46 protein-coding genes (2 of these 46 cut by a window edge) are annotated in these 57,671 nt (G+C 55.9%); 9 read left to right on the top strand and 37 right to left on the bottom strand.

Translation table 11 applies throughout. The annotated features are described in order from the left end of the window. The 23 genes from NTD87_RS03295 to mtnA all read right to left on the bottom strand — a co-directional run. On the bottom strand, positions 1–287 hold the start of the coding sequence (locus tag NTD87_RS03295; RefSeq protein WP_262111844.1) for an MraY family glycosyltransferase. The gene continues 739 nt to the left of window position 1, outside the view; only the first 287 of its 1,026 coding nucleotides appear in the window; the start codon lies at positions 285–287; its stop codon lies off the left edge, out of view. Positions 288–539: 252 nt separating this feature from the next. Then, positions 540–2,534 carry a polysaccharide biosynthesis protein gene (locus NTD87_RS03290; RefSeq protein WP_262111843.1) on the bottom strand — a complete coding sequence of 665 codons (1,995 nt, stop codon included), beginning with the start codon at positions 2,532–2,534 and terminating at the stop codon, positions 540–542. A 151-nt stretch (positions 2,535–2,685) separates the two neighbouring features. After that, positions 2,686–3,870, bottom strand: a complete 1,185-nt coding sequence (locus tag NTD87_RS03285; RefSeq protein ID WP_262111842.1) for a DegT/DnrJ/EryC1/StrS family aminotransferase — start codon at positions 3,868–3,870, stop codon at positions 2,686–2,688. A 93-nt stretch (positions 3,871–3,963) separates the two neighbouring features. Beyond that, a complete protein-coding gene (locus NTD87_RS03280; RefSeq protein ID WP_262111841.1) occupies positions 3,964–4,590 on the bottom strand; it encodes an acetyltransferase in 627 nt (208 codons plus the stop codon). Continuing rightward, positions 4,587–5,183 carry a sugar transferase gene (locus NTD87_RS03275; protein WP_262111839.1) on the bottom strand — a complete coding sequence of 199 codons (597 nt, stop codon included), beginning with the start codon at positions 5,181–5,183 and terminating at the stop codon, positions 4,587–4,589. Before NTD87_RS03275 ends, NTD87_RS03280 begins: the two co-directional genes overlap by 4 nt. A gap of 57 nt (positions 5,184–5,240) precedes the next feature. Next, positions 5,241–6,467, bottom strand: a complete 1,227-nt coding sequence (locus tag NTD87_RS03270) for a glycosyltransferase family 4 protein (protein WP_262111837.1) — start codon at positions 6,465–6,467, stop codon at positions 5,241–5,243. 5 nt (positions 6,468–6,472) lie between these two features. Then, positions 6,473–7,603 carry a non-hydrolyzing UDP-N-acetylglucosamine 2-epimerase gene (wecB, locus tag NTD87_RS03265; RefSeq protein WP_262111835.1) on the bottom strand — a complete coding sequence of 377 codons (1,131 nt, stop codon included), beginning with the start codon at positions 7,601–7,603 and terminating at the stop codon, positions 6,473–6,475. Between the two features lie 759 nt (positions 7,604–8,362). Further along, positions 8,363–9,481, bottom strand: a complete 1,119-nt coding sequence (gene wbjC / locus NTD87_RS03260) for a UDP-2-acetamido-2,6-beta-L-arabino-hexul-4-ose reductase (RefSeq protein WP_262111833.1) — start codon at positions 9,479–9,481, stop codon at positions 8,363–8,365. Positions 9,482–9,485: 4 nt separating this feature from the next. Continuing rightward, positions 9,486–10,520, bottom strand: a complete 1,035-nt coding sequence (locus tag NTD87_RS03255; RefSeq protein ID WP_071555825.1) for a polysaccharide biosynthesis protein — start codon at positions 10,518–10,520, stop codon at positions 9,486–9,488. 2 nt (positions 10,521–10,522) lie between these two features. Then, positions 10,523–11,731 (bottom strand): glycosyltransferase, encoded by a 1,209-nt coding sequence (locus tag NTD87_RS03250; protein ID WP_262111832.1) that lies wholly within the window; start codon positions 11,729–11,731, stop codon positions 10,523–10,525. Positions 11,732–11,898: 167 nt separating this feature from the next. After that, complete coding sequence (locus NTD87_RS03245; RefSeq protein WP_262111830.1) at positions 11,899–13,410, bottom strand: hypothetical protein; 1,512 nt, start codon at positions 13,408–13,410, stop codon at positions 11,899–11,901. 160 nt (positions 13,411–13,570) lie between these two features. Next, a complete protein-coding gene (locus tag NTD87_RS03240; protein WP_262111829.1) occupies positions 13,571–14,995 on the bottom strand; it encodes a lipopolysaccharide biosynthesis protein in 1,425 nt (474 codons plus the stop codon). A gap of 664 nt (positions 14,996–15,659) precedes the next feature. Then, on the bottom strand, positions 15,660–15,899 hold the full coding sequence (locus NTD87_RS03235) for a LapA family protein (protein ID WP_262111827.1): 240 nt from the start codon (positions 15,897–15,899) through the stop codon (positions 15,660–15,662). A gap of 24 nt (positions 15,900–15,923) precedes the next feature. Then, the gene (gene ihfB / locus NTD87_RS03230) at positions 15,924–16,220 is read right to left on the bottom strand and encodes an integration host factor subunit beta (protein ID WP_032888918.1); all 297 of its coding nucleotides are present in this window, start codon (positions 16,218–16,220) and stop codon (positions 15,924–15,926) included. A gap of 177 nt (positions 16,221–16,397) precedes the next feature. Then, positions 16,398–16,679, bottom strand: a complete 282-nt coding sequence (locus NTD87_RS03225) for a hypothetical protein (protein WP_262111825.1) — start codon at positions 16,677–16,679, stop codon at positions 16,398–16,400. Positions 16,680–16,875: 196 nt separating this feature from the next. Next, positions 16,876–18,570 carry a 30S ribosomal protein S1 gene (gene rpsA / locus NTD87_RS03220; protein WP_071554228.1) on the bottom strand — a complete coding sequence of 565 codons (1,695 nt, stop codon included), beginning with the start codon at positions 18,568–18,570 and terminating at the stop codon, positions 16,876–16,878. Between the two features lie 120 nt (positions 18,571–18,690). Beyond that, on the bottom strand, positions 18,691–19,380 hold the full coding sequence (cmk, locus tag NTD87_RS03215) for a (d)CMP kinase (RefSeq protein ID WP_262111823.1): 690 nt from the start codon (positions 19,378–19,380) through the stop codon (positions 18,691–18,693). After that, complete coding sequence (locus NTD87_RS03210) at positions 19,377–21,584, bottom strand: bifunctional prephenate dehydrogenase/3-phosphoshikimate 1-carboxyvinyltransferase (RefSeq protein WP_262111886.1); 2,208 nt, start codon at positions 21,582–21,584, stop codon at positions 19,377–19,379. The genes cmk and NTD87_RS03210 overlap by 4 nt, the downstream gene beginning before the upstream one ends. A gap of 28 nt (positions 21,585–21,612) precedes the next feature. Beyond that, positions 21,613–22,725, bottom strand: coding sequence for a histidinol-phosphate transaminase (gene hisC, locus NTD87_RS03205; protein ID WP_262111821.1), 1,113 nt, complete (start codon positions 22,723–22,725; stop codon positions 21,613–21,615). Positions 22,726–22,736: 11 nt separating this feature from the next. Then, the gene (gene pheA / locus NTD87_RS03200) at positions 22,737–23,831 is read right to left on the bottom strand and encodes a prephenate dehydratase (protein ID WP_262111820.1); all 1,095 of its coding nucleotides are present in this window, start codon (positions 23,829–23,831) and stop codon (positions 22,737–22,739) included. Further along, positions 23,831–24,916 (bottom strand): 3-phosphoserine/phosphohydroxythreonine transaminase, encoded by a 1,086-nt coding sequence (serC, locus tag NTD87_RS03195; protein ID WP_262111819.1) that lies wholly within the window; start codon positions 24,914–24,916, stop codon positions 23,831–23,833. The genes pheA and serC overlap by 1 nt, the downstream gene beginning before the upstream one ends. A 64-nt stretch (positions 24,917–24,980) precedes the next feature. Next, positions 24,981–27,650, bottom strand: a complete 2,670-nt coding sequence (gene gyrA / locus NTD87_RS03190; RefSeq protein ID WP_262111817.1) for a DNA gyrase subunit A — start codon at positions 27,648–27,650, stop codon at positions 24,981–24,983. Between the two features lie 445 nt (positions 27,651–28,095). Further along, a complete protein-coding gene (gene mtnA, locus NTD87_RS03185) occupies positions 28,096–29,172 on the bottom strand; it encodes an S-methyl-5-thioribose-1-phosphate isomerase (RefSeq protein WP_262111816.1) in 1,077 nt (358 codons plus the stop codon). Between the two features lie 108 nt (positions 29,173–29,280). Here mtnA and NTD87_RS03180 point away from each other — a divergent pair, with 108 nt between their 5' ends. The 5 genes from NTD87_RS03180 (at position 29,281) to NTD87_RS03160 (ending at position 34,303) form a co-directional block, all read left to right on the top strand. Next, positions 29,281–30,612 (top strand): TRZ/ATZ family hydrolase, encoded by a 1,332-nt coding sequence (locus NTD87_RS03180; RefSeq protein WP_262111814.1) that lies wholly within the window; start codon positions 29,281–29,283, stop codon positions 30,610–30,612. Positions 30,613–30,675: 63 nt separating this feature from the next. Beyond that, positions 30,676–31,374 (top strand): bifunctional 2-polyprenyl-6-hydroxyphenol methylase/3-demethylubiquinol 3-O-methyltransferase UbiG, encoded by a 699-nt coding sequence (gene ubiG, locus NTD87_RS03175; RefSeq protein ID WP_262111812.1) that lies wholly within the window; start codon positions 30,676–30,678, stop codon positions 31,372–31,374. A gap of 4 nt (positions 31,375–31,378) precedes the next feature. Continuing rightward, the gene (gene mupP / locus NTD87_RS03170) at positions 31,379–32,050 is read left to right on the top strand and encodes an N-acetylmuramic acid 6-phosphate phosphatase MupP (protein WP_262111811.1); all 672 of its coding nucleotides are present in this window, start codon (positions 31,379–31,381) and stop codon (positions 32,048–32,050) included. Positions 32,051–32,264: 214 nt separating this feature from the next. Continuing rightward, a complete protein-coding gene (locus NTD87_RS03165) occupies positions 32,265–33,005 on the top strand; it encodes a YciK family oxidoreductase (RefSeq protein ID WP_262111809.1) in 741 nt (246 codons plus the stop codon). A 371-nt stretch (positions 33,006–33,376) separates the two neighbouring features. Beyond that, positions 33,377–34,303 (top strand): GGDEF domain-containing protein, encoded by a 927-nt coding sequence (locus NTD87_RS03160; RefSeq protein ID WP_262111807.1) that lies wholly within the window; start codon positions 33,377–33,379, stop codon positions 34,301–34,303. Positions 34,304–34,445: 142 nt separating this feature from the next. On the opposite strand, the gene NTD87_RS03155 is transcribed toward NTD87_RS03160, so the two are convergent. Further along, positions 34,446–35,207 carry a TenA family transcriptional regulator gene (locus tag NTD87_RS03155; protein WP_410017453.1) on the bottom strand — a complete coding sequence of 254 codons (762 nt, stop codon included), beginning with the start codon at positions 35,205–35,207 and terminating at the stop codon, positions 34,446–34,448. A gap of 78 nt (positions 35,208–35,285) precedes the next feature. Next, positions 35,286–37,745: an EAL domain-containing protein gene (locus NTD87_RS03150; protein ID WP_262111805.1), complete on the bottom strand. Its 2,460-nt coding sequence runs from the start codon at positions 37,743–37,745 to the stop codon at positions 35,286–35,288. 223 nt (positions 37,746–37,968) lie between these two features. Between NTD87_RS03150 and NTD87_RS03145 the strand changes: the two genes are divergently transcribed. After that, positions 37,969–42,669 (top strand): deaminase domain-containing protein, encoded by a 4,701-nt coding sequence (locus tag NTD87_RS03145; protein ID WP_262111804.1) that lies wholly within the window; start codon positions 37,969–37,971, stop codon positions 42,667–42,669. A 66-nt stretch (positions 42,670–42,735) separates the two neighbouring features. On the opposite strand, the gene NTD87_RS03140 is transcribed toward NTD87_RS03145, so the two are convergent. The 5 genes from NTD87_RS03140 to NTD87_RS03120 all read right to left on the bottom strand — a co-directional run bounded on the left by NTD87_RS03140 (position 42,736) and on the right by NTD87_RS03120 (position 47,079). Beyond that, positions 42,736–44,553 carry an ABC transporter ATP-binding protein gene (locus NTD87_RS03140; protein WP_262111803.1) on the bottom strand — a complete coding sequence of 606 codons (1,818 nt, stop codon included), beginning with the start codon at positions 44,551–44,553 and terminating at the stop codon, positions 42,736–42,738. Further along, positions 44,546–45,148, bottom strand: coding sequence for a DsbA family protein (locus NTD87_RS03135; RefSeq protein ID WP_262111884.1), 603 nt, complete (start codon positions 45,146–45,148; stop codon positions 44,546–44,548). The genes NTD87_RS03140 and NTD87_RS03135 overlap by 8 nt, the downstream gene beginning before the upstream one ends. A gap of 36 nt (positions 45,149–45,184) precedes the next feature. After that, on the bottom strand, positions 45,185–46,126 hold the full coding sequence (locus NTD87_RS03130; RefSeq protein WP_262111802.1) for a rhodanese-related sulfurtransferase: 942 nt from the start codon (positions 46,124–46,126) through the stop codon (positions 45,185–45,187). 116 nt (positions 46,127–46,242) lie between these two features. Beyond that, a complete protein-coding gene (locus NTD87_RS03125; RefSeq protein ID WP_262111801.1) occupies positions 46,243–46,542 on the bottom strand; it encodes a BolA family protein in 300 nt (99 codons plus the stop codon). A 12-nt stretch (positions 46,543–46,554) separates the two neighbouring features. Then, entirely contained in the window at positions 46,555–47,079 is a 525-nt protein-coding gene (locus tag NTD87_RS03120; protein WP_262111800.1) for a DUF2059 domain-containing protein, read from the bottom strand. A gap of 192 nt (positions 47,080–47,271) precedes the next feature. Between NTD87_RS03120 and NTD87_RS03115 the strand changes: the two genes are divergently transcribed. Then, positions 47,272–48,666 (top strand): class II fumarate hydratase, encoded by a 1,395-nt coding sequence (locus tag NTD87_RS03115; RefSeq protein WP_262111799.1) that lies wholly within the window; start codon positions 47,272–47,274, stop codon positions 48,664–48,666. 121 nt (positions 48,667–48,787) lie between these two features. Here NTD87_RS03115 and NTD87_RS03110 read toward each other — a convergent pair whose 3' ends face one another. From NTD87_RS03110 to pap, 3 genes are all read right to left on the bottom strand, one after another. After that, positions 48,788–49,750 carry a DMT family transporter gene (locus NTD87_RS03110; RefSeq protein ID WP_262111798.1) on the bottom strand — a complete coding sequence of 321 codons (963 nt, stop codon included), beginning with the start codon at positions 49,748–49,750 and terminating at the stop codon, positions 48,788–48,790. Between the two features lie 124 nt (positions 49,751–49,874). Continuing rightward, a complete protein-coding gene (locus NTD87_RS03105; RefSeq protein ID WP_262111797.1) occupies positions 49,875–51,059 on the bottom strand; it encodes a thiolase family protein in 1,185 nt (394 codons plus the stop codon). Between the two features lie 103 nt (positions 51,060–51,162). Further along, positions 51,163–52,677 (bottom strand): polyphosphate:AMP phosphotransferase, encoded by a 1,515-nt coding sequence (gene pap / locus NTD87_RS03100; protein ID WP_262111796.1) that lies wholly within the window; start codon positions 52,675–52,677, stop codon positions 51,163–51,165. A 332-nt stretch (positions 52,678–53,009) separates the two neighbouring features. On the opposite strand from pap, the gene mnmC reads away from it, so the two are divergent. Both mnmC and NTD87_RS03090 read left to right on the top strand, forming a co-directional pair. Then, positions 53,010–55,004 carry a bifunctional tRNA (5-methylaminomethyl-2-thiouridine)(34)-methyltransferase MnmD/FAD-dependent 5-carboxymethylaminomethyl-2-thiouridine(34) oxidoreductase MnmC gene (gene mnmC, locus NTD87_RS03095; protein ID WP_410017452.1) on the top strand — a complete coding sequence of 665 codons (1,995 nt, stop codon included), beginning with the start codon at positions 53,010–53,012 and terminating at the stop codon, positions 55,002–55,004. Between the two features lie 86 nt (positions 55,005–55,090). Beyond that, positions 55,091–55,318: a YheU family protein gene (locus NTD87_RS03090; protein ID WP_019693006.1), complete on the top strand. Its 228-nt coding sequence runs from the start codon at positions 55,091–55,093 to the stop codon at positions 55,316–55,318. A 251-nt stretch (positions 55,319–55,569) separates the two neighbouring features. Here the strand turns inward: NTD87_RS03090 and csrA are convergent, their stop codons facing one another. The 4 genes from csrA to NTD87_RS03070 form a co-directional block, all read right to left on the bottom strand. After that, the gene (gene csrA, locus NTD87_RS03085) at positions 55,570–55,752 is read right to left on the bottom strand and encodes a carbon storage regulator CsrA (protein WP_262111793.1); all 183 of its coding nucleotides are present in this window, start codon (positions 55,750–55,752) and stop codon (positions 55,570–55,572) included. A 141-nt stretch (positions 55,753–55,893) separates the two neighbouring features. Continuing rightward, positions 55,894–56,226 carry a YnfA family protein gene (locus tag NTD87_RS03080; RefSeq protein WP_262111792.1) on the bottom strand — a complete coding sequence of 111 codons (333 nt, stop codon included), beginning with the start codon at positions 56,224–56,226 and terminating at the stop codon, positions 55,894–55,896. 52 nt (positions 56,227–56,278) lie between these two features. Further along, the gene (locus tag NTD87_RS03075; protein WP_262111790.1) at positions 56,279–57,094 is read right to left on the bottom strand and encodes an SDR family oxidoreductase; all 816 of its coding nucleotides are present in this window, start codon (positions 57,092–57,094) and stop codon (positions 56,279–56,281) included. Between the two features lie 389 nt (positions 57,095–57,483). Further along, on the bottom strand, positions 57,484–57,671 hold the 3' end of the coding sequence (locus tag NTD87_RS03070) for an LTA synthase family protein (protein WP_262111789.1). Its footprint extends 1,900 nt past the window's final position; the window shows 188 of its 2,088 coding nt (coding positions 1,901–2,088); its start codon lies off the right edge, out of view — the gene reads right to left on this strand; its stop codon occupies positions 57,484–57,486.

Raw genomic sequence — 57,671 nt, 5'->3', positions numbered from 1 at the left:
ATGTGACTATGGTCATCGACAAAACCTATTATCGCGATACCGCCACCTGCTCCCAGCAAAGCCCAGACCAGCTCCCAGCTCACAACGCCAAACCAGCCAAGAACGGGCAATACTGCAAGAAAACTCAGAACAATGGCTACGCCACCACTGCGAGGGGTAGGCCTCGAATGCGAGCTGCGAGCATTCGGGATGTCCATCAGACTGCCGCGCAGAGCATAACGACGCAGGGCGCCGGTCAAGACCAGGGAAATACCGATTACAACTGGCAACGACAACCAGAGACTCATCGAGCAAAGGCATCCATGAACGATAAACGAGAATAGAAAGCCTCAGTCACCTGTGACTTAAGCGTTTGAACTCTATAAGCCTTTACCAGCAATACAGTTTTCCGGCAATCAAAGGATGAATCATCGTATTCAATATGACGAAAAAAGGCCGAAATGCACGCTCATCCATCGACAAGACTACATTCTCGGCCTCATTTATCACCACCCCTGCCTAACCTGGCGTAGCGCCTCGGTACAGCAGCTATCGCGCCGTCACAACTCCAGTCGACGCTGACGGTAGATCAAATCGACGATCTCACCATCCGGGGCGTAACCGCTGACGGTGTCCCGCAGGAGTTGCCGGACCCGCGCATAATCATCCCGCTCAACGGCCGACAGCAATTCCGTCAGCTTGCCCTTGAGCACTTCCCAGGGCAGGTGGTCTTCATTGGCGCTCATGATCATCGGGTGCTGGGTGGCCGCTACGTTGTCACCGATCAGCAACTCTTCGTAGAGCTTTTCACCGGGGCGCAGCCCGGTAAATTCGACGGCGATGTCACCGTGGGGATTTTTGTCCGAACGGACACTCAACCCCGACAGGTGGATCATCTTCTCGGCCAGCTCGACAATCTTCACCGGTTCCCCCATGTCCAGCACGAACACATCACCGCCCTGCCCCATCGAGCCGGCCTGAATGACCAACTGGGCGGCCTCGGGGATGGTCATGAAGTAACGGGTGATCTTCGGATGCGTGACCGTCAGCGGTCCGCCCGACTTGATCTGCTTATGAAACAGCGGAATCACCGAACCGGAAGACCCGAGCACATTGCCGAAGCGCACCATGGTGAACCGGGTTTTATTGACCCGGGACACGTTGGTCTTGTCACCAAACATCACCGGCGCCAGTTCGCGGCTCAACGCCTGCAGCGTCAGCTCCGCCAGCCGCTTGGTACTGCCCATGACATTGGTGGGGCGAACAGCCTTGTCGGTCGAAATCAGCACAAAGTTCGCCACGCCGGCCTGAAGCGCGGCCTGCGCGGTATTCAGCGTACCAATCACATTGTTCAGTACACCTTCGGCAATATTGTGTTCGACCATCGGCACGTGCTTGTAGGCCGCTGCGTGATAGACCGTATCCACGTGCCAGGTTTTCATCACATCCAGCAGCTTGTCCTGGTTGCGCACGGAACCCAGAATCGGCAACAGCCGCACCGATAGCGACTCACGGGCAATACGCTGCTCGAGCTCCGACAGAATGCTGTAAAGATTGAATTCACTGTGCTCGAATAGCAACAGCGTGGTCGGCTGCAACGCCAGGATCTGGCGACACAGCTCGGACCCGATGGAACCGCCCGCCCCCGTGACCAGAACCGACTGATCCTTGATGCAATGCTCAAGCAAATCGCTCTGCGCCGGCACCGCATCGCGGCCGAGCAGGTCAGCGATGTCGACTTCCTGAATGTCATCCACCTTGACCCGGCCACTGGCCAGGTCCATGAAACCAGGCACACTGCGAACGTGCAGTGGAAAACCTTCCAGAAAACCCAGGATCTCGCGGCGACGCCCACGATTGGACGAAGGAATCGCCAGCAGGATTTCCTGAGCGCCGGTGGCCTCGATCATGCGTTGAATGTGCTTGGGCTTGTACACCTGCAAACCGGAAATCACCCGATCCACAATGCTTTTATCATCATCGATAAACGCTACCGGGCGCATGACCCGGCCCATGCGCAAGGCGGCAACCAGCTGGTTACCGGCGGCGCCTGCACCGTAGATGGCAACGCGGGGCAATCCATCGTCACGACTGGTGAAAGGAACATGCTGCGCGGCGGCAAACCAGTCGCCCAGAAAGTACTGGCGCATGGCCAGGCGCAACCCGCCCACCATGATCAGGCTTAACCACCAATAGTTAAAAATGATCGAGCGCGGCACGACGTTCTGGTGGTTGCTGTACCAGTACACCACCACCCCGAGAATCAGCGCCGAAAGGCTGACCGCCTTGATAATCGCAATCAGCGCGTCATTGCCGAAATAGCGCAGCACTGCTCGGTACATGCCGAAACGAATGAATAGAGGAACGGAAATTACCGGGGTCGCCAAAAAAAGCCATAGATGATCGGAAAGGGGATTGACCACCTCGTCGAAACCCAGGCGTACGACAAACGCCAACCACAGCGCGCCCCAAACCAACATGACGTCCGCTAGAATCTGAATCAGCCTTTTATGACGGCGCGGCAGCCCCAACAACAAGGTTCGCAACTTATCCATAAACCCTTCGAACACCTCACAGCTCCTGCACTCAAAATCGCTAACTTCACTGCAGCAGACAGAACATCTGACGACTGACGTACATTCCGGGAAAGCTGACAGCCAGGAATGTACGCCAAGTAGACTTTTGGCCGCAGGATGCCCCGTCAGATCAAGCGTGTGCTTGATATGCCAATTGCATTACTTCGCCAAGAACCGCGCAGGTCTTGTCCATTTCTGACGGTGTCAGCGTCGGATGCACAAGGAACATCAAGCTTGTTTCCCCGAGCTCTTGTGCCACAGAGAAGCGAACCTCGGGCCTCCAACCGGTATCGTCAAAGGCCTTCTCAAGGTAGACCTCGGAGCAAGAACCGGAGTAGCACGGAACACCACGGGCAGTAATTTCCGAAATAATGCGATCACGATTCCATTCAGCTTTCAGCAGCTGTGGCTCAACAAAGACATAACACTTGTAGGCCGCGTGAGTGCAGTATTCCGGAATGACTGGAACACGCAGCCCGCCCAGTTGGCGAGCACATGACCAAATGCGTTCCGCGTGCTCAAGCCGACTTGCTTGCCACTGGGGCATTCGCCGCAATTGGATACGCCCAATGACGGCCTGCACTTCCAGCATTCGCCAGTTAGTACCAAAACTTTCATGCAACCAGCGAAAGCCTGGCGCATGTTCACGTTCATAGATCGCTTCCCAGCTCTTGCCATGGTCCTTGATAGACCACATCTTCAACCAGAGGTCTCGATCATTCGTGGTGACCATGCCGCCTTCGCCGCCGGTGGTCATAATCTTGTCCTGGCAGAACGACCAAGCCCCGACATGACCGATGGAACCTACCGGGCGTCCTTTATAGAGCGCGCCATGTGCCTGGGCACAATCTTCAATAACCTTCAGATCGTGCTCGGCCGCCAGCGACATGATTGGGTCCATGTCGCAGGGCCATCCTGCGAGATGCACGCAAATCACCGCACGAGTACGCTCAGTCAGCACCGCACGGATGGTCTCGGCAGTGAAATTCTGGGAGTCCGGGTCAACTTCGGCAAATACGGGAATAGCACCTGCATTGACAATACTGGATACAGAGGCCAGGAAGGTACGCGGAGTAACAATGACTTCATCACCAGCGCCAATTCCCAGCGCCTGCAATGCGAGGTCCAGAGCGACCGTTCCGTTGGCCAGGGCAATTGCATGCTTTGTGTCTGTCCAGGCAGCAAATTCCTTTTCAAACTCCCGACACTCTTGCCCAGTCCAATAGTTGACTTTATTGGAGAGAATCACATCGCGAACCGCATCAGCCTCATCAATAGTGAAAGAGGGCCAAGGAGAAAATGGTGTATTCAACACAGCCAGTACCCATAGATTAAAAATAGAGGATCTCGCGAAGCATCCATTCAAATACGCCGTATCAAGCGCAATGATCGCCTTGTACGACGCAGCTCAAGTCCTGATAAACACCTTTGCCGGAACACCCAGCACCGTCACCGAGTCTTCTACATCGCTGACCGCAACGGCCCCCGCGCCGACGGTGACGCCTGCGCCGATCCGAATCAATTGCCTGACACTAGCACCAATGCCAATCCAACTCAGATTGCCGACACGAACACCGCCCGCCAGTCTAGCACCGGGGCTGACATGGACGCACTCACCCAACACACAATCGTGATCGACGCTGCACCCGGTATTCAGGATCGCCCCCGGACCTATCACCGCGTCAGCATTCACCACTACACCTGCGAACACTACCGACCCAAGACCAATGGATGCTCGTCGACTGACAGTGGCCGCCGGATGAACCAACGAAACCAGAGGAGCCCCTATCCGCGCAAGCTCATCAAGCTTGGCTTTACGAATTGAATTGTGCCCTATCGCAACGACTACCCCGTCATAGTTCGAGAGCTGCTCTATCAACAACGAAGTGTCTCCAACAACACTCCAACTGCCGTTCGTCGTCTGCGCAGGCCAGCCGTCTGCAAAAAAATCCACACGCTCCCATCCACAGCATTCAGCAGTATCGGCGACCACCTTTCCGTGCCCGCCCGCCCCGAGAATGGCCAACCGTTTCATGGCTTGTTACCGGTGAATTTCGACATAGTGACCTCTCCGTCGGCGCTGATTCCTTCGCGAACGACGACCTTCTTGAGGGTCAATAGAATGATCTTTATATCAAGTTTTAGAGACTGATTATCAACGTACCAGACATCCAGATTAAACTTTTCATTCCAGCTCAATGCATTACGCCCATTGATTTGCGCCCACCCTGTCACTCCTGGGCGTGCTTCATGCCGTCGAAATTGCTCTGGACTATAAAGAGGAAGGTATTCCATCAGCAGCGGACGCGGTCCCACAAGACTCATTTCGCCCTTCAGAACATTCCATAACTCCGGCAGCTCATCCAAACTACTGGAGCGCAAAAAAGCCCCGAATGGCGTCATACGCTCAGCATCGGGAAGAGGTACGCCTTTTGAATCAACAGCGTCCCTCATCGTACGAAACTTAACCATCTCGAAAGGCTTGCCGTGGAGACCTGGCCTGACCTGGCGAAACAAAACGGGCCCACCGAGCTTGCGGCGAACTTGAAAAGCCACAAACAAAATAACGGGAGACAACAACAGCAGGCCGAAAAAAGAAGCCAGAATATCAAAAAGCCGTTTCAACATGTCATGTTCCTAAATTGCATATCAAGGCGAGCTTCAATTTCGACCTGAAACATAATGTTATTTGCGTTTTGAAAGCCGCTTGAAAATATCGGCAAATCGTCGCACACCTTCGCTCAGCGAGAGATTGTCACGATAATAAACCCGACCCTTTTCAGCCATCTCATTTCGACTCGAATCGCCAGCCGAATACAGAGACTGGACAGCAGCAGCCAGCGACTCCGGATTTTCCGACTCAGCGACGAGTCCACAGCCACTCAGCCGCACCAAGTCAGCTGCATCCCCATCGACCGCCATTAATAACGGTTTACCAACAGCCATATAGGCCTGCGTTTTAGAAGGGATGGTCACCGTAAACAATGGATCTTTTTTCAGATGAACCAGCAACGCGTCGGCATTCGCAAGATAGCTGCCCACATCACTCATAGGGACGGGAGGTAAAAATACGACATTACGCAGACCGCTCGCTTCAGCCTTCTGCTTCAAGCGCTCAACTTCAACTCCTCCGCCCAAAAAGATGAATACCAATTCGATATCCCGCTCTTGAAGAAGATTGGCTGCGTCGAGTACAGAGTCCAGCGCTTGAGCCTTCCCCATATTCCCGGCAAACAAAACGCGAAACCTTGAGGAGTCTGGAAAGTTGCTTGGCAACTTATTATCAGAGGACACCAAAAGATCCTCTGCACACCAGTTATAAATGATCTCGATTTTGTTTTCCGGTACGCCACGCTCAACCAGCAGGCGCTTGAAACCGGGTGAAAGCACTACAAGTTGATCGACGTTTTTATAGACGTACGCACAGACCTTCGATACCAGACTGAGGGCCTTTTCATTAGCGAACATACCTGTTGCTCGCAATGTGTCAGGCCATAAATCTTGAATATCGTACACAACCGGTACGCGCCGAAAGAAACGAATAATCGTTGCTACAATACCTACCGTCAAAGGCGGGTGATAGGCATATATCACATCAGCACGTTTGCTGAAGAACACCCCATAGAAAAGGCTTGTTGCTGCAAAGCTGACATAATTGATTATACGCCCAACTCCACTCTGACCGTGGCTTGGGTAAAGAGGCAGCCGCGTTACGCTTACGCCATCGATCAACTCGCGCTGAATCAATCGCATTTTAAAGCCAGGATAAATCTTGCCACCGGGATAGTTGGGAAATCCCGTAATCACCTCGACTTCAAATCCTTGCCTAACAAGCTCCCGCGCAAAAACCAGACCTTTGAAAGTCGGTTCAGGATCAAACCATTGGGTAAGCAATAATACGCGAACTGCCATTTTACTTAGAACCTTTTCCAAACAACGCGCATAACATAATCACGATAGCTATGAATAATCCTGACTACCTTTTCCGCAACGTTTGGCATGCTGTAATCCTGCACCAGTCGCAGCGTCCTTTCATCTCCACGACTTTGTGTCTCCAAGAGTTGCAGACCTTGCATCACACGCTCGACCTCAAGGCCGACCATCATGACAGCTGCCTCTTCCATTCCCTCTGGACGTTCGTGAGCTTCCCGAATGTTCAACGCAGGGAAGTTGAGAATCGAGGACTCTTCGTTGATCGTACCGCTGTCGGAAAGAACCGCTTTGGATTCGAGCTGAAGTTTATTGTAGTCTTTGAAGCCCAGCGGCTTGAGCAAGCGTACATTTTCGTGAAACTGCACGCCCATTGCATCGACACGCTTCTGCGTCCGAGGGTGCGTAGATACAATAACCGGCAACCCGTAGTTCTCGGCCGTTTTATTAAGAACGTCTACCAACTTCAGGAAGTTTTTATCAGAGTCGATATTCTCTTCGCGGTGCGCGCTGACGACAAAGAACTTACCTGGCTCAAGACCCAATCGCTCGAGAACATCAGAAGCCTCAATACCCTCACGATAATAGTTGAGGACTTCAAACATAGGGCTTCCGGTTTTGATCACCATGTCTGGTGACAAACCTTCACGCAACAGATAATCCCGGGCGATCGTACTATAGGTCAGATTAATGTCTGCGGTGTGATCGACAATTCGACGGTTGATCTCTTCCGGCACTCGCATATCGAAACAACGATTACCAGCCTCCATATGGAAGGTCGGAATCTTGCGACGCTTGGCAGGAATAACCGCCATGCAACTATTGGTGTCGCCCAGCACCAGCAACGCCTCTGGCTGAACCTCCGCCAGTACACGATCTACGCTGATGATCACGTTACCGATGGTTTCTGCACCCGTAGCACCGGCCGCGTTCAGGAAGTGGTCAGGCTTGCGAATACCTAGATCCTGAAAGAAAATTTCGTTCAGTTCGTAGTCGTAATTTTGCCCGGTATGAACAAGTACATGATCACAATGCTGATCCAGAGCAGCCATTACGCGCGACAGACGAATAATTTCCGGGCGGGTTCCCACCACAGTTACGACTTTTAGTTTTTTCATTTTTTAAGCGTCACATTTCAAAAAGTGATAGACAAACAATCAGTAATACTCGCCTGCTGCCTCAAACAAACCGAAGCGGCAACTCGATCGTCGCCAAGCTGCTGTAGGCTTTGGCGCAGCGCGCAGAGCCTGCTTATCGCTGCCGAGCAAGCGACGAATGTCGCGGTACATAATGACACATTGAGTCGTTTTTTTTGCGCTTCAGTTTAGTCGGCACCCGTTTTTTCGCTCCCGGTGACTTGCCAGCATCCAGCCCCTGACAACAGGTGCTGCGCCAGGTTGAGACAACATCCCAAGCCAAAAATCCAACCGATATTGCCGCGAAAACAAACCCGACACTCCCCCTGCATTCAAACGGAGGTAGCGCAAGCCATTCACACCTATCGAAAATCAAAGATTTAGCAGCTGGAAAGCGCTGTAACGGCGAAAACAGCAACGCCTGATAGCACCTTATGCCGCCTGGACGGTATCGGGATCTTGATGAGAAGCCTCATAGTGGGTGGCTAGCCACAACAGATTCGACATCCAGATCGGTCAAGGGCACCTAACCATCGATAGACCTTCGAGATGCTAAGAGTTTCAACTGGAGGTTGTTTTCTGACTTGGGCAACGAAGCGCACCGGAACGACCCTCTCCCCAAAAAGGAGAACCGTTCTCAAATGGCTGATTTGAATGTGAGACTCATTGCTCGCTTACTGACCGAAAGGCTCTCTGCACTGCGCATTCGGAATGCAAACAGAGCAGAGAGCACCTTAAGCCTTATACCGGAGTCGCTAATGGCCGTGCATAGGTATCCGGGAGCTCGCGATTAAAAATCTCGTTAGCCCAGAGCATGACGATCATTTCATCATCTCCCGCATTAGTGATGTCATGCGTCCACCCCGGTACAGTCTCGACAATTTCCGGTTGCTCACCTGTTGTGAACAGCTCGTAAAATTCCCCGGAGACTATATGACGGAAACGAAAACATGCCTTACCTTTAATCACCAGAAACTTTTCAGTTTTCGAGTGATGGTAATGACCACCACGTGTTACTCCCGGGTGAGCGGTAAAGTAGGAGAACTGACCACTGTCCCCCGTCTTCAACATTTCAACGAATACACCTCGAGGATCCCCATACTTGGGGACCTCGTAAGTGAAGCGATCCGGTGGCAGATAGCTGACGTAAGTAGAATATAGCGCTCGCACCAACCCTGTGCCGACGGGCTCCGTGATCAACGTAGCGCGACTATCACGAAACGCCTCTAGTTGCTTCGCCAACGCTCCAACACTAATAGTGTATTGAGGTTCAACCGCAACAAATCGCTCAATGGGTAATTGACCATCCAGCGCGGCGATGAAGTACTTAATGACATCATCGATATACACAAGATTGATATTGGCCTGCGGATCATTAATCTGAATAGGCAAACCATGGACAATATTATGGCAGAAGGTTGCGACCGCAGAGTTATAGTTTGGACGAGCCCATTTGCCAAAAACATTCGGCAACCTGAACACGTAAACTGTCGCGCCATGCTGATCAGCCAGTTCGGTTAACGCTTCTTCGGCACCACGCTTACTGCTGCCGTAAGGATTATCAAGCTCTGCCTGACTGGAGGACGTATACAGAACAGGCACGGACCTGCCACACGCCGCAACTGCATCGCAAAGCGCGCGGGTCAGGTCAGTGTTACCCGTCTTGAATTCCTCCGGGTCCTGCGGGCGATTGACCCCTGCCAGGTGAAACACAAAGTCCACTTCAGCCATCAAGCTAGGCAGTTGAGCGGTATCATCTTCACGAGTAAAGCGCAGCACTTCAACGTCGCTGCGCTCGCTCAAGTGCGCTATCAGGTTCTTGCCAACAAAACCGTTGGAACCGGTGATCAGCACTTTCATTCTGTCACTCCTCAGGCGTCGCGTATTCGCCACGCTGAATAGCGCGCATAAAGTCAAGCTTAAGCAACAGCTGCTTCATACCGTCCACGTCCAATCTCACCGTATTGTGCGAGTTGTAATCTTCAGTGCGGGAAATCTTCTCTTCGCCTTGCTCTACGAATTTTGCGTAGTTCAAGTCACGCAAATCAGGCGGCACACGGAAGTACTCACCGCGGTCTTCGGCGCAGGCCATTTCTTCACGGCTGAGCAATGCCTCATACAACTTTTCGCCATGACGAGTACCGATCACTTGTATCGGGTGCTCAGGCAAATTGAGCATTTGCGTCAACGCTTTGGCGAGAACCTCTACAGTAGCTGCTGGCGCTTTTTGTACAAACAAATCACCATTATTACCGTGTTCGAATGCATACAGCACAAGATCCACAGCATCGGCAAGAGTCATCATGAAACGTGTCATATTCGGATCGGTCAGCGTTAAAGGCTTACCATCACGAATCTGTTGAATAAACAGCGGAATGACCGAACCACGCGACGCCATCACGTTGCCATAGCGAGTACCGCAAATGACAGTTTTGTCGTCATCGGCGCCGCGCGACTTGGCGACCATCACCTTTTCCATCATTGCCTTGGAGATACCCATGGCATTGATCGGGTAAACAGCTTTGTCGGTACTGAGGCAAACTACACGCTTGACGCCATTTTGAATGGAGGCCTCAAGTACGTTTTCGGTGCCCATGACGTTAGTCTTGACCGCTTCCATGGGGTGAAATTCACAGGAAGGTACTTGCTTGAGCGCGGCAGCGTGGAAAATATAGTCAACACCGCGAGTGGCATTCAGAACGCTCTGATAATCGCGAACATCACCAATATAAAACTTAAGCTTGGAGTTTGCGTAGTGTTTACGCATGTCATCCTGCTTCTTTTCATCACGGCTGAATATACGAATCTCAGCGATATCAGTATCCAGGAAACGCTTAAGTACGGCATTTCCAAAAGAACCAGTCCCGCCGGTGATCAACAGTTTCTTACCGCTAAAAATAGTCAATTACGTTTCTCCATAAAATCTACGATTTTTCGTCCGACGGCAAAGCTAGACTTATTTTCCGAAACCCAAATCTTACCACAAGCCGCCTTCCTCAACAAAAATTGTTGATCAGCTGCACAAAACGCCTTCAAAGCGACACTGATGCCATCAGAGGAAGAGTCCTCTATAACATTCAAAAATTCATAGTACTCATCAGGGATCCCACCGAGCCGCGTCGTCAGCACAGGTACGCCACTCACCATATATTCAAGCAATTTAGAAGGAAATGAATAACGCGTGTAGAGCTGCTCTGGACTCCTGCTTAAAATCAAGCACGAAGCGCTGGCTTGTATTCTCTCAACTTCCGAAGTACTCAAAAACCCCAAATACTTCACCGACGAATGCCGAGCGGAGACTTCCGAAAGGTACGACTCCAATTCACCGCGACCACACAACCAGAGCTCATAGTCAACGTCGGACTTTATAAAGCCTTCAACCAACTCGACTATTCCATAAGCCTTGTTTAACCCGCCCGCATAAAAAATAATTTTCTTATGCGCACTCGAAGGTACATCCTCGCTGACGGCGACCTCTGCAGAATTAGAAATACCCTCAAGTACCAAGTACTCTTTGTCCGACCACCTGGCACTGTCTTTCACCATGTACTGGCTGGTTACAAAAACACCCGATGACGCAGAAATAAGAAAATCGATAATGCGAGCATCAAGCTTTTTCAAGAGCCGCATAAAAAAAGACCGATTCATCCCCATATCCATATACGAGGGCAGATCAGGTATATAAACGAAAAAAGGAATGCCGTGGAGCTTTCGCACAATATAGGCAGCCAGCAGATTTGGTGTATGAGCCGCATAGACACACACCACGTCGAGCCCTACTTTCCGCAAGCGAAGCAAACTAAACAACGAGCCCAGCATACGACTCAGGACTTTAAATAGCGGCAAGTTTATTAACGGAGTGATATCACATCGCCCGCCTTCAACCCCCACATACGAACCACTTGGAAAATACAGCTTTTTATTATTAGGGTATGTCGATACAGCAATACTTGCGACCGTATTAACCACGCCACCACCAAAACGCAGCGCATCAAGGAATCGCCCCTCTAGCTTATAAGCTGCTACCTGAGGGAACGCATCACCTTTCGAATATTTATTAAAATAGCTGTCACCCACATAAAAACCCAACAAGCCAATTTTCTTACTCATTTTCGCCTTCTCAATAACCAATACGACGAATAACAAAACCTGAAGACTTTATAACAGAAAAGTGCAGCCTATCTGCCGCCCGTCCGCGTGGATCAGCAAGCATTTAGACTGCACCTCAATACGGCAGCGTCACGACCATCAGCAAACACGACCGTGCGCAGGCACAATTACTGAATATCCAGATTGCGCTTACCCTGCCCAACACGATTGCGAATCAACCGCCAACCACTAAACAAGAACAACACCAGCAGCGTCCAGAAAACCCCGTGATCATAAAAAATCGGCCCCTCGCCAGGCAACTGCGAAAAATGATAGCCCACAATGCCCCCCGTGATAGCGAGAGAACCAATACTTGCACTTACATTCAGCGGAAGAGATGCAAACAGCCCCAAAATAATCGAAGCAAAAATCAACCCCATCAAAGCAACAGGCCACCCGCCCAGCGCATAAGCCGATATATGAACAGCGGCTGGAGCCGTGCCTCGCCCTTTGAAATTGTCGTTGAAAATCCGACTGTAGATATAGGTACTAGGACGGCACTCCTTGCCAATTTTCGCCTGTGCGAGAACACCACCGCACACCGTCCCTTCAGTCGTAAATACCTGATAATAGTACGGATAAATAATCGCCATCCGATTGACTACGTTAAAGAGCAGCATTGGCGCATTTTCAGCGGCCGCCTCCCCAACATTCATTACATTATCAACGACACTGGAATGCTTCTTGTCTTCCTGAGTTGCCACCGCTTCGGCAACCTTGCCACTGTGTTCTTCAATGACACCTAACCCATCCTCTAGCGGCATCGTCGTCTCAGTCTGCTCATTTCGCACAGAAGGGATAGAGGGAATAGAGGGAATAGAGGGAATAGAGTCGATGGTTTCTTCTGGCGCGGGAACAACACTCTCAACTACAGGAACCACCGCAACCGGCGGTACAAGCCTGAATACAAAAGCAGAAACCAGGAAATACATAATAACAAGCAGCACTCCCCCCATGACCGTTTTCAAATATGCATATCGCTTAGCATATACAAAAACCGCCAACACCAACCCTGCATAAAAAATCAGAATAGGCCATTTCATATTGAGCAACGTCAGGAAAACCGACATCAAAATGGCGTTAACAACAGTAACAACAAGCCAGAATTTACCCTTCTCAAGCATCCATCTAACCAAAGAATAAATGGACAAGTAATGAAGCACTGACATGAGCACAGCTATCGGAGCAAAGCCAAGCTGATTCCTGATCTGAAATCGTGCCTCTACAGACGAAACCGAATCGGTCCCCGCCAGAAACAATGAAAACGCATCAGCCTTTACCAACGAATACAGCACAAAAGCATAACTAAGGGTCACAACAAAGCAGTATTCGGATTTTGAAAAATCGAAAAACTGCCTAGCCCCTCTCTCTAAAACTTTACCCAGCGCCCCACGAACCAGGACGATGACTATAGGAGTAACCAAAAAAGGCAAAAATAATAAAAACCAATACCCGGCGCTGAATAAGGTCTCAAAACCTAGAATATTAGCTGTATAGGGTTCCTTCTCTAAGAGAGCTCTCCCGAAAGGAAGCCAATATATTATATTCCCGAGAACCACCGTAACAAAATACGCGGCCAGGAACACAACCGGGGCCAAGTTCCTAGAAATCCAGAGTCTTAGTTTATCAAGAAAAATCATTTCCAATGCATCCTACTTAGGAATACTCAGTGAACATCATCCATACAACACAGAAGTACCAGTACTACACTCTGTCCCTGCGACAAGGCAATCCATGCCTAAGCCCGACAATAGATCGGACGGTTGAGCAAATTACACAATGTGACAACACGTCACGCCATCATACAGTGGCCTTCATGAATTCGCTCCACCTCACACCTTTCCAAAGAGAAAAAAGCGAGACAACCGCAAACCCAACCAGCCAAAAAACTGATTTTTCCCACCAGAGCAAGGAGCCCCCAACATTCTCCAGCCCCATATAAAAAACATAACCGATAAAAAAGGCTAAAGACGATATCAACGCTGGCAACGTAAAGCTGCGATACAGATCGAGGCGCTTAAACATACTCGTGGTGACCAAAACAAAGTAGAGTGTTTGAGCCAACAAAACACCAAGCGACACGCCATAAAGCCCCCAGTACCGCCCACCAATCCAGGCAAATAACATCGAGACAAGCGCGGAAACCATTGAAAGATAAGCCAGCAGTTTCATTCTGCGATGCACTTCAAGGCGCTTTTGAAAATACACAGACGTACTATTCAAAAAAACACCAGAAAATGAAAAAAGAATAACCACTTTGGACGCCTCTATGGTTTTCCCCGTTACTCTTTCAAAAAAATCAAACCCAACAAAGTACAGCGCACACCAGAGAAGTGAAAACGCAACAATTAAAAAACTCGAAGAGCTTTCAATTATTCTGACAGCAAAAACACCTTCTCTAAATCTTTTGATTACAAATGGGTGGACCATCATTAACAAAGGCATGCTCAACAACCCAGCGCCGCCCACAAACAAATCCTTCAAGGACAGGTATGAATCACCATGTTCAATACCATAATAACCTATCGCGAACCGGTCAGAACCAGCCACCACCAGCATACCGAGGATCCATGGCGACAAAGCAGCGCCATACTGATAGATCAATCTCAAATTATCTTTAAATACATCGACATTTGAAAAAGGATTACAAACACCAAATTTTTTCAGAATAACGAACAACAAGAAGAACGCAGCGATGAAGTAACCCGCCGACAGAGCCAGAAGCGCATATCTGAAATCAACATCAAGAAACTGAAAAAAGGCGACGATCAACAGAATCTGAGCAAGCGCCTGCAACAACACCGCCACCAGCTGCTGCTTAACCAGGAAGTCCGCCTGACATGCAGACGAGAGAAAGAAAAACAATATCTGACCGAAGCACAACAGCCAAACACAAATAAAAACATATTGCTCAAAAACAAAAAAAACGGAAACCGTCGCTGCCAAAAGCGAAGCAACAGGAGCAATAAGGAGAATGACGGAAACACAATTAGAGACAAATACTCTTTTGTCTTCCACCCCAGTGTAATAATATATAAACGAGTTACCCACCCACCCAGCACTTAACTGAGCGGCAATTAACGAGCAAAACAAACTCACCGAATAGCTTACATATTGCCCAGCAGGAAAGTACTTATACAGAAAAAAAATCAGGAAAATCCCTGACAGTGCAGGCACCATTTTTACTGGTACATACAGAAGAAGCTTTCGAAGAAAAACATTCATATTCATCTAGTATCGATCAACTCATCTTCCGCACAGTACGCGCCACATAGTTGAAACAACTAATCAAGGGCAACACTTTAAACAACATCACAAGAAACTCCAACATCTGTCGAAGCTTCCGCCAGGCCACTTCGACCCATGCACACCAAAAACCAAAACGCAATATCAGGCGCCACTACACAACCACCCGATGCAAGCAGCACTGGATAGCGCTCACATACGTAGACTTTTGTGGACTCCTGACAAATGCACCCAATAGATAAAAACTATCGAAAAGCACTAAAACAAGCCGATTCACTATTTCATCGATTGATATATCAGTGCCGGGCACTTAAGAATATCGCGAGGAGGATCGCATGTTTGCGATTTGTAGGCAAGGCGCTATCCCCCCGCCTATCAAGAAGGTGAGGATAGGCAGGCAACGCAAAAAAACACTAGCGTACTATTTGATCAGGACTGCCATTACTCACCTTTAATGACAGAAAAGCGCTGGAATAGCGGCGCCAAGCACATCAATTGCGAGTCGTCTCAGCAACCTCGGCCTCGTAACAGGGATCTCAAAGCTCCAGGCTTTCGGTAGCGCAGCATCATGAATAAGCAGCACCCTGCCCTGACTATCGAGCAACTACCAATAAAGCGCCTCTACCGACTGGAGGTATATGAGTCAAGCCAAGTGCTTGCGGCGAACCCGCGCGATACGGCCATATAACCAGGCAATACAGGGACCGATCAACATCCCAACCAACAATGCTATTACCACGACAACAGATACAGGCAATTGCGGACCTGTCCAACCGAAGAACAACAAGGAAACAGCCTGCTGATTCTCAAGAACGAACCCCAGGATCGCCAAGATAAGCAGAAGAACAAAAACCACGAAGACAACGCGCCTGAGACTACGCATGAACCGCCCCTTGAATCAACACTGTCAAACCCCATCCTCCTCGTCTTCGTTCACTCGATCTCGCAGCTCTTTGCCCGGCTTGAAATGAGGAACAAACTTTCCATCGAGACTTACAGACTGACCGGTCTTCGGATTACGGCCGACACGCGGCGCACGATAGTGCAATGAGAAGCTGCCAAAGCCGCGGATTTCGATTCGATCACCGGTGGCCAAGCATTGGGACATTTGTTCAAGCATAGTCTTGATGGCCAGCTCGACATCCTTGGATGAGAGCAGCCCCTGATGGGTGACAATTCGTTCGATCAACTCCGACTTCGTCATATTTTTCCCTTCTTTTTCAAGCAGCTAGATCAGCGCTTCAAAGGTTTTAGCATGCTCGAAGGATTTTGAACAGCCTATACATTGACTTATCTGCGTTACCTCGCAGAGGCTGCGAACCTCTCCCTCCCGGAGAGTCAACACACCCGCCCCCTCCACGCCCAGAGATGTACCGAGCCGTTACCTGCAGATGATCAGCATCGTGCGAGTGAGGTAACCCGCCGGATTCCAGCCAAAAGGATAATCACCACCCTCTTCTTTGGCATCACTGGACCTGCCTATGACCCTGTACCCCTCTGCCTTACATTCCCGCGCAGCACGCTTGTAACACTGATCCCAATCTGATCCGAGCCCCGAACAATCGATCTCTATACCGCTTACGCCGCGTACAACATGAGTTTTGGCGTTGGTGGTACACCCCACCAAAAGCAGCACTGCCAGCGTGACAATGAGCGTGTTCATTCCCTTCCTTATGCTAGGCACCAGACCCGACCAACATTCAGTTCAAGCTAAAGCCTAGCTCTGAATAGACGATTGATACGCCTGAACAATAGATGACCTTACACAAGCATTGCCCCCCACCCCTGAACAGCCCCCTCAAATCGCAGGCACAAAAAAGGGCGACCGAAGTCGCCCTTTTTCTATGGTCTGACAGAACTTAGTTCTGTTTTTCCATTTGTGCACGCAACAGGTCGCCCAGAGTGGTAGGACCAGCAGCGATGCTGTCCGAGGCTGGCTTGTCGCGCAGGCTCTGGATAGCTTCTTTCTCGTCTTCAACGTCTTTCGACTTGATCGAGAGCTGGATTACGCGGCTCTTGCGGTCAACGCTGATGATCTTGGCTTCAACTTCTTCGCCTTCTTTCAGAACGTTGCGCGCATCTTCGATACGGTCACGGCTGATTTCGGAGGCTTTCAGAGTAGCTTCGATATCGGTAGCCAAAGTGATGATGGCGCCTTTAGCGTCAACTTCTTTCACGATGCCTTTAACGATTGCGCCTTTGTCGTTCTCTTGAACGTACTCGGAGAACGGATCGCTTTCCAGTTGCTTGATACCCAGGGAGATACGCTCGCGCTCTGGGTCAACCGACAGGATAACGGTGTCCAGCTCGTCGCCCTTCTTGAAACGACGTACGGCTTCTTCGCCCACTTCGTTCCAGGAGATGTCGGACAGGTGAACCAGACCGTCGATGCCGCCGTCCAGACCAATGAAGATACCGAAATCGGTGATCGACTTGATGGTGCCGGAGATTTTATCGCCCTTGTTGAACTGGCCAGAGAAATCTTCCCAAGGGTTAGATTTGCACTGCTTGATGCCCAGGGAGATACGACGACGCTCTTCGTCGATGTCCAGAACCATAACTTCCACTTCGTCGCCGACTTGTACGACTTTCGAAGGGTGGATGTTCTTGTTGGTCCAGTCCATTTCGGAAACGTGTACCAGACCTTCAACGCCTTCTTCCAGCTCAGCGAAGCAGCCGTAGTCGGTCAGGTTGGTTACACGCGCGGTAACGCGAGTGCTTTCTGGGTAACGGGCTTTGATAGCAACCCATGGATCTTCGCCCAGCTGCTTCAGGCCCAGGGAAACACGATTGCGCTCGCGATCGTACTTCAGAACCTTGACATCGATCTCGTCGCCAACGTTGACGATTTCGGAAGGATGCTTGATACGCTTCCAAGCCATGTCGGTAATGTGCAGCAGGCCATCGACGCCACCCAGATCGACGAATGCGCCGTAATCGGTGAGGTTTTTGACGATACCTTTGACTTGTTGACCTTCCTGCAGGGATTCCAGCAGAGCTTCACGCTCGGCGGAGTTCTCGGCTTCGAGGACGCTACGACGGGAAACGACAACGTTGTTGCGTTTCTGGTCGAGTTTGATGACCTTGAATTCCAGCTCTTTGCCTTCCAGGTGCGTGGTGTCGCGCACTGGACGGACGTCAACCAGAGAACCTGGCAGGAACGCACGGATGCCGTTAACGTCGACAGTGAAGCCGCCTTTAACCTTACCGTTGATAACGCCCTTGACCACTTCTTCGGCTGCGAAGGCTGCTTCCAGAACGATCCAGCATTCAGCGCGCTTGGCTTTTTCACGGGACAGCTTGGTTTCACCAAAGCCGTCTTCAACCGAATCCAGCGCAACGTGAACTTCATCACCGACGTTGATGTTCAGTTCGCCAGCGTCGTTGTAGAACTGCTCAAGCGGGATGAGTGCTTCAGACTTCAGGCCAGCGTGAACGGTTACCCAGCGAGCTTGGTAATCGATATCAACGATAACACCGGTGATGATGGAGCCTGCCTGAAGGTTCAGGGTTTTTAGGCTTTCTTCAAAGAGTTCCGCAAAGCTTTCGCTCATTTTAATTCCTGTTGATAAGGGCGAAGAATACGCCCATCTGCCACATCCCAGACAATGTGGGTTACGTTTATATAAAAGAAGACCGCAGGACTATGACTGGTCCCCTGCAGTGCTTCTTGGTCACCCGGCGATATCGCGAATGGCGATCTCGCTCATGATGCGTTCCAGCACCTGATCGATGGACAACTCCGTGGAATCCAGCTGTATGGCGTCGACCGCCGGCTTGAGCGGGGCTACCGCTCGCTGGGTGTCACGCTCATCGCGCACACGGATCTCATCTAGCAGACTCGACAGACTAACACCCTCGACTTTGCCCTTCAACTGCAAATAACGACGGCGTGCCCGCTCCTCGGCGCTGGCGGTCAGGAAAATCTTCAATGGCGCGTCAGGAAACACGACTGTACCCATGTCGCGACCATCGGCCACCAACCCCGGCGCTTCCTGAAATGCCCGCTGGCGCTGCAGCAAAGCGTCACGCACCGCAGGCAGTGACGCCACTTGCGAAGCCCAGGCACCGACCTGCTCGTTGCGCAGATCGTCAGTGACATCGTCACCTTCAAGGATGATGCGCTGCGGATGACCTTCGGTCGCCCCGACGAACTGCACATCGAGATGAGCGGCCAGCAGCTTCAGCGACTCTTCATTGGTCAGGTCGACACCATGATTGCGCGCAGCAAATGCCAGCAAACGGTACAACGCACCTGAATCCAGCAAGCACCACCCCAGGCGCTTGGCGAGGATCCCGGCAATAGTGCCCTTGCCCGAGCCGCTCGGCCCATCGATGGTGATTACCGGAGCATGGCTGGTCACGACTGAGCCTCTTGAGCAACACGAATGCCGACTTGCGCGCACAACGCGAGGAAGTTCGGGAAGGAGGTCGCCACGTTGGCGCAGTCATGGATGCGGATCGGCGCATTGGCACGCAACGACGCAACGCTGAACGCCATGGCAATCCGGTGATCGCCGTGACCATGCACTTCGCCGCCGCCAATCTGGCCGCCGTCGATGATGATGCCGTCCGGGGTTGGCTCACACTTGACGCCCAGCGCCAGTAAACCATCCGCCATCACCTGGATACGATCCGACTCCTTGACGCGCAACTCTTCCGCACCACGCAGAATGGTCCGACCCTCTGCACAGGCCGCAGCCACGAACAGTACCGGGAACTCGTCGATGGCCAGCGGAACCAGCGCTTCAGGAATTTCGATACCTTTAAGCTTAGCCGCTCGTACACGCAAGTCAGCCACCGGCTCGCCGCCGACTTCACGCTGGTTTTCCAAGGTGATATCTGCGCCCATCAGACGCAAGATGTCGATCACACCGGTACGGGTCGGGTTGATACCCACATGCTCGAGCACCAACTCCGAACCTTCGGCAATCGACGCCGCCACCAGGAAGAACGCCGACGAGGAAATATCGCCAGGCACTTCAATGTGTGTCGCAGTCAGCTTGTGGCCGGATTCGACCGACGCTGTAGCGCCGTCAACGGTTACCGGGTAGCCAAAGCCGCGCAGCATGCGCTCGGTATGGTCGCGGGTTGGAGCAGGCTCGGTGACGGTGGTCTTGCCTTCGGCGTACAGCCCCGCCAGCAGCAGGCAGGATTTAACCTGAGCACTGGCCATCGGCATGGTGTAGGTCAGGCCCTTGAGCTTGTTGCCGCCACGAATGGTCATCGGTGGACGACCGTCTGCAGCCGTTTCGATCACCGCGCCCATCTCACGCAGCGGGTTGGCCACACGATTCATCGGACGCTTGGACAGCGACGCATCGCCAGTCAAGGTGCTGTCGAAGTTCTGCGCGGCCAGCAAGCCCGACAGCAGGCGCATCGAAGTACCCGAGTTACCCAAATAAATTGGCCCAGGAGCCGGTTTCAGCCCATGCAGGCCGACACCGTGAATGGTCACGCGACCATGGTGCGGACCTTCGATCACCACGCCCATGTCACGGAAGGCTTGCAAGGTCGCCAGGGCATCTTCGCCCTCAAGGAAACCTTCGACTTCGGTAACGCCCTCCGCCAGGGAGCCGAGCATGATCGAACGGTGGGAAATCGATTTGTCGCCTGGTACACGAATCCGCCCACTCAGGCGGCCACCAGGATTTGCCAGGAAAATCAGATCGTTGGAGTTCATAGCGTCCACATAGGCCCGGCGGGCCAGGATTTTACTGAAATGCTCGCGGGCAACCCGGGCGCGCGTAAAGACGCCCAACAGTTGGTGCCCGTCCCCTGCATCGACCGCGTCGCGCAAGGCGTCGAGATCACTGCGAAATGTATCGAGTGTGCGCAGAACAGCTTCGCGATTGGCGAGGAAGATGTCGTGCCACATGACCGGGTCACTGCCGGCGATTCTCGTGAAATCGCGGAAACCGCCCGCAGCGTAACGGAAGATTTCCAGATTTTCACTGCGTTTGGCCAACGAATCGACCAAACCGAACGCCAGCAAGTGCGGCAAATGGCTGGTCGCCGCCAACACTTCGTCGTGACGCTCGACCTGCATGTGCTCGACATCGGCACCCAATTCGCGCCAAAGCCGGTCAACGACCGCCAGGGCAGCCGGATCGGTTTGCTCAAGCGGCGTCAGAATCACTTTGTGCCGACGGAACAGCTGAGCGTTGGAGGCTTCTACCCCGCTCTGCTCGGAACCGGCGATCGGATGCCCCGGAACGAAGCGCGCCGGCATGCCGCCAAAGGCTTCGTTCGCCGCGCGTACCACGTTGCCTTTGGCACTGCCAACATCGGTCAGAATCGCCGACCCCAGATCCATGCCGGCCAACAACGCCAGCAATTTTTCCATCGCCAGGATCGGCACTGCCAACTGAATCACGTCCGCACCGCGACACGCGACGGCGAGGTCGTCTTCGCAACGATCCACCACGCCCAGCTCAACCGCCAGTTTTCGCGATTGCGGATCAAGATCGACACCAACCACTTCACGGCACAGCCCGCTTTCACGCAGGCCCTTGGCGAACGATCCACCGATCAGCCCCAGTCCGACCACCACCAGGCGACCGATCATAGGCACAGCAGGTTGCACGGCGATGACATCAACCACGAGCCAGAACCTTGGTCAGCGCCTCAAGGAAGCGACTGTTTTCAGCCGGCAGACCGATGGTGATGCGCAAGTGGTTCAGCATGCCGTAATTGGCCACCGGGCGCACGATCACACCCTCATGCAGCAAGCCCTGGAAAACCGGCGCCGCAACGCGCCCCAAATCCACGCAAATGAAGTTGCCCTTGGAAGGTATCCAGCTCAACCCCAATTCACGGAAACCCGCTTCCAGTTGCTGCATGCCGGATTCGTTCAGGCGACGACTTTCAGCCAGGTATTCCTCGTCCTGCAACGCCGCGCAGGCCGCAGCCAGAGCCAGGCTGTTGACGTTGAATGGCTGACGCACCCGGTTCAGCACATCGGCGACTACCGCAGTCGACAAGCCATAACCCACGCGCAACGCGGCCAGACCGTAGGCCTTGGAGAAGGTCCGGGAAACCAGCAGGTTCGGGTAGGCCGCAAGGAAATCCAGGCCATCCGGCAGATCGCTGCCTTCGGCGTACTCGATGTACGCCTCATCCAGCACCACCAGCACGCGCGCAGGCACGTCCTGCAGGAACTCATCCAGCGCCTCGGCACCGAACCAGGTCCCGGTCGGGTTGTTCGGGTTGGCAATGAACACCACACGGGTGTTGCTATCGATGGCTTCAAGCATGGCCGACAGGTCATGACCCCAGTCTTTGGCCGGAATCACTCGCGCCTCGGCACCCACAGCCTGAGTGACGATCGGATAGACCGCGAACGCGTGCTCACTGAACACCGCGTTGAGGCCTGGCGCCAGATAGGCGCGCGCGACCAGCTCAAGAATGTCGTTGGAGCCGTTGCCCAGCGTGACTTGATTGAGCTCGACGCGGCACTGCTCAGCCAGCAGGGTTTTCAGCGCAAAACCGTTGCCGTCCGGATAGCGAGTCAGCTCGGCCAGCTCTTCGCGAATCGCCGCCAGCGCCTTGGGACTGGCGCCCAGCGGGTTTTCGTTGCTCGCCAGCTTGACGATTTTTGCCGGATCGATGTCCAGCTCACGGGCCAATTCGTCCACGGGCTTGCCCGGAACGTAAGGCGAAAGTTGTTGCACGCCCGGCTGCGCCAGAGCGAGGAAGTCGCCACTCATTGTTAACGCCTTTAGAGAACTGCTTTCGGGTAGGAACCCAACACTTTAAGTGCTACTGCTTCCTGACTGATTTTCTCCAGCACACCTTTTACCAGCGGGTCGCGGTGGTGGCCGACGAAGTCGATGAAGAACACGTAGGTCCACTTGCCGCTGCGCGACGGACGGGTTTCGATCCGCGTCAAGTCGATGCCATTGTCATGGAACGGCACCAGTAACTCGTGAAGCGCGCCGGGCTTGTTGCTCATCGAGACAATGATCGACGTCTTGTCGTCGCCGGTCGGCGGTACTTCCTGGCTACCAATCATCAGGAACCGCGTGGAGTTGTCCGGGCGATCCTCGATTTTCTCGGCCAGACGCGTCAGACCGTACAAGTCTGCTGCCATGTCGCCGGCAATCGCCGCCGAGCTCCACTCACCCTTGACCCGCTTGGCCGCTTCGGCATTGCTCGATACCGCCACGCGTTCGACGTTCGGGTAATGTGCGTCCAGCCACTTGCGGCACTGCGCCAGCGACTGGGCATGGGAGTAAATGCGGCTGATGCTGTCGGTCTTGGTGTTTTCACCGACCAACAAGTGGTGGTGAATACGCAGCTCGACTTCGCCACAGATAACCATGTCGTGTTCAAGGAAGCTGTCGAGGGTATGGTTGACCGCGCCTTCGGTGGAGTTTTCCACAGGCACCACGCCAAAGTTCACCGCACCCGCGGCCACCTCACGGAACACTTCGTCGATCGCCGCCATTGGCTTGCTGATCACCGCGTGACCGAAGTGCTTCAGCGCCGCCGCCTGGGTGAAGGTCCCCTCAGGGCCGAGGTAAGCCACTTTCAGCGGCTGCTCGAGCGCCAGGCACGAGGACATGATTTCACGGAACAACCGCGCCATCTCTTCGTTACCCAGCGGCCCCTGGTTACGTTCCATCACACGCTTGAGCACCTGGGCTTCACGCTCAGGACGATAGAACACCGGCACTTCGCCTTCGGCCAGCGAGGCCATCTTTACTCGCGCGACTTCCTGGGCGCAGCGCGCACGCTCACTGATCAGCTCCAGGACTTTTTCGTCCAGAGCATCAATGCGCAGGCGCAGTGCCTTGAGTTCTTGCTCAGACATTAGCCGTGTTCCTTCTCGAACTCTGCCATGTACGCCACCAGCGCATTGACCGCGTTGATGTCGACGGCGTTGTAGATAGAGGCGCGCATGCCGCCTACCGAACGGTGACCCTTGAGGTTCAGCAGACCGCGTGCCTCGGCACCGACCAGGAACGGCTTGTCGAGGCGATCGTCAGCCAGACGGAACGGCACGTTCATCCACGAGCGGTCAGCCTTGTTGATCGGGTTGCTGTACAAGTCGCTGGCATCGATGAAGCCGTACAGCGTGCGCTGTTTGACCTCATTGAGCTTGCCAATGGCCTCAACACCACCCTGCTCTTTCAGCCATTCGAACACAAGACCGGACAAGTACCAGGCCAGGGTTGGCGGAGTGTTGTACATCGAGCCGTTGTCTGCCGCGACCTTGTAGTCAAGCATGGTCGGGCAGAACGAACGGGCACGACCCAGCAGGTCTTCACGCACGATGTTGACGACGATGCCGCTCGGGCCAATGTTTTTCTGGGCGCCGGCGTAGATCATGCCGAAACGCGAGACATCCACAGGGCGCGAGAGAATGTCCGAAGACATGTCGGCGACCAGCGGAACATCACCGGTTTCCGGGATCCACTGGAATTCCAGACCACCGATGGTTTCGTTCGGCGCGTAGTGCACGTAGGCCGCGTCTTGCGACAGCTTCCATTCGTTCTGACCGGGAATTGCGAAATAGTCGTAAGGCTTGGCGGTAGCGGCAACGTTGACGTGGCCGAAGCGCTGCGCTTCTTCAATGGCTTTCTGCGACCAGATACCGGTGTCGATATAGTCGGCCTTGCCGTTTTCCGGCAACAGGTTCAGAGGAATCTGAGCAAATTGCTGGCTGGCGCCGCCTTGCAGAAACAGCACTTTATAGTTCGAGGGGATATTCAGCAGGTCACGCAGATCCTGCTCGGCCTTGGTCGCAATGGACACGAACTCATCGCTGCGATGGCTCATTTCCATGACCGAGAGGCCTTTACCATGCCAGTCGAGCAACTCCGACTGGGCACGCAACAGGACAGCTTCAGGCAGCGCAGCGGGACCTGCGCAGAAGTTATAGGCTCGTTTGCTCACATCCACTCTCGCTATGCATTCACGGTAGCGGACAGAGCAAACACTCTGCCCTGCTACGATTTGGTTAGTCTTGCGGCTCTTCTTCGTCAGCTGCGTCAGCCTGCTGGCTTTCGACGGTGTCGTCCGGCTCGGTACCGGCATCCAGCACGACGCCTTCGAGCTCAGCACCCTCTTCGCCTTCCAGCACCTCGCCTTCGACTTCCGATGGTTCCTGAACCCGCTCCAGACCGACCAGTGTCTCATCGCTGGCCAGCTTGATCAGGGTCACGCCCTGGGTGTTACGACCCAGACTGGACACTTCGTCAACGCGAGTACGCACCAGGGTGCCCTGGTCGGAAATCAGCATGATTTCCTCGCCGTCGAGCACCTGGACTGCACCGACCAGACGGCCGTTACGCTCGTTGCTGACCATGGCGATAACGCCTTGACCGCCACGCTTGTACTCAGGGAACTCGGTGATGGCAGTACGTTTGCCGAAACCACGCGCCGACGCGGTGAGGATCTGGCTACCTTCTTCCGGGATCAGCATGGAAATCAGCTTCTGGCCTTCCGGCAGACGCATGCCACGGACACCGCGAGCGGTACGGCCCATGGCGCGAACGTCGGACTCTTTGAAGCGAGTCACCTTGCCGCCGTCGGAGAACAGCATGACTTCACGCTCGCCATCGGTGATGGCAGCGGAGATCAGTACGTCACCTTCGTCCAGTTCCAGCGCGATCAAGCCAACGCTGCGCTGACGACTGAAGGATTCCAGCGGGGTCTTCTTCACGGTGCCGTTGGCGGTAGCCATGAAGATGTAGTGACCTTCGGTGTATTCCTCGACCGGTAGCATGGTGGTGATGTATTCACCATCGTCCAGCGGCAGCAGGTTGACCAGCGGACGACCACGGGCGGCGCGGGATGCTTCAGGAATTTCGTAGGTTTTCAGCCAGTAGACCTTGCCCTTGCTGGAGAACAGCAGCAGCGTGGTATGGCTGTTGGCGACCAGCAGGTGAGCGATGTAGTCCTCATCCTTGACGCCGGTAGCCGACTTACCTTTACCGCCACGACGCTGAGCCTGGTACGCAGCCAATGGCTGGGTCTTGGCGTAGCCACCGTGGGAAATGGTTACGACGCGCTCTTCTTCCGGGATCATGTCACCCAGGGTCAGGTCCAGACGCGCATCGAGAATTTCGGTGCGACGCACATCGCCGTATTCGGCGCGGATCACTTCCAGCTCTTCACGGATCACTTCCATCAGGCGCGTGGCGCTGTTGAGGATGCGGATCAGCTCGCCGATCTGGTTGAGGATCTCTTGATACTCGGCCAGCAGTTTTTCGTGTTCCAGGCCGGTCAGACGGTGCAGACGCAGCTCCAGAATGGCTTGCGCCTGTTCTGGCGACAGGAAGTACTTGCCTTCGCGCAGACCGTATTGCGGGTCCAGGGTCTCCGGACGGCAAGAGTCAGCACCGGCGCGCTCAACCATCGCGACCACAGCGGAGGATTCCCACGGAGTGCTGATCAGCGCTTCCTTGGCTTCCGACGGGGTTGGCGAGGCTTTGATCAGGGCGATAACCGGGTCGATGTTCGACAGTGCAACAGCCTGACCTTCGAGAATGTGACCACGCTCGCGGGCTTTACGCAGTTCGAACACGGTACGACGGGTCACCACTTCGCGACGGTGACGAACGAAGGCTTCCAGCAGATCCTTGAGGTTCAGGATCCGCGGACGGCCGTCGATCAGCGCGACGATGTTGATACCAAACACCGCTTGCAGCTGGGTCTGGGCGTAGAGGTTGTTGAGGATGACCTCAGGCACTTCGCCGCGACGCAGTTCGATCACCACGCGCATACCGTCTTTGTCGGACTCGTCGCGCAGTTCGGTGATGCCTTCCAGCTTCTTCTCTTTGACCAGCTCGGCGATCTTCTCGATCAGACGCGCCTTGTTCAGTTGGTAAGGCAGTTCGGTGATGACGATCTGCTGACGGCCACCGACCTTGTCGATGTCTTCGATCATCGAGCGGGCACGCATGTAAATGCGGCCGCGACCGGTACGGTAGGCTTCGATGATGCCGGCGCGACCATTGATGATCGCGGCGGTCGGGAAGTCCGGACCCGGGATGTATTGCATCAGCTCATCGATGGTCAACTCGGGGTTGTCGATGAGCGCCAGGCAACCGTCGATGACTTCACCGAGGTTGTGCGGCGGAATGTTGGTCGCCATACCCACGGCGATACCGCTGGAGCCGTTGACCAGCAGGTTGGGAATACGGGTCGGCATGACCGCCGGGATCATTTCGGTGCCGTCGTAGTTCGGCACCCAGTCCACGGTTTCTTTATGCAGGTCAGCCAGCAGCTCGTGCGCCAGCTTGGTCATGCGCACTTCGGTGTATCGCATTGCCGCAGCGTTGTCGCCGTCGACCGAACCGAAGTTGCCCTGGCCGTCTACCAGCAGGTAACGCAGCGAGAATGGCTGCGCCATACGAACGATGGTGTCGTACACCGCGGTATCACCGTGCGGGTGATACTTACCGATCACGTCACCGACAACACGGGCAGATTTCTTGTACGGCTTGTTGAAGTCGTTACCCAGCTCGCTCATCGCGAACAGCACACGCCGATGCACGGGCTTCAAGCCATCGCGCGCATCAGGCAGTGCCCGACCGACAATTACGCTCATCGCGTAGTCGAGGTAGGACTGTTTCAGCTCGTCTTCGATATTGACCGGGAGGATTTCTTTGGCCAGTTCGCCCATGAGAAGCCTGATTCCTTTTTCTGGTGAAACTTCGTCACATCCATATGGGACGAACGAAGCTCGCCGCTGCAGGCTGAGTGCCAGCACCGACTTACGACAAATCAACGAGTTATGCCATGGATCTGCGCAGTAAAGGCAGCCACATCGGGCTACCTTGGAAACCGCCGGATGTTATCACAAGAGCCGCCACGCACCTATCCCCCTGATGCGCATGGAGCATAGTTAGTTGACCGGTGACAGGCGCAAAGAGGACGAGAGAGGCTTAGAGCCGTGGAGAATGCAGATTTCGGGGCAGGATGAGGGATGTTTATTGGCTGTAGGCCCCCTTCGCGAGCAGGCTCGCTCCCACATTGGATCTTTGTTGTGCCGACGATTGCGGTCACACCTCTTTCAACTGTGGGAGCGAGCCTGCTCGCGATAGCGATTTAGCAGGCGCCCGAGATCCTCAATGCAACCGCTTGCGGCACATCAACTGCGCCATCTTCGCGGCATCCGGCCGCTCGACGATGCCTTTTTCGGTGACGATAACGTCAATCAGGTCTGCCGGGGTAACGTCGAACACCGGGTTAAAGGCATCGACATCCGCCCCCACCCGCTTGCCGCCGACTTCCAGCAACTCGCGGCCATCACGCTCTTCGATCGGGATGTCGTCGCCACTGGCCAGATTCATGTCGATGGTCGAACTCGGCGCCACCACCATGAAACGCACACCGTGGTGCATGGCGTTGACCGCCAACTGGTAAGTGCCAATCTTGTTCGCCACGTCGCCGTTGGCAGTAATTCGGTCAGCGCCGACGATGACCCAGGTCACGCCCTTGGTTTTCATGATGTGCGCAGCGGCCGAGTCAGCGTTCAGGGTCACCGGGATACCTTCGTTCGCCAGCTCCCAGGCGGTCAACCGCGAGCCTTGCAGCCAAGGTCGGGTTTCGTCGGCGTAAACCCGCTCGACCATGCCTTCGAGGAACGCCCCACGAATCACCCCGAGCGCAGTACCAAAGCCGCCAGTGGCCAGCGCACCAGTATTGCAGTGAGTCAAAATCGCCTGGGCGTTGCCCTGATGCTTGCGGATCAGGTCTACGCCGAGTTGCGCCATGGTCAGGTTGGCTTCGCGATCACTTTCGTGGATCGCCAAGGCCTCTGCTTCAAGGGCTGCCAATGGATTGGCGTGATCCTTGAGCCGTTCCAGACGCTCACGCATGCGACCCAATGCCCAGAACAGGTTGACGGCGGTCGGCCGCGAATCCGCGAGCAGGGCAAAGTCTTCTTCCAGCGCCGCCTGCCAGTCACCGCCCTCGGCAAACCGGGCGCGCGCCGCCAACACCACGCCATAGGCGGCGCTGATGCCGATTGCCGGAGCACCACGCACCACCATCGAGCGAATCGCCTCAGCCACACCCGCAGCACTGGTGTAGGCAATCCAGGTTTCTTCGAACGGCAGAATGCGCTGATCCAGCAGATACAGGGCGCCGTCCCGCCAATCGATGGCCTTCACCTTCTCCGCAGCCAACAGTCGATTGCGCATCCCTCACCCCGCACTCATGAACAAAAGCCGCCGATTATAGCGATCCCCCCGCGAAGACGCTCGGGTATACTTCGCCATCTTTTATAAAAGCACTGGACCGAATCCTCGATGCCGAATCCTGCCGCTGCGCTCGACTTACTCTTGCTGCCGACCTGGTTAGTCCCTGTCGAACCCGCTGGTGTGGTCCTCAAAGAGCATGGCCTGGGCATCCGCGACGGGCGCATTGCCTTCATCGGCCCGCGCAGTGAGGCCTTGAAGCTCAACGCCACTGAAGTTCGCGAACTGCCGGGCATGCTGCTCAGCCCTGGGCTGATCAATGCCCACGGGCATGCGGCGATGACGCTGTTCCGTGGCCTGGCCGATGATTTGCCGCTGATGACCTGGCTCGAACAACACATCTGGCCAGCCGAGGCCAAATGGGTCGATGAAGCCTTCGTCCGTGATGGCACCGACCTGGCCATTGCCGAGCAGATCAAGGGTGGCATCACGTGCTTCTCGGACATGTACTTTTTCCCGAAAGTCGCCAGCGAACGCGTGCACAACAGCGGTATTCGCGCGCAAATCGCCATCCCGATCCTCGATTTCCCGATTCCCGGCGCTGGCGATGCGGATGAGGCTATCCGTCAGGGCGTCGAACTGTTCGGCGACCTCAAGCATCACCCGCGCATCAAAATCACCTTCGGCCCTCATGCACCCTACACCGTCGGCGACGAAAACCTAGAAAAAATCCGGGTGATCGCTGAGGAGCTGGACGCGGCGATCCATATGCACGTTCATGAAACCGCTTTCGAAGTCCAGCAATCGGTCGAGCAACGCGGCGAGCGACCACTGGCCCGCCTGGGACGCCTGGGCTTGCTCGGACCGCGCTTCCAGGCCGTTCACATGACGCAGATCAGCGATGAAGACCTGACCTTGCTGGTAGAAAGCAACAGCAGCGTGATTCATTGCCCGGAATCGAACCTGAAACTGGCCAGCGGCTTCTGCCCGGTGGAACGCTTGTGGCAGGCTGGCGTCAATGTGGCGATCGGCACCGATGGCGCGGCCAGCAACAATGACCTCGACCTGCTGGGTGAAACCCGCACCGCCGCCCTGCTGGCCAAAGCCGTTGCCGGCTCGGCCACGGCATTGGACGCTCATCGCGCCCTGCGCATGGCGACCCTCAACGGCGCCCGGGCGCTGGGGCTGGAAACCGAAGTGGGCTCGCTGGAAGTCGGCAAGGCCGCGGACCTGGTGGCCTTCGACCTGTCCGGCCTGGCCCAGCAACCGATTTACGACCCGGTTTCGCAGCTTATCTATGCCACCAGCCGGGACTGCGTGAAACACCTTTGGGTTGCCGGCAAGCAATTGCTCGACGACCGGCGCCTGACGCGCCTCGATGAACAACAGCTATGCGCCACGGCCAAGGCCTGGGGCCAACGCATCAGCGGACATGCCGAATAGAACGAACCCTTGAGCGGAACCTCAAGGCTGACAGCAGAATTTTTTAGATTTAGAGGATTACCCATGAGCAACGTCGACCACGCTGAAATCGCCAAATTCGAAGCCCTGGCTCATCGCTGGTGGGATCGCGAAAGCGAGTTCAAGCCGCTGCACGACATCAACCCGCTGCGGGTCAACTGGATTGACGAGCGCGTCAAGCTGGCCGGCAAGAAGGTGCTGGATGTCGGCTGCGGTGGCGGCATCCTCAGCGAATCAATGGCGCAACGCGGGGCAACCGTGATGGGCATCGACATGGGCGAAGCACCGCTGGCGGTCGCGCAGTTGCATCAACTGGAATCCGGTGTCAGCGTCGAGTACCGGCAGATCACCGCCGAAGCGCTGGCTGAAGAAATGCCCGAGCAGTTCGACGTGGTCACCTGCCTGGAAATGCTTGAGCACGTACCCGATCCATCGTCGGTCATTCGTGCCTGCTTCCGCATGGTCAAGCCCGGCGGCCAGGTGTTCTTCTCGACCATCAACCGCAATCCGAAGGCTTACCTGTTTGCCATCATCGGTGCCGAATACATCATGAAGCTGCTGCCGCGCGGCACCCATGACTTCAAGAAGTTCATCCGCCCTTCCGAGCTGGGTGCCTGGAGCCGCCAGGCTGGCCTGAGCGTCAAGGACATCATTGGCCTGACGTACAACCCTCTGACCAAGCACTACAAGCTGGCCGCCGACGTTGACGTCAACTACATGATCCAGACCCTGCGCGAGGAATAAGCCCATGCGAATCAGAGCAGTTCTTTTCGACATGGACGGCACCCTGCTCGACACCGCGCCGGACTTCATTGCCATCTGCCAGAGCATGCTTGCAGACCGCGGGCTGGCGCCGATTCCAGACAAACACATCCGCGACGAGATCTCCGGCGGGGCGAAAGCCATGGTCGCGGTGACCTTCTCGATGGACCCGGAATCGCCGGGCTTCGAGGAATTGCGGCTGGAGTTCCTCGAGCGTTATCTGAAGGGATGCGCGGTTCACAGCAAACTCTTCGATGGCATGGCAGAGCTGTTGGCCGACATCGAGAAATCCAATCTGATCTGGGGCGTGGTGACCAATAAACCGCTGCGCTTCGCTGAGCCGATCATGCAACAACTGGGACTGGCCGAACGCTCGGCGCTGCTGATCTGCCCGGACCATGTGACGAACAGCAAGCCGGACCCGGAGCCGTTGATCCTCGCGTGCAAAATGCTCGACCTGGACCCGGCCAGCGTGCTGTTTGTGGGCGATGACCTGCGCGATATCGAGTCGGGCCGCGATGCCGGCACCAAGACAGCCGCAGTGACCTTTGGCTACATTCACCCCGATGACAATCCAAGGAACTGGGGTGCCGACGTGGTCGTGGATCACCCGCTGGAGTTGCGCAAGGTGCTCGATAGCGCGCTGTGTAGCTGCTGAGCTGATTCCTTGGAGGCTGCTTTTCGTGGCGAGGGAGCTTGCTCCCGCTGGGCCGCGAAGCGACCCCAGTATCGGCAACCGCGTTCTGCCAGGCACACCGCATTGACCGACTTTATGACTGCTTCGCCCGAGCGCGGACCGGCCGAACGGGAGCAAGCTCCCTCGCCACAATATGCTGCCAGCCTTAGTTTGTTGAATTTTGTAGAGGTTTTTTATGTTTGATTATTCCGCCCGCCCTGAATTGCTCAAGGATCGGGTCATTCTGGTCACTGGCGCCGGTCGTGGTATCGGCGCGGCCGCGGCAAAAACCTATGCCGCTCACGGCGCTACCGTGTTGCTGCTGGGCAAGACCGAGGCCAATCTGACTCAGGTTTACGACGAAATCGAAGCGGCCGGTCATCCACAGCCAGCGGTGATTCCGTTCAACCTTGAAACAGCCCTGCCGCATCAGTACGACGAGCTGGCGGCAATGATCGAAACCGAATTCGGCCACCTCGATGGTTTGCTGCACAACGCCTCGATCATCGGCCCGCGTACGCCGCTGGAGCAGCTGTCCGGCGAAAACTTCATGCGCGTGATGCACGTCAACGTCAACGCCATGTTCATGCTGACCAGCACCCTGCTGCCGCTACTCAAGCTGTCGCAGGACGCCTCGGTGATCTTTACCTCCAGCAGCGTCGGCCGCAAAGGTCGCGCGTACTGGGGCGCCTATGGCGTGTCGAAGTTCGCCACCGAAGGCCTGATGCAAACCCTCGCCGACGAAGTCGACACCGTTGCACCGATTCGCGCCAACAGCATCAACCCAGGCGCTACCCGCACCAGCATGCGCGCTCAAGCGTACCCGGGCGAAAACCCGGCCAACAACCCGACGCCTGAGGAGATCATGCCGGTTTACCTGTACCTGATGGGGCCGGATAGCACGGGCATCAATGGTCAGGCGTTCGACGCTCAGTAAGCCCCTCGCCACACCCGTTGCCGCGACGGCATACCGTCGCGACACACTCCTCATCACCTTCAAGCGCCAGCCTGAAGTCAAACAAATGCCGCCGTATTCACCATCACTGACCGCCATACAGCCCAACAAATTGATTTAGAACGAATTTTATTCCGCCGAACCCGAATGGCACGACTTTCGCTCTAATACTGCGTAAACACGCAGCGTGTTAGCGGTCGGGCAACACCTTGTCGAGGCTTACTTTTGCCCGGCAATGCGGACTAAACTTCAGCCACCTGTCCTACGGGACTGATGGACCAGTATGACGCGCAGCCCAAAGCCGCTCTCACCCAGCCTGTAAGACAGCATTCCTGCTTAGGGGCTCACACCATATGAAATCTCCCACCCAGACCAACGCAATTGACTTCGATAGCGCCAAATTGCAACGCCTGGGCTTTGGTCAGCAGTCTCCCCTCCTGGAGCGTCCCGCCAGCCTCGGCCAATTGCGCCAGCAAATGGGTCTGCAACTGCAAACCAGCCTTGAGCCACAGCGTATTCTTGGACTGTTTTTCCGCGAAGTTCAGCGCCTTGTCCCGCTGGACGCCTTGAACTATCAGCACAAGAGCAGCGATCTGCGCCTGGAGTTCGGTCTGCGTGGGCATCACTCGGTGAGCTACAGCCTGAGTCACGAAGGCGCGCACCTGGGCGAACTGGTGTTCCGCCGCAATCAGCGCTTCAGCGAAAAGGACCAGGGCAACCTCGAATCCCTGCTGTCCGCCCTGCTCTTCCCGATGCGCAACGCCTTACTCTATCGGGCAGCCACTCAAAGTGCGCTGCGTGATCCGCTGACAGGCACCGGTAACCGCATTGCCATGGATCAAACCCTGCAACGTGAGATCGACATGGCCCGGCGACACATGCAGCCGCTGTCGTTGCTGATGCTCGATATCGATCATTTCAAACGGATCAATGACACCCACGGTCACAGTGCCGGCGATGACGTACTGAAGGCTGTCGCAACCTCAATCAAAAACCAGTTGCGCAACGTAGACATGGTCTTTCGCTTTGGCGGCGAAGAATTTCTGATCCTGCTTTCCAATACCAGCCGCGAAGCCGCCGCGATGGTTGGCGAACGCCTGCGCTATGCCGCACAAGCCGAGGAGCATTGGGCGGATGAGACGCGGATCGATTTGACAGTCAGCCTCGGCTGCTCGACGCTGTTGCCCGGCGAGTCCGCCGAGAGCCTGTTGCGACGCGCGGATAGTGCACTGTATGTGGCCAAGCGCGAGGGGCGTAATCGATTGGCGATGGCGGGTTGAATAACCAGCAACAACACAAACCAAATGTGGGAGCGAGCCTGCTCGCGATGCAGGCAACCCGGTTTAACAGGAAAACCGGGGTATCGTTCATCGCGAGCAGGCTCGCTCCCACAATGGTTTTGCGTTGTCTTGAATTAACGGCTCAGCTTTCGACCAGCACCATGCGTTCCCGGGCTACCGGAGCCCTTTGCGAGTGCTCCAATTGCATGCAGCGCTCCAGAAACAGGTACATGTAGTCGTAGCTTTTGCAGACTGCCTGGCGCAGCTCGACTTGCAGGGCCTTACTGGGGTTCAGGCCCGCCAGCGTGCAGATGATTTCCAATGCTTCCCACGGATGGGCATCATCGTACTGAGCGTGCATCTTCAGCCATTTCATGGCGCGCTTGCGATCGTCCTCAGGGAAAGATGCGGCATAGATCCCGCTGGAACACACCAGCGCCGACCACTCCCCGGTTGCGCCTTCAATGGCATAGTTGGTTGCGGCGATGGCAACAATCAGCGAGTCCGCCGAACTGGTATGCCAGCACCAATGACTCAATGCATGAAGTTCAGGGGCAACCTGCTGCGCCTGCAAGTCCTCCAGGCTGACGCCATGCGCACGACTCCAGTGCACCCAGTAGTCGGCATGGTTAAGTTCAACCCGAATGTTACGCATCAGCCAGCGACGCGCCATGTCTTCGCCGGGGTGGCGCGCATAGCGGGTCTTGGTCAGGTTTTGCGCCATGTACAACGCGAACTGTTCAACGACCGGCCAGCCACCAATCAGGTACTGATGCATGGTCTTTGCGCTGAGCTTATTGTCACGCATCCGCTGATACAGCTCATGTTCGACAACCCGACGCTTGCTCTCGCTGCAATCCTGGATCAGTTGCTGAGCCCAGGCTGGGTAACTTGCGGCTTCCATAAGCGGGCCGGATCTGTTGAATGTATCGATCACTGTCGCACTCCTTTTGATTGTGATTGTACGGATCAGCAAGAGACTTCAACGGAACGTGCCAGGCGCCTTGAATAACAGTGGCCGCGGTCTGGCGGGCCGACATTGCAGACTGTCACAGGTAAACAATTGCGGGCGTTCGATAACATACCCTTGAGCATAATCCACCCCGATCTCCAGCAATGCCTGCTCGATCTGCGGTGTTTCAACAAACTCGGCAATGGTGCGCTTACCCATGACATGGCCGATGTGATTGATCACTTCGACCATTGCACGGTTAATCGGGTCGTCCAGCATATCCTTTACGAAACTCCCGTCGATCTTCAAGAAGTCTACAGGTAAATGTTTCAGATAAGCGAATGAGGACATCCCGGCACAAAAGTCATCCAACGAAAAATGGCAACCTAACCCCTTGAGCTCATTAATAAATCTGATTGCACTTCCCAAATTTGAAATCGCGCTGGTTTCTGTAATTTCAAAACAAATCATTTCAGGCGGGATGGCGTAAGTAATGAACTTCTCACGCAAGAAGTCCAGAAAAGCGTCATCCCCAATGGTAATACCTGACAGATTAATCGCACACATGGCCAACGGCCCTTTGCGCTCTCGCGCGATGCCCTGGGCAATGATCTTGAAAACGTTCTCGACCACCCAACGATCCAGGGACGTCATCAGCCCATAACGCTCGGCCGCCGGAATGAAGCTGTCCGGCAGAATCATCCGCCCGGCTTCGTCATGCAGACGCAGCAGGATCTCGATATGCCCACCGCCACGTTCAACATGCCCCAGCGCAGCGATTTCCTGTGAGTACAAGCAGAAGCGATTCTCTTCGAGCGCCATGTGCAAGCGCTGCACCCAGGCCATCTCGCCAAAGCGCAAGGACAGCTCGGAGTCGTCCGCATGGTAGACCTGCACCCGGTTGCGACCCTTTTCCTTGGCCATGTAGCAAGCCATGTCAGCGGCACGCAATGTGGCTTCGAGGGTAATCGGGGCTTGAAGGATATGCACCAGACCAATGCTTACAGTGGTCACGAACGGCCGGCCTTTCCAGACGAAGTGCAGGTTTTGCACCGTCTGCCGCAGGCCTTCGGCGATCTTCTCCGAGGATTCCGGCGAGCAGTTCTCCAGTAGAATGCCGAACTCATCACCGCCCAATCGGGCCAGGGTGTCGCCTTCACGTAATCCTGACTGCAACAGTGCACAGATATGCCGCAGCAGCTCATCACCCGCGGCGTGCCCGCAGGTGTCGTTGACCAGCTTGAATTGATCCAGATCGAGGAACATCAAGGCATGACGGGCAGGTTGGCGCGCCAGGTTGTAGAGCGCCTGCTCCAGTCGATATTCGAATTCACGACGGTTGGCCAGCCCGGTCAGGGCGTCGTGGGTCGCCTGCCAGGAAAGATTGGCGATGTACTGCCGCTCCTGGGTCATGTCATGCAGCACCAACACCGTGCCGCTGACCTTGCCGGCATTGCGAATCGGCGAACCCACCAATGTCACTGAAACCGTGCTGCCGTCCAGCCGCTGAATCAGTTTGGAATGCTCGCTACCGCCACTGAGCTGGCCGCTGAGAATGTGCTCGATCAGGGTAAAACCGTCAGCCTGGGCATTTTCATCCAGCAGATTGAACAAGGACGCCAGTGGTAACCCGACCGCCTGCCCAGCCTTCCAGTGGGTCAACTCCTCGGCCGCCGGGTTCATGTAAGCAATGGCGCCTTCAACGTCGGTGGTGATGACGCCATCACCAATGGATTGCAGGGTAATTTGCGCGCGTTCTTTTTCCAGCTGCAAGGCATTGGCAAACGCATGGCGCTGGGCCAGAAGTTTATGGGTTCGCAGCAACGCCAAAGCGATCAACCCCAGCGCCGTGGCCAGGTTGGTGAACAGCAACAACCGTAGAATCAGCCGCGAGCCCTCGCCCAACGCGTCACTGAAGGCTTTGGCCGCGGGTGTAACAGCTTCGTTGATGGAAAATATCTGGGTTTTCCAGCGCTGGATATCAGCATCGGTCGCCTGGTTGCTGCCAATGCGCTGATGCATTTCACGGGCGACGCTAGCGAGTTGCACCAGATAGGCATCACCCACGGTCCAGCGATCGATGGCGGTTTCCAGGTAGCTGAAATGCCGGAAATTCAGGTACAGCCAAATCAGGCTGGAAACGTCATCGGGATGGTTGCCCCCCTTGAGGATTCCCCGCCGTGCAGCCTCCAGATCAGGTGGTTGATGATCCAGCGCGACTCGCAGTTCATGCCCACCCTGAGGGACTGAAATAGCATTCCGGTACTTGAGAAAAATCGACTCGTCGCGACTGTCAGCGTAGAGATTGAGGTAATAAATGGCGTCTTTCTGGCCCTTGGACCACAGGCTTTCCCCCGCAACGTAGCCGCGAACCGCCGACAGAACGTACAGGCTGACACCACCCAGCAGGGCCTGAAACAGCACGACGGCGATAAATGGCCAGACGATGCCCAGTAACCGTGGCGTTCCGAGAGTCCTTTTTTGCTTCATGAGGTCCTTTGCATTAGCACTGCTCGATCATCATCCAACGTGTTCGCTACAGCTAGACTAGGGTGCGTTCTAGGTCCCGGCAAGTGATGAACAAAAAACACCCTTCGCCCCCCTCGCAATATCTATATACCGCATGGACTCTCTTCCAGGTCGTTGTAATCGGTAGTGATCTCCCTGCTGAACCGCAGGTAACCAACCGAAACAAGACAAGAGAAGCCGCATCATGCAAACAACCCCTTCAAATGGCGCTTCAAACGCCCCGGGCACTTCATCCCCAACCACCGCTCAGGTCCATCAGGGTCAACTCCAGGACTATGAACTATTGCTATCAGTTTTACGTGAGGAGGTGGGTTCACTATCTCATTTTTCCCAAATGCTACTCAGGCCACGATTTTTTTCGCCCTTGGATCATGAAAACGAAACTGGCCAGGAAGCGTTACAGCAGTTGCTTGTGGATCCCGACTACCGTGCACTGTGCCGAAAAAACAATGTCTCCCCGCACTATCTGATCGTCACCTTGAAAGAAGGGGCTTTTGTTTATGAGACTTCAGATCGCGAAGGTGCAAACAAGATCGAACTGACCCTGACAGGAAACGACAACTGGCAAGCACTTCGAACCCGGATCGAACAGGCTGCCACTTTGCTGGGCGGACAAATTCGCTATGACCGCCTGATCTCGGCCCCCAGGATTGCCACGTTTTACGGGTTGCACCCTTGGGATCTGGCCAACCCCGCTAAACATCAAGCCGCCATCGACACCCTTGAAGATAAGGTCGCTAGTTTTCAATTGGGGCTCGAGGACGATTTCAACATATTGGACCTCAAACCATTTCTTACGAAAGAAGATCGACAGGTTTCGTTTCAAGGTGTCCTGACAACAGAATCCAGTGATGAATTGCAGGAGCCGTTCATTACAGGCGAAATCAGAAAAGTCATCCAATCGTTTCTACCTGATGGGATTACATCCCCGCTGACCCATTTGGCCAACGACATTCTTGCGTCAGCCGTGCCTGAAAAGGTGGGTGCCCAGCCAACAGTTTTTCTTCAAAAGATCCTGCAAAGTCCCGAAGCCGAAAAACTGGGAACCGTCTTGCTGACGACGATGGATTGGTACGGCGGAAAAATGGGCGAAGAAACCTCGCCTCACATACGCACCAAAGTGGTAGCCCAAGCACTGCAAATCTGGTTCAAATCGCAAACTATCGAATACCCCGACAGGATCGCCGGCTATGACCTGAAATCAAACTTAAACTGGGGGAAAAGTTACAGCGAAATATGGAGGGATTTCATAGACCATTTACTCACATCGAAACGGGCCATCTCAGAAAAAGAAGCCACTGTCATGGCAAGGTTGTATCTCTGCGAGTTCCCAACCGAGTTCCGCATCAGCGACATTCCGGACGACCTGCCTTATAGAAGCTCCGTTGTTTGGGTCAACTTTGTGAGCGGCGCAAACCTCATAAACCTTACCGACTCCAAGGCGTTGTACAGAAAAACATTCCAACAGCTGGTCAATATGCCTTTGAAAATAAGCGAGGACGCGACAGAGGAGCAACTGCGCGTTCTAGCTCTCGCGAGGTTACTGCCGACAGTGGAGTGGGCAGCTACCCAGAGTATCATTCCTCAAAAACAACATGAAGAATACACACAGACCGAAATTGACTTAGCGATATCAGAACTGGACACATACATCAACGTTTTGAATGACGCGCTCAGCAACCTCGATAAAAAGGCGCCCGAGCGCCTGTCCCTTGCAAAATCCGTCATCGATCATGACTTCCCTAAAATGGCTGACAACGGCTCCATAATCAATTCCTACTGGAATGACCATGAACTGGCGGAGCCCGCTCGATACATTAATTTGGCAAAAAGATATTCGGTAATTGACGTCGTTGCCGACAATAACTTCGACAGCAAAAAACCGTGGGCAGTTATCAAAAAAAATAGCAAAACCGTTAATTTTTATATTTGGTTAGACGAAGATAGAAAACTACACATTGGAGACGCTTCATCTGGCAAAAAATACAATACCATTTGCAATGCCAAAGAACTTTTTGAAAAAAACTTCAACGACCACAAAACCTCGCTGACTGACGCCTATAAAACCCTGATAAAAAGCTTGTTGGCATCACTTCCGTTCCCTGACCGGCAGGCACTGGAATTGGGAACGCTCAAGATTTACACCCTGAGAAATGAAACATATAAAGTAGAAGCCAAGAACGAAACGCCTGAAAACACATTACCGCTCCGCGCCCGTAATGGCCTGCTGTTGCTGACTACATACAAAGGTGTTACCAGCACATTTGAACTGCTGCCAAGAGCCGGGGTTATACGTCGCATCAACAATCTGGACACGAAGCTATTTGGCGGTCTGCTCAAGACAGAGACCTGGCACATAGGCATGAATCCCTACCCCGTCGAAGTCTTGTGCAATAAGACATTACCCCTTGACTGGAAAGCTCACTCAATAGGCAGTAAACCGCTGAGTGCTGTGCATTGCGAGGCCATCATCGAACAATTGGGCCACACGTTCATGCCCCCCGTCAGCACTATGGAGAACAGCGGCGATGTAGCCCTGACGATAAACTCAAAACGCAGCCAGGAAATCAGTCACTTCATCGCTACCGAACTGCTGTTCGTTGATCCGAATGCGCTTCACAAGGCTGCTTATGGTCAGACACAATTTGACCGCGACAAGGCCTCTCAGAAAAGCTTCGAGAATTTCGCCAAGACTCTCGTACCATTCTGGAAGTCTATAGAAGACATAGATTCCGATGATACAGAGCGTAAGGTGAACGGTGCATTCGGCCTGTCGCTGGACCTGGCTTCATTTGGCCTTCCCATCGGCAAACTGTCCTCCGGCTCAATAAAACTGCTGGGCAATGCAAGCCACCTGACGGTACCCGTCAGACTCAGAGTATTTGCGTCACTGACTAAAGAGGTGTCGATTTTGGCCCTGCAGGCATTGAATCCGGTTGATGGAGTCGGCTCGCTGCTCAAGTCGCTGGGATCTCGAGGGGTAAAGCTGGGTAGATCCGGCATTTTCAAAATCAAAGCCATGGCGGGCAAGGCCGGCCACTACGAATTTGCTCAGAGCCTGCCACAAATCGGCGACACGGACCGCTGGAAGCCGTTGTCGACTGGCGATCGACTGGCTTCAGTCAAAGGCCTGGAAGATGTGCCTGTACGCAACACCGGCTCCGCTGTATCGCCGGCCTTCCATGCAGTCGATCCCGTTTCAGGCAAGCCTTTCGGACCACGTTTGTCCGTGCATGACATATCCATGGGCCCTTCGACCTATCAGCATATAGGCATTGCGGATAACGAGGAGCTGTATGTCATTGCCGAAACAGTTCATGTGAGAAAGACATTAGAGGTTGATGGTAGAACAACTGTGTTCATCGATAACGTGCCATACCGAAATCATGAAAATGCTTTGAGGCGCGTCGACAGCCTCGATGCAAGCAAGAGTCTCAAAACTGTGCTTTGTCGTTCTCGCAGGGCCCCAGGAGGAATCTGTAAAACCAAGTACGTCATTACCGGCACTCCCGCTGAACGCCCCACCGAAGGCACTTTTATGGATTTTGAGGATAGTTGGGCTCCATGGTTCGGAGACGGTAGATTCACACCCTCTCAACCGACATCAGCCCAATCCCGTCAACTACTGGCGTTTGAAGGTAAAATTTACGAGCTCAAGGACGGCAGACTCATTACTTACACGGGGAGGCCCCAATGGATCGGCCTTCAGCAAAAAACGCCCGTTCCCAAGAACACCATCAACGCCCACCTCGAATTTCAGGAAGGAATCTATGGAGGCTTGAAAGTGAACGGCAGCGCCGAAAAAATCGATGATGTGCATGAAGTCGGCGCGCTCGTCGTTTATTCCAAGGACGAAAGCCATCGGTATGTTTTCGCCAAGCTGCATATGGATGATTACTACATGGTCAAGCTTTCAGCCAGCGACAGCATCCAGGAGCCGTTGCAAATGAACAAGGTGTCCAAACAACGACTTTTGGAAGATACGGCCGAAAAAGAGCTACTACGCTTATACACAGGATCCTTGAATGCGAACAACATGGTGCGCATTCATGGAAGAGATAAGGTTCATCGGGCGCTGGATAAACTCGATGAATTCGCGGTAAACATTGGAGCACCGGCGAACCCTCTCGATGAATTGAAGTGGGTGAAGGTGACAGCTTATTCGGCATCATCACTGCTGTTTGATGGCCCAACAAGGGCAACTGCCGTCACACTCTCGGATGGCGCCAATTTATGGAGCAGAAGTACTATGACGCCCCTCGAATTACAGCAAAGCATTGCAAATAAATTCGACGTCTTTTTTTTAAGGGCTGCAAGTGAGGCACTCAACAGCACAAAGATTGACAATGCAATGGAGGATCTGCAAAAGCTACTTCCATCCAATCATCAGCAAAAGCTGCGTAATATCGCTTTTGCCGAAGTCAAAACCGCCGCAGGAACTAGTGAAACTTACGTCAGCGTTTCTGGAGCAGGGGACAACACCAGACACCTCCCCCTGTTCAAGTCCAACCGAAATAATCCAGTGGTTGAGAACAATGGCTCGGTCTATTTCAACATCGACAAGTTGAGGGAACCGGTAACTCCTGAACCCTTAAAACTATCGAGTGGCGAGGCGTTGCTATCGATCCCTCACCCAATTACCGATCCGGCCCGACCCGACGTTATCAATTGGGCAACATCCGTAGATAGTGAAAGTAAATTGATCAGTTACATCAGTGATAAATACCCAAATATTGGTGATATCAGATCGATCAACGTTGTCACTACCCTGCCGCCGTGCGACTCGTGCTCAATCATCCTGAAAGGGTTCGGTCATGACCATGGGGTCGATGCGCTCAACGTGATATGGGGCAAGCGACCTAATGGACGCAATGCACAATCCTGACAAGCTCAGCGACAAATCCAGCAGCATCGGCAGCTCTTCGAGCAGTCCAAACTAAGTTCAAGCTGCTCAATGCTGCTGCAAATGCCCATAAAGCTTGGCGTACAAACCACCATCGGCAATCAGTTGCTGATGGTCGCCATCTTCGGCAATGCTGCCGCCATCGAACACCAGCACACGGTCGGCCTGTTTCACTGCCGACAAGCGGTGGGCGATGATCAAGGTTGTTCGGCCACTGAGGAAACGCGTCAGCGCCTGGTGCAGGTTGTACTCAGTGGCCGCATCCAGCGCGGAGGTGGCCTCATCGAGAATCACTACCTTGGGTTCGGCCAGGACCATTCGCGCAATCGCCAGACGCTGACGCTGACCGCCGGACAAACGCACACCGGAGCGGCCAACGACGCTGTCCAACCCCTGCGGCAATGCCTTGACCGTAGCGTCGAGCTGGGCGATTTCCAGCGCCTGCCAGCAGGCTTCGTCGCTGCGTTCGCGGCCCATGCTCAGGTTGGCCCGTATGGTGTCGTTGAACAGTGCCGGGTGCTGCAACACCACCGCGACATTCTCGCGCACGGTTTCCAGGCCGATTTCCTGTTGCGTCGCGCCACCAAACCGGATGCTGCCCGACTGTGGCGTATAGAGCCCCAACAACACTTGCACCAGCGTGCTTTTACCACCGCCGCTGGCGCCGACGATGGCGACTTTCTCGCCGGGGGCGATGGACAGGTTCATCTGATCCAGCACCAGCTCACCGCCGTAGCCGAAACTCAAACCTTGCACCTCAATGCCCACCGTCTCGCGGCCCTTGAACGGGTCGACGCCACCTTGGTATTGCGGCTCATCGGCACGCGATAACAACTCGTTGATTCGCGTCAGCGCACCACCGGCCGCGTAATAGGCGTATTGCAGATTCAACAATTGTTCGACCGGCCCGATCATGAACCAGAGGTAACTGAACACCGCAAGCATCTGGCCGATGGACAGGTCGGAGAACAGCACGGTAAGCATGGCGGCAGCACGAAAGATGTCGATGCCAAATTGGAACAGCAAACCGCTGGCGCGGCTCGACGCATCGCTTTTCCACTGTGAGTTGACCGCATAGTTGCGCACTTCTTGCGCCCGCACCCCAAGCCGTCCGAGGAAAAAACCCTGACGGTTGCCCGCGCGGATTTCCTGAATCGCATCCAGGGTTTCAGTCAGCGCCTGGGTGAACCGGGAGGTGCTGTCGTTCTCGAGCTTTTTCAGGTGTTTGACCCGTTTGCCCAACTGCACGGTGGCGTAGATCACCAACGGGTTGAACAGCAGAATCAGCAACGCCAGCTTCCAGTGCATCCAGACCAGGATGCCCGCCGTGCCCACCAGCGTCAGCATCGCCACCAGAAAACGGCTGAGGGTTTCACCGACGAATTTGTCGAGTGTGTCCAGGTCGGTGACCAGGTGCGTGGTCACCGTACCGCTGCCCAGGCTTTCGTATTCGCCGAGGGAAATACGCTTGAGCCGCTCGATCAGTCGCACGCGAATGCGATAGACGATGTCCTTGGCCAGCCCCGCAAACAGGCGCGCCTGCAGGACGTTGAACATCAATGCACCGCAACGCAGGGTCAAGGTCACCAGCAACATCAAACCGATGTAGCCGGCAGCGGTTTGCCAACCGGTAGGCAGCACCCGGCTCATGACTTTCAGTGCAGCATCGCCATGCCCCAGCAGCACTTCGTCCACCAACAACGGCAGCAGCAAGGGGATCGGCACACTGCACAGGGTCGCCAGTACGGCGACGCCGTTGGCGATCCACAAGGATTTTTTATGGTGAAGCGCCAGACGACGGATTTCCGCCCAACTCAGCCGATCGACCCGATTGGGTTGTTGCACATCATCGGGCCGGTCATACACAGGCGGCGCGCTCCAGCCAGCGACCGAGCAACGGTGACAGCTCGCTGAGCGGTTGATAGCCATTGGTCAACAGCGCCAGTTGACCATTGCGCTCGGCCAGCAAGGTCGGGAACCCGGCGATGCCCAGATCCTGAACCCAGGTGAAGTCTGCCGCCGTGGCCGCGTGCTGATCGGCACGATCAAAGGCTGCCGCGAACTCGATACGTGGCAAACCGGCTTGTTCGGCCAACTCCACCAACACGCTGGCGCGGGTGACGTCACGGCCCTCGGCATAAAAGGCGCGCTGAATGAGTTTAAGCAGTTTCCACGCGCAATCCGGCGCCAGACTGCGCGCTGTCACCAGTGCGCGGCAGGCAGGCTCAGTGTCGTAGACAAAACCGTCGGGCAGCGCACCTTCGAACTTGAACGGCTGGCCGGTGGCCTCGGTGACCGCCTGCCAGTGTTCGAGAATGTAGCGCCGAGTGGTGGGTTCCAGCGCCGCACCACTGCCGGTGCGCAAACCGCCGACCACCAGATGCACTTCAACGCCCGCGGCCTGCGCCTGCTCGACCAGGGCCTCGGCCACCGGCGCGAAGCCCCAGCACCAGGAGCACATCGGATCCATTACATAGAGCAGGCGCGCGGACATGGTTCAGGCCTCAGTGTTGGATTGCTTGTAGTTGTAACCAATCGGGTGCGGCTGATTGCGGGCCTTGGCCAGTTCGATCTGTTTCTGCCGGTCGATCGCACTGCGACGGGTCTTCTCACTCAGCTTATCCCAGCAATGCGGGCAACTGATGCCGGCAACATAGTGCTCGGATACGCGGTCTTCCACGCTCACAGGCGTACGACAGGCATGACATTGATCGTAGTCGCCTTCGCTCAGGTCGTGGCGAACGGTGACGCGGTTATCGAACACAAAGCAGTCGCCCTGCCATTTGGTTTCTTCCTGCGGCACCTCTTCGAGGTACTTCAGGATCCCGCCCTTGAGGTGATAAACCTCGTCGAAGCCCTGGTTGAGCATGTAGCTCGAAGCCTTTTCACAGCGAATGCCGCCGGTGCAGAACATGGCGACTTTCTTGTGTCTGGCCGGGTCGAAGTTGGCTTTGATGTAATCGGGGAACTCGCGAAAACTGGTGGTCTTCGGGTCGATCGCACCTTCGAATGTGCCGATCGAGACTTCGTAGTCGTTGCGGGTGTCGATCAGCAGCACTTCAGGATCGCTGATCAAGGCGTTCCAGTTCTGCGGATCAACGTAGGTGCCGACTTTCTTGTTCGGGTCGACGCCTTCAACGCCCAGGGTGACGATTTCTTTCTTGAGTTTGACCTTGGTGCGGTAGAACGGCTGTTCATCGCAGTACGACTCTTTGTGGTCGATGTCGTCCATGCGCGGGTCGTTCTTGAGCCAGGCCATCAGCCCGTCGATGCCTTCGCGGCTACCGGAAACCGTGCCGTTGATGCCTTCTTCGGCAATCAGCAAAGTGCCTTTGATGCCGTTGTCGACCATCGCCTGCAACAGGGGCTCGCGCAGGGCGACGTAATCTTCAAGGGTGACGAACTTATACAGTGCCGCCACGACAATCTGTTGTGTCATGGGTGATTCTCCAGGTGGCTACCCTCGTAAGGGGTGAACCGGATGCGAAAAAAAACGCGCCGGCTAAGCGGCGCGTTGCGGATTCTAGCAAAAACAGTTGCCAATGGCTGCGATCTTTAGTTTTTGCTACCGCCGGCGCAGGTCGGCGAGGCAGGCGCCGCGCCGGCCTTCGCCCATTCCTCTGGCGTATAGGTATGCAGCGCCAACGCATGGAACTCGCCCATCAGGTCGCCCAACGTGGCGTAGACCTTCTGGTGGCGCTTGACGCTGTTGAGCCCGGCAAATTGCTCGCTGACCACCACGGCCTTGAAGTGGGTTTGCAACCCACGGCTGTGCATATGGCTTTCGTCCAGCACATCCAGATGCGCAGGCTGCAAAGCGTTCAGCGCCGATTCAATACGTTGTTGCATGGTCATTGCGGGCTCCGCTCAAGGCTTTTTCTTGGCTGGAGTGGCAGCGCTTTTAGGCTCCAGCTCGGCCGTCATGTCAGACAGCAGTTTGTTGACCACAGGCACGGCGCTTTCCAGCTTGCCCTGGGTCATTTGAGCCGATTGCTGAGTCAGCTGAGGCATTTTTTCCAGGACTTTCTTGCCCAGTGGCGACTGGTAGAACGCGACCAGGTCCTTGAGCTCGGATTCGCTGAAATTACTGGTGTAGAGCTTGACCATGTCCGGCTTCAGTTTGTCCCAGCCAATGGCCTGGTCCAGCGCGGTGTTGGCCTTGGCCTGGTAGGTTTCCAGCAGGGCGCGCTTGGATTCCGGCGCCTTGGTCTGTTCAAAACGCTGGGCGAACATTTGCTGCACTTGCGCGTAAACCGGAGTGCCCAGTTTGTCAGCGTGCGCCAGGGTCAGGAACGCTTCGGCACTGGCGTTGTGGCTGGCGGTATCAGCGAAAACCTGGCCGCTGGCACAGACCAGAGCAACCGCGGTACAGATGGCACGAAGACGGGTCATCGAGTTTCCTATTCTAGCAGGCGAGGTAAAACCCCAAGGGGGGCCATTCTGCGCCTAAAAAACTCATGCGCTCAACCCCTCCCCCTTGCCAGGCCTGATTTGCAGGGCCGAACGGTAGAAAAAACGACTGACGGAACCCCAAGCGCCAATCACGGCCTAAACTTCGCTATCAGACCTACAGGAATGTGACCGATGAGCCGTATCGAAACCGACAGCCTTGGCCAAGTAGAAGTCCCGGATGACGCCTACTGGGGCGCTCAGACACAACGTTCGCTGATCAACTTTGCGATCGGCAACGAACGCATGCCGCTAGCCGTACTGCACGCTTTGGCACTGATCAAGAAAGCCGCCGCAAGGGTCAATGATCGCAACGGTGATCTGCCGGCCGACATTGCCCGGCTGATCGAACAGGCGGCCGACGAAGTGCTCGACGGCCAGCATGACGATCAGTTCCCGCTGGTGGTCTGGCAGACCGGCAGCGGCACCCAAAGCAACATGAACGTCAACGAAGTGATCGCCGGTCGCGCCAATGAACTGGCCGGCAACCCGCGTGGCGGCAAGGTGCCGGTGCACCCCAACGACCACGTCAATCGTTCGCAAAGTTCCAACGACTGTTTCCCCACCGCCATGCACATTGCCACGGCGCAGGCCGTGCAACAGCACCTGTTGCCGGCGATCGCTGAACTCTCCGCCGGTTTGGCCGAGCAGGCTGCCCGGCACATGAAGCTGGTGAAAACCGGTCGCACGCACTTGATGGATGCCACACCGATCACCTTCGGCCAGGAGCTTTCGGCGTTCATCGCGCAGCTCGATTACGCCGAACGTGCTATCCGCAGTGCCTTGCCGGCCGTCTGCGAACTGGCTCAGGGCGGCACGGCGGTGGGGACCGGCCTCAACTCGCCGCATGGTTTTGGCGAGGCGATTGCCTCCGAACTGGCCGCCCTCTCCGGCCTGCCGTTTATCACCGCGCCGAACAAGTTTGCCGCGCTGGCCGGGCATGAGCCGCTGACCACCCTGTCCGGCGCGCTGAAAACCCTTGCCGTGACCCTGATGAAAATCGCCAACGACCTGCGCTTGCTGGGCTCCGGGCCGCGCGCCGGTTTCGCCGAGGTCAAGCTGCCCGCCAACGAGCCCGGCAGTTCGATCATGCCCGGCAAGGTCAACCCGACTCAGTGCGAAGCGCTGTCGATGCTCGCCTGTCAGGTGCTGGGCAACGACGTGGCGATCGGTTTCGCGGCCAGCCAGGGTCACCTGCAACTGAACGTGTTCAAACCGGTGATCATTCACAACCTGCTGCAATCAATCCGCTTGCTGGGCGACGGTTGCAGCAACTTCCAGCAGCATTGCATCGCGGGCCTGGAGCCGGACGCCGAGCAGATGGCTGCACACCTGGAGCGCGGTTTGATGCTGGTGACGGCACTGAACCCGCACATCGGCTACGACAAATCCGCCGAGATTGCCAAGAAGGCCTATGCCGAAGGGTTGACCCTGCGCGAGGCGGCGTTGCAGCTGGGTTATCTGACGGATGAGCAGTTCGATGCCTGGGTAAGGCCGGAGAATATGCTGGAGGCTGGCAGCAAGGGCTGATATTTGCAGTGACTGGTGGTCCATCATCGCGAGCAGGCTCGCTCTCACATTCGACCGCACTCCCTTGAGGAAACGCGGTCACTGTGGGAGCGAACCTGCTCGCGATGAACGATAACGCGGTCTATCGGCCGACCGCTGCCCGCATCCGCCGGGCCTTGAGCCCGGCGATCAGCGAAGGCCCCAGTGCGACCAGCGCCGACCCCAGCACCACCAGCACCGCACCGCCATACGCCAGGCTGTTGATCTGTTCGGCGTGCACATAATCGGGCCATAACCAGGCGGCCAGCGCTACGGCGGCAAAGGTTACCAAGGGAGTGATGGCGAGCGTCGCACTGACCCGCGAGGCCTCCCAATGGGCCAGCGCCTCGGCAAAAGCCCCGTAAGCAATCAGCGTGTTCAGGCAGCAAGCAAGCAGCAACCAGCCTTGCAGCGGGCTCAGTTGCAGGGCTTCCAGCGGATGCACCCAAGGCGTCAGCAACAAGGTGCAAAACAGGTAGATCACCATCATCACCTGCAACGAGTTCCACACCGTCAGCAGCTGCTTCTGGCCCAGTGCATAGAAGGTCCAGACCGTCGACGCCGCCAGCACCAGCAGCACACCAGCGGTGTAATCACTCAAAGACGTCAGCAACTCGCTCAGCCGCTGATTGAAAAACAGCCCGAAGCCAAGCAACAGCACCAGCAGGCCAATCCCCTGCCCCAGGCTGAAACGCTCCTTGAACACAAACAGGCTGGCAATCAGCAACAGGATCGGGCCCATCTGCACGACCAACTGCGCGGTGCCCGGACTCAACAGGTTCAGCCCCATCAGGTACAGCACGTAGTTACCCACCAGCCCGAGCACCGCCATCAGCACCAGCCAGCCACCTTTAGGGCCAAGCGCCCGTCGGCTCGGCAGGCGTTTGGTCGCCGTCAGGTAAAGGAACAGGAAACTGCCGGACACGATCAGTCGAAACCAGGTCACCGTGACCGGGTCCATCACCAGCAGCACTTGCTTGAGCTTGATTGGCAGGATTCCCCACAAAAACGCGGTCAGCAAGGCGAGGAACAGACCATATACCCAGCGACCGGACGAAATGTGCATGGAAACCCCAAAGGCCAACAACGGGAAACCTCATTCTAGGCTGCCGTCGAGGCCTCACACAGGGACAGTTGGCGCGATGCCGTAAATGAGACTGTATCGGTCGCACCGACACAGCCTTTCGGGTTTAACGCACCGCTTCAAACAACCCCGTAGCCCCCATCCCGCCGCCCACGCACATGGTCACGATGCCGTAACGCAGGTTGCGCCGTTGCAGTTCGCGCACCAGATGCCCGACCTGACGCGAGCCAGTCATGCCAAACGGGTGGCCGATGGAGATCGAGCCGCCGTTGACGTTGTATTTTTCATTGTCGATTTCCAGGCGATTGCGGCTGTACAGGCACTGCGAAGCAAAGGCTTCGTTGAGTTCCCACAGATCGATATCCGCCACCTGCAAACCCTTGGCCTTGAGCAGTTTTGGTACCGAGAACACCGGGCCGATGCCCATTTCGTCCGGGGCGCAACCGGCAACGGTGAAACCACGGAAGAAGGCTTTCGGCTTGAGACCCAGCTGTAGCGCTTTTTCCAGGCTCATCACCAGGGTCATCGAGGCGCCGTCAGACAGTTGTGAAGAGTTGCCGGCCGTGACTGAACCGTCTTCGGCAAATACCGGCTTGAGTCCTGCCAGGCTTTCGTAAGTGGTGTCCGGACGGTTGCAGTCATCGCGATCGACAATGCCTTCAAGCATCTGCGCCTGACCGGTGTTTTTGTCCTCGACCTTGTACGTCACCGCCATTGGCACGATTTCATCGTCGAACAACCCCATGGCCTGCGCCTGCGCCGTGCGCAGCTGACTTTGCAGGGCGTAGCGGTCCTGCTCTTCGCGGCTGACGCTGTAGCGACGGGCGACGATTTCCGCAGTCTGGCCCATGGGGAAATAGATGCCTGGTACTTGCTCCTTGAGCAACGGATTGATCAGGTTGTCGGTATTGACGCTTTTCATGGTCAGGCTGATCGACTCGACGCCACCCGCGACGATGATGTCGCTGCAACCCGAAGCAATCTGGTTGGCCGCGATGGCAATCGCCTGCAAGCCCGATGAGCAAAAGCGGTTGAGGGTCATGCCGCCGGTGCCGATGCCCAACTGCGAGAGCACTGCCACGTTGCGACCGATGTTGAAACCCTGGGCGCCTTCGTTGGAGCCGGCGCCGACAATGCAATCCTCGACGCTGGCCGGATCGATGTCGTTGCGCGCAAGCAACGCGTTGACGCAATGGGCCGCCATGTCGTCCGGACGCGTCTGGTTGAACTTGCCACGAAAGGATTTGGCCAAGCCCGTTCGCACGCTATCGACGATCACTACTTCACGCATGGCACACCTCAGTGTTGTTGTCGTTCAAGGAAGTGGATCGAGCATAAATCCAGCTCCCGACGACCGCGACAATCATTCACCCCGCGTATGCAAAACCATCGGACTACTTCTTCGACTTCTTCTCCTGCTTGTCGGATTTCTCGAAGGCGTCTTCCAGCGCGCGGTTGAGAGTGCGCAGCACTTTGACCCGGGCCCAGCGCTTGTCGTTGGCTTCCACCAGCGTCCAGGGCGAGACCTCGGTGCTGGTGCGGTCAACCATGTCGCCAACGGCAGTCCGGTAGTCGTCCCACTTCTCGCGGTTGCGCCAGTCGTCTTCGGTGATCTTGAAGCGTTTGAAGGGAATGGCTTCGCGCTCCTGGAAACGCTCCAGCTGAGTCTGCTTGTCGATAGCCAGCCAGAACTTCACCACGATCACGCCGGACGCATTGATCTGTTCTTCGAAATCGTTGATTTCGCCATAGGCGCGCATCCAGTCGGCCGGGCTGCAGAAGCCCTCGATGCGCTCCACCAGCACCCGGCCGTACCAGGAACGGTCGAAAATGGTGAATTTTCCCCGTGCCGGGATCTGTCGCCAGAACCGCCACAGGTACGGCTGCGCGCGCTCATCCTCAGTCGGCGCGGCAATCGGCACAATGCTGTACTGGCGCGGGTCGAGTGCCGCAGCCACACGACGAATCGCCCCGCCCTTGCCCGCTGCGTCATTGCCCTCGAACACCGCGATCAGTGCGTGTCGGCGCATGCGTTTGTCGCGCATCAGGCCGGAAAAACGCGCCTGTTCGGTAATCAGTTGCTCCTCGTAATCGTTTTTTTCCAGTCGCTGGCTCATGTCCAGACTGCCGAGCAGGCTCAGTTGATCGACACTGGTCGGCAGCGGCGCGGCGTTGACTTTGTCCGGTTTGACCTTGGGCCGTTTGAGGGCAGTTTGCAGGCCTTCGAGCAGGATCTTGCCCACGCTCAGACTGCGGTAATGGGCGTCCACGCCTTCGATCACATGCCAGGGTGCGTAGTCACGGCTGGTGCGGCGAATCACCCGCTCGCCGTACTGCACAAATTTGTCGTAGGTGTGCGATTGCTGCCAGTCCAGCGGGCTGATGCGCCAGCTGTGCAGCGGATCGTCCTGCAAGGCCTTGAGGCGTGCCTTCATTTGCTTCTTGGACAGGTGAAACCAGAACTTGAAGATCAGCGCGCCTTCATCGCAGAGCATTTTCTCCATACGCTCAGTCTGGTTGATCGCCTGGTCCAGCACCGCGTCCTTGAACAGGCCATGGACCCGCCCCTGCAACATCTGGCTGTACCAGTTGCCGAAAAACACCCCCATCCGCCCCTTGGCCGGGAGCATCCGCCAATAGCGCCAGGCCGCTGGTCGCGCCAGCTCTTCGTCGGTTTGCTGATCGAAGGTGCGTACTTCAATCAGTCGCGGGTCCATCCACTCATTGAGCAACTTGACCGTCTCACCCTTACCCGCGCCTTCAATCCCGTTGATCAGCACGATCACTGGAAAACGGCCCTGCTGTCGGAGGTCGTATTGGGCTTCAAGCAAAGCCTCACGCAGCGCCGGCACTTCAGCTTCGTAGGTTTCTTTATCAATCGCATGACCGATTTCGGCAGATTCGAACATGAGTGGCTCCCTTCCAAGATTGAGCAAGACTAGCGGATTGGGCAGGTGTTCAGCAGAGAAATTCCCCGTGGCGAGGGAGCTTGCTCCCGCCGGCCGGTCCGCGCTCGGGCGCAGCAGTCGTCTGACGGTTGACGGTTGACGGTGTTCGACGGATAAATCACTTGGTCAGGTTTTGGGCCGGCTTCGCCGTCCAACGGGAGCAAGCTCCCTCGCCACAAAAACCGAATCCGACCATGGATTTTCGCTGAGTCAGCGCCCTCGAACCCTGCCATGGATCAATCGCCGTCGCCCTGATCGGCTAGAATGGCCGCCTTGCCACGCCTGAGCCGCCCATGAATCCTGAAATACTGCCGAACCCCGTACCGCATGCCCAGCTCGACTGGGACGACCAAGGTCGCCCGCGTTCGCGGGTGTTTGACGATGTGTATTTCTCCGATCAATCGGGCCTTGATGAAACCCGCTACGTGTTCATCGAGCAAAACCGCCTGAGCGAACGTTTTGCCGAGTTGCCGGCGGGCGAGAAGCTAGTGATTGGCGAGACCGGTTTCGGCACCGGGCTGAATTTTCTCTGCGCCTGGCAGCTGTTCGAACAACAAGCAGTGGCCGGCGCGCGGCTGCATTTCATCAGCGTCGAAAAATACCCGCTGAGCCCGCCAGACCTGCAACGGGCCCTGGCGCTCTGGCCGGACCTCAAGCCCTTTGCCGATCAGTTATTGGCGCAGTACGTCGCCATCCACCAAGGCTTTCAGCGGCTGGTGCTGGACAACGGCCGCGTGACCCTGACGCTGTTGATCGGCGATGCGCTGGAGCAACTGCCACAGCTGGACGCGCAGATCGACGCGTGGTTTCTCGACGGTTTCGCCCCGGCGAAAAACCCGGACATGTGGACCGCCGAACTGTTTGCCGAACTGGCGCGTTTGGCGGCGCCCGGTTCGACCATCAGCACCTTCACCAGCACCGGCTGGGTACGCCGCCTGCTCAACGCGGCGGGCTTCAAGATGCGCCGCACGCCAGGTATCGGCCACAAATGGGAAATCCTGCGTGGTGTGTTCGTCGGCTGGCCTGAAGAGATTCCTGCCCCGATCACCGCCAAGCCATGGTTTGCTCGCCCTCACCCGGTTGTCGGCGAACGTCGTGCACTGGTGATCGGCGCCGGGCTCGCCGGTTGTGCCAGTGCCGCCAGCCTCGCCGCGCGCGGTTGGCAGGTCAGCCTGCTGGAACGGCATGCCGATCTGGCGCAAGAAGCCTCAGGCAACCCGCAAGGCGTGCTGTACCTGAAACTCTCGGCCCATGGCACCGCACTTTCGCAATTGATCGTCAGCGGTTTCGGGCATACCCGGCGCGTGCTCGAGCACTTGCAACGCGGCGTCGACTGGGACGATTGCGGAGTGCTGCAACTGGCGTTCAATGCCAAGGAAACCGAACGTCAAGCGCAGTTGGCGGCGGCCTTTCCCGCCGACCTGTTGCACCTGCTGGATCAGCCACACGCGCAGGCCCAGGCCGGAATCGGACTGGCCCATGGCGGGTTGTTCTATCCAGAGGGTGGCTGGGTTCATCCACCGGCCCTGTGCCAGTGGCAAGCCTCGCAACCCAACATCCAACAGCTGACCCACCGCGATGTGCTGGAGCTGCGCAAGGTCGATCATCAGTGGCAAGCCTGGGAGGGCGACACCCTGCTGGCCAGTGCGCCCGTGGTGATACTGGCCGGCGCGGCTGAAATCAAACGTTTCGCGCAAAGTGCCGAGCTGCCGCTCAAACGCATTCGCGGGCAAATCACCCGATTGGCACAAACGGCTGAAAGCCAGAGTCTGGCGACGGTGGTCTGCGCCGAAGGTTACGTTGCACCTGCGCGCCTGGGTGAACACACCCTGGGCGCCAGCTTCGACTTCAAGAGCGACGACCTGACCCCGACCACCGCCGAACACCTTGGTAATCTTGAGCTGCTCAAGGAAATCTCCGGCGATCTGGTCACTCGCCTGCACGCCGAAGAGTTGATCCCGGAACAGCTACAAGGTCGCGCCGCGTTCCGCTGCACCAGCCCCGACTACCTGCCGATCGTCGGCCCATTGGCCGACAGCCAGGCATTCGCCCAAGCCTACGCCGCACTGAGCAAGGACGCTCGACAGGTGCCGGACATTGCTTGCCCATGGCTCGACGGGTTGTATGTCAACAGCGGTCACGGCTCCCGCGGTTTGATCACCGCGCCACTGTCCGGCGAGTTGCTCGCTGCGTGGCTGGACAACGAACCACTGCCCTTGCCCCGAAGCGTCGCCGAAGCCTGCCATCCAAACCGGTTTGCCTTGCGCAAGCTGATTCGCGGTTCTTGATGCAGGGATCACCCACATCAGGCCTGCGGGCTGGTCCTGCGGCGTGAAGCGCCGTAGGATCGCCGGATTGATGACCCGAGGTGCCTATGCTGATTCCCCACGACCAACTTGAAGTCGACACCCTGACCCGCCTGATCGAAGACTTCGTTACCCGTGACGGTACCGATAACGGCGACGAAACCCCGCTGGAAACCCGCGTGCTGCGGGTGCGCCATGCGTTGAGCAAAGGTCAGGCGCTGATTGTGTTCGATCCGGAAAGTCAGCAATGCCAGCTGATGCTCAAGCACGATGTGCCCAAGCACCTGTTTGACTGAGCGGTGATTTGACCAGGCACTTCAGCCGCGCTTGCCTTAATGCCAGTCAGTTAAGGGAAAATTCGCCGAGCACACTACCTGTGGCGAGGGAGCTTGCTCCCGCTGGGTCGCGAAGCGACCCTAAAATCAACCACCGCGAATTTTCAGATGTAACGCAATTGCCAGATTACGACCGCTTCGCGGCCGAGCGAGAGCAAGCTCCCTCGCCACAATTGATCACCAGGCGATAGATTTCCGTTAACTGACTGGCATTAGCGCTTGCCCTGTACCCGTTTGGCCCGAATGCGCTCGTAGACTTCAGCGCGGTGCACATTGATGTTTTGCGGGGCCTCGACACCGAAGCGAACGTTGCTTCCGTTCACGGCGAGGATACGCACAGAGATGTTGTCGCCAATGGAGATCAATTCGCCCACAACGCGGCTGAGTACGAGCATGGCTCTTGTCCTTGAGGTTACCGGGCCTTGAAGATGACCGGCTGGCGCCGGGTCTTCAATGCAACAGCGGTAAAACAGTCCTGCCCTACGCGGCAGAATGACTCCTCCTACAGACCTGCCCTGCATCGCAACGCCGATGGCTCAAGCGGCAGAGAAGCGCGGGCCAAACAGAATGATGCTCGCACCTAACACGCAGAGTGCAACGCCCAGCCAGTCCGAGCTCAGCGGTCGAATCCGCTCGACCACACCAAGCCAGCCAATGGACGCGATGATGTAAATGCCCCCGTAGGCGGCATAAGCACGACCCGCGTAGGTTGATTCGACTTTGGTCAGCAGTATCGCGAACAGCATCAGGCTGAGCAGCGCCGGCACGACCCACCAGGCGCTTTTGCCCTGCCGCAACCACATCCAGAAGGCAAAACAGCCGGCGATTTCGAACAACGCGGCGAGGAAAAACCACAGGTAATTAAGCATGCACACATCTCGTCAGGGCGGCCAGAAGCGGCAACCCTAGCGACGCAGCCCGCTACTCGCAACTTTGTTTGGCCTTGGCGCGCATCTTGTCGGCCATCACGGTCATTTCGTTGTAGAGCAGTTGCGGGTTCTTTTGTTTGAGTGCCCAGGCCATACGGCCCTGTTCGTGAGGCAAGATCATGAACTCGCCTGCGGCAACATGCTGGTAGATGTAATCGGCGATATCGCTGGCGGTAATCGGCGAGCTTTCCAGCAACTTGCCAACCTGGGCTTTCATGGCCGGGGTCGGACCACGGAAGGAATCGAGCAGGTTGGTCTGGAAGAACGACGGGCAAACCACGTGCACGGCGATTTCCTGCTGCGCCAGCTCAATCAGCAGGCTCTCGGACAGCGCCACCACACCGGCCTTGGCCACGTTGTAGTTGCTCATGGCCGGGCCCTGCATCAACGCGGCCATCGAGGCGATGTTGATGATCTTGCCTTTGCTCTTTTCCAGCAGCGGCAGGAAGGCCTTGCAGCCTTTGACCACGCCCATCAGGTTAATCGCAATTTGCCAATCCCAGTCTTCCAGCGACAGCTCACTGAAGAAGCCACCAGAAGCCACGCCGGCGTTGTTGACGATCACATCGATGCCGCCCAGCTTTACTTCACACGCTTGTGCGAAGGCAGTCAGCTGACTGTAGTCACGCACATCGCAACGCTGAATGAAACCGTCACCTCCGGCCTCACGGACGAGCTTGAGGGTTTCCTGCAGGCCCGGCTCGCTGACATCGGACAATGCCAACTGCCAACCTTCTCGAGCCCAGCGCAGAGCGATTTCGCGACCCAGGCCGGAGCCGGCGCCAGTGATCATCATGCGATTTTGCATAGGGAGTTGCCTTGTTGTTCTGGGGAAGATGTTTCGCAGTGTAGCGAAGGATTTTCCTACACCTATGACCATCAAATTGCTGAATGCCCCAGGCAAACCGCAGCGGTTGCGTGGCGCAGAACTGCGCCACGCCGCGCGGATTCTCGGCAGTATTTGACCGTCGACAACTACAACGGATAAAAAAGAGGCCCTTACGGGCCTAATTTCGGTCAGTTAAGCGCAATCCATGTGGGAGCAAGCCTGCTCGCGATAGCGGTGGGTCAATCAACATTGATGTTGAATGTTATGCCGTCATCGTCGGAACGCCGCCCGGAGCCGGCTCGCTCCCACAGGTTTGTGCCTTAACTGACCGGCATTAGCCCTTGCGAGCCTCGTTTTTTGTTGCAGCCTTACTTGGTCTGCATGCTTTCGGTTACACCGGCCGTGTTATCCAGCAAGCTCTTGGTCGCGGTTTGCAGGAACGCTTCCAGCTTCTGTTGCAGCTCAGCGGTACGCGGTGCATTCGGGATGACTTCGGCATGCGGGTTGGCACCCAGTTGGTACCGGTACATCTTCGGATCCATTTCCTTGGGCAGAA

Origin of the sequence: Pseudomonas sp. 6D_7.1_Bac1 (assembly GCF_025465945.1) — a bacterium.
Classification (GTDB): domain Bacteria; phylum Pseudomonadota; class Gammaproteobacteria; order Pseudomonadales; family Pseudomonadaceae; genus Aquipseudomonas.
This window is presented reverse-complemented; position numbering and strand designations above follow the sequence as displayed.

What these genes read in the sequence shown, in the direction of transcription:
- NTD87_RS03115 (WP_262111799.1), top strand. Translation starts at nt 47,272, where the DNA reads ATGAGCCGTATCGAAACCGACAGCCTTGGCCAAGTAGAAGTCCCGGAT.
- NTD87_RS03105 (WP_262111797.1), bottom strand. Translation starts at nt 51,059, where the DNA reads ATGCGTGAAGTAGTGATCGTCGATAGCGTGCGAACGGGCTTGGCCAAA.
- NTD87_RS03125 (WP_262111801.1), bottom strand. Translation starts at nt 46,542, where the DNA reads ATGACCATGCAACAACGTATTGAATCGGCGCTGAACGCTTTGCAGCCT.
- NTD87_RS03235 (WP_262111827.1), bottom strand. Translation starts at nt 15,899, where the DNA reads ATGCGTAGTCTCAGGCGCGTTGTCTTCGTGGTTTTTGTTCTTCTGCTT.
- NTD87_RS03120 (WP_262111800.1), bottom strand. Translation starts at nt 47,079, where the DNA reads ATGACCCGTCTTCGTGCCATCTGTACCGCGGTTGCTCTGGTCTGTGCC.
- NTD87_RS03270 (WP_262111837.1), bottom strand. Translation starts at nt 6,467, where the DNA reads ATGGCAGTTCGCGTATTATTGCTTACCCAATGGTTTGATCCTGAACCG.
- NTD87_RS03150 (WP_262111805.1), bottom strand. Translation starts at nt 37,745, where the DNA reads ATGAAGCAAAAAAGGACTCTCGGAACGCCACGGTTACTGGGCATCGTC.
- NTD87_RS03130 (WP_262111802.1), bottom strand. Translation starts at nt 46,126, where the DNA reads ATGACACAACAGATTGTCGTGGCGGCACTGTATAAGTTCGTCACCCTT.
- ihfB (WP_032888918.1), bottom strand. Translation starts at nt 16,220, where the DNA reads ATGACGAAGTCGGAGTTGATCGAACGAATTGTCACCCATCAGGGGCTG.
- NTD87_RS03090 (WP_019693006.1), top strand. Translation starts at nt 55,091, where the DNA reads ATGCTGATTCCCCACGACCAACTTGAAGTCGACACCCTGACCCGCCTG.
- NTD87_RS03210 (WP_262111886.1), bottom strand. Translation starts at nt 21,584, where the DNA reads ATGATCGGTCGCCTGGTGGTGGTCGGACTGGGGCTGATCGGTGGATCG.
- ubiG (WP_262111812.1), top strand. Translation starts at nt 30,676, where the DNA reads ATGAGCAACGTCGACCACGCTGAAATCGCCAAATTCGAAGCCCTGGCT.
- NTD87_RS03225 (WP_262111825.1), bottom strand. Translation starts at nt 16,679, where the DNA reads ATGAACACGCTCATTGTCACGCTGGCAGTGCTGCTTTTGGTGGGGTGT.
- pheA (WP_262111820.1), bottom strand. Translation starts at nt 23,831, where the DNA reads ATGTCTGAGCAAGAACTCAAGGCACTGCGCCTGCGCATTGATGCTCTG.
- NTD87_RS03250 (WP_262111832.1), bottom strand. Translation starts at nt 11,731, where the DNA reads ATGAGTAAGAAAATTGGCTTGTTGGGTTTTTATGTGGGTGACAGCTAT.
- gyrA (WP_262111817.1), bottom strand. Translation starts at nt 27,650, where the DNA reads ATGGGCGAACTGGCCAAAGAAATCCTCCCGGTCAATATCGAAGACGAG.
- mtnA (WP_262111816.1), bottom strand. Translation starts at nt 29,172, where the DNA reads ATGCGCAATCGACTGTTGGCTGCGGAGAAGGTGAAGGCCATCGATTGG.
- NTD87_RS03135 (WP_262111884.1), bottom strand. Translation starts at nt 45,148, where the DNA reads ATGTGCTCCTGGTGCTGGGGCTTCGCGCCGGTGGCCGAGGCCCTGGTC.
- csrA (WP_262111793.1), bottom strand. Translation starts at nt 55,752, where the DNA reads ATGCTCGTACTCAGCCGCGTTGTGGGCGAATTGATCTCCATTGGCGAC.
- NTD87_RS03240 (WP_262111829.1), bottom strand. Translation starts at nt 14,995, where the DNA reads ATGAATGTTTTTCTTCGAAAGCTTCTTCTGTATGTACCAGTAAAAATG.
- NTD87_RS03110 (WP_262111798.1), bottom strand. Translation starts at nt 49,750, where the DNA reads ATGCACATTTCGTCCGGTCGCTGGGTATATGGTCTGTTCCTCGCCTTG.
- NTD87_RS03280 (WP_262111841.1), bottom strand. Translation starts at nt 4,590, where the DNA reads ATGAAACGGTTGGCCATTCTCGGGGCGGGCGGGCACGGAAAGGTGGTC.
- NTD87_RS03080 (WP_262111792.1), bottom strand. Translation starts at nt 56,226, where the DNA reads ATGCTTAATTACCTGTGGTTTTTCCTCGCCGCGTTGTTCGAAATCGCC.
- NTD87_RS03145 (WP_262111804.1), top strand. Translation starts at nt 37,969, where the DNA reads ATGCAAACAACCCCTTCAAATGGCGCTTCAAACGCCCCGGGCACTTCA.
- mupP (WP_262111811.1), top strand. Translation starts at nt 31,379, where the DNA reads ATGCGAATCAGAGCAGTTCTTTTCGACATGGACGGCACCCTGCTCGAC.
- NTD87_RS03155 (WP_410017453.1), bottom strand. Translation starts at nt 35,207, where the DNA reads ATGGAAGCCGCAAGTTACCCAGCCTGGGCTCAGCAACTGATCCAGGAT.
- NTD87_RS03160 (WP_262111807.1), top strand. Translation starts at nt 33,377, where the DNA reads ATGAAATCTCCCACCCAGACCAACGCAATTGACTTCGATAGCGCCAAA.
- wecB (WP_262111835.1), bottom strand. Translation starts at nt 7,603, where the DNA reads ATGAAAAAACTAAAAGTCGTAACTGTGGTGGGAACCCGCCCGGAAATT.
- wbjC (WP_262111833.1), bottom strand. Translation starts at nt 9,481, where the DNA reads ATGAAAGTGCTGATCACCGGTTCCAACGGTTTTGTTGGCAAGAACCTG.
- pap (WP_262111796.1), bottom strand. Translation starts at nt 52,677, where the DNA reads ATGTTCGAATCTGCCGAAATCGGTCATGCGATTGATAAAGAAACCTAC.
- mnmC (WP_410017452.1), top strand. Translation starts at nt 53,010, where the DNA reads ATGAATCCTGAAATACTGCCGAACCCCGTACCGCATGCCCAGCTCGAC.
- NTD87_RS03075 (WP_262111790.1), bottom strand. Translation starts at nt 57,094, where the DNA reads ATGCAAAATCGCATGATGATCACTGGCGCCGGCTCCGGCCTGGGTCGC.
- rpsA (WP_071554228.1), bottom strand. Translation starts at nt 18,570, where the DNA reads ATGAGCGAAAGCTTTGCGGAACTCTTTGAAGAAAGCCTAAAAACCCTG.
- NTD87_RS03275 (WP_262111839.1), bottom strand. Translation starts at nt 5,183, where the DNA reads ATGTTGAAACGGCTTTTTGATATTCTGGCTTCTTTTTTCGGCCTGCTG.
- NTD87_RS03165 (WP_262111809.1), top strand. Translation starts at nt 32,265, where the DNA reads ATGTTTGATTATTCCGCCCGCCCTGAATTGCTCAAGGATCGGGTCATT.
- NTD87_RS03180 (WP_262111814.1), top strand. Translation starts at nt 29,281, where the DNA reads ATGCCGAATCCTGCCGCTGCGCTCGACTTACTCTTGCTGCCGACCTGG.
- NTD87_RS03245 (WP_262111830.1), bottom strand. Translation starts at nt 13,410, where the DNA reads ATGATTTTTCTTGATAAACTAAGACTCTGGATTTCTAGGAACTTGGCC.
- hisC (WP_262111821.1), bottom strand. Translation starts at nt 22,725, where the DNA reads ATGAGTGGCGACTTCCTCGCTCTGGCGCAGCCGGGCGTGCAACAACTT.
- NTD87_RS03290 (WP_262111843.1), bottom strand. Translation starts at nt 2,534, where the DNA reads ATGGATAAGTTGCGAACCTTGTTGTTGGGGCTGCCGCGCCGTCATAAA.